Origin of the sequence: Brevibacterium sp. 91QC2O2 (assembly GCF_024580695.1) — a bacterium.
Taxonomy (GTDB): Bacteria; Actinomycetota; Actinomycetes; order Actinomycetales; family Brevibacteriaceae; genus Brevibacterium; species Brevibacterium moorei.
In genome coordinates this window covers 1-57671 of the sequence record NZ_JANIJY010000012.1, presented here as the reverse complement: position 1 = coordinate 57671, position 57671 = coordinate 1, and the positions used below count along the sequence as shown (strand labels likewise).

45 protein-coding genes (1 of these 45 running past the window's edge) are annotated in these 57671 nt (G+C 65.2%); 26 read left to right on the top strand and 19 right to left on the bottom strand.

Features of this window, described 5'->3' with window-relative positions; all coding sequences use genetic code 11:
* The 3 genes in view from NQ036_RS09980 to NQ036_RS09970 are tightly spaced (at most 57 nt apart) and all read right to left on the bottom strand, a layout consistent with a single transcriptional unit that may run on beyond the window.
* Positions 1 to 652, bottom strand: the 5' end (the start) of a protein-coding gene (locus NQ036_RS09980; RefSeq protein WP_257058637.1) for a hypothetical protein. It extends 1040 nt beyond the left edge of the window; only the first 652 of its 1692 coding nucleotides appear in the window; its start codon is at positions 650 to 652; its stop codon lies off the left edge, out of view.
* Positions 649 to 1461 (bottom strand): hypothetical protein, encoded by an 813-nt coding sequence (locus NQ036_RS09975; protein ID WP_257058634.1) that lies wholly within the window; start codon positions 1459 to 1461, stop codon positions 649 to 651. Before NQ036_RS09975 ends, NQ036_RS09980 begins: the two co-directional genes overlap by 4 nt.
* Before the next feature lie 57 nt (positions 1462 to 1518).
* Positions 1519 to 1845: a hypothetical protein gene (locus NQ036_RS09970; protein WP_257058632.1), complete on the bottom strand. Its 327-nt coding sequence runs from the start codon at positions 1843 to 1845 to the stop codon at positions 1519 to 1521.
* A gap of 161 nt (positions 1846 to 2006) precedes the next feature.
* Between NQ036_RS09970 and purB the strand changes: the two genes are divergently transcribed.
* A complete protein-coding gene (gene purB / locus NQ036_RS09965; RefSeq protein ID WP_257058630.1) occupies positions 2007 to 3434 on the top strand; it encodes an adenylosuccinate lyase in 1428 nt (475 codons plus the stop codon).
* 35 nt (positions 3435 to 3469) lie between these two features.
* On the top strand, positions 3470 to 4204 hold the full coding sequence (locus NQ036_RS09960; protein WP_257058627.1) for a polysaccharide deacetylase family protein: 735 nt from the start codon (positions 3470 to 3472) through the stop codon (positions 4202 to 4204).
* A gap of 27 nt (positions 4205 to 4231) precedes the next feature.
* Here the strand turns inward: NQ036_RS09960 and NQ036_RS09955 are convergent, their stop codons facing one another.
* Positions 4232 to 4924, bottom strand: coding sequence for a hypothetical protein (locus tag NQ036_RS09955; protein WP_257058624.1), 693 nt, complete (start codon positions 4922 to 4924; stop codon positions 4232 to 4234).
* A 345-nt stretch (positions 4925 to 5269) separates the two neighbouring features.
* Here NQ036_RS09955 and NQ036_RS09950 point away from each other — a divergent pair, with 345 nt between their 5' ends.
* Positions 5270 to 5893 (top strand): excalibur calcium-binding domain-containing protein, encoded by a 624-nt coding sequence (locus NQ036_RS09950; RefSeq protein WP_257058621.1) that lies wholly within the window; start codon positions 5270 to 5272, stop codon positions 5891 to 5893.
* 39 nt (positions 5894 to 5932) lie between these two features.
* Here the strand turns inward: NQ036_RS09950 and NQ036_RS09945 are convergent, their stop codons facing one another.
* Positions 5933 to 6556, bottom strand: a complete 624-nt coding sequence (locus NQ036_RS09945) for an RES family NAD+ phosphorylase (protein ID WP_257058618.1) — start codon at positions 6554 to 6556, stop codon at positions 5933 to 5935.
* 5 nt (positions 6557 to 6561) lie between these two features.
* A complete protein-coding gene (locus NQ036_RS09940) occupies positions 6562 to 7071 on the bottom strand; it encodes a hypothetical protein (protein WP_257058615.1) in 510 nt (169 codons plus the stop codon).
* Positions 7072 to 7285: 214 nt separating this feature from the next.
* Here NQ036_RS09940 and NQ036_RS09935 point away from each other — a divergent pair, with 214 nt between their 5' ends.
* From NQ036_RS09935 to NQ036_RS09895, 10 genes are all read left to right on the top strand, one after another.
* Positions 7286 to 8368 carry an LCP family protein gene (locus NQ036_RS09935; protein WP_257058612.1) on the top strand — a complete coding sequence of 361 codons (1083 nt, stop codon included), beginning with the start codon at positions 7286 to 7288 and terminating at the stop codon, positions 8366 to 8368.
* Positions 8369 to 8614: 246 nt separating this feature from the next.
* A complete protein-coding gene (locus NQ036_RS09930) occupies positions 8615 to 11116 on the top strand; it encodes a glycosyltransferase (protein WP_257058610.1) in 2502 nt (833 codons plus the stop codon).
* Positions 11117 to 11145: 29 nt separating this feature from the next.
* On the top strand, positions 11146 to 15012 hold the full coding sequence (locus NQ036_RS09925; RefSeq protein ID WP_257058607.1) for a CDP-glycerol glycerophosphotransferase family protein: 3867 nt from the start codon (positions 11146 to 11148) through the stop codon (positions 15010 to 15012).
* Positions 15013 to 15588: 576 nt separating this feature from the next.
* Complete coding sequence (locus NQ036_RS09920) at positions 15589 to 17133, top strand: glycosyltransferase family 92 protein (protein ID WP_257058604.1); 1545 nt, start codon at positions 15589 to 15591, stop codon at positions 17131 to 17133.
* Between the two features lie 680 nt (positions 17134 to 17813).
* Positions 17814 to 18062, top strand: a complete 249-nt coding sequence (locus tag NQ036_RS15815) for a helix-turn-helix domain-containing protein (RefSeq protein ID WP_373566586.1) — start codon at positions 17814 to 17816, stop codon at positions 18060 to 18062.
* Positions 18063 to 18065: 3 nt separating this feature from the next.
* Entirely contained in the window at positions 18066 to 18515 is a 450-nt protein-coding gene (locus tag NQ036_RS09915) for a metal-sensitive transcriptional regulator (protein WP_257058602.1), read from the top strand.
* Between the two features lie 149 nt (positions 18516 to 18664).
* Complete coding sequence (locus tag NQ036_RS09910) at positions 18665 to 18952, top strand: helix-turn-helix transcriptional regulator (protein ID WP_257058598.1); 288 nt, start codon at positions 18665 to 18667, stop codon at positions 18950 to 18952.
* Positions 18949 to 20187: a type II toxin-antitoxin system HipA family toxin gene (locus tag NQ036_RS09905; RefSeq protein WP_257058596.1), complete on the top strand. Its 1239-nt coding sequence runs from the start codon at positions 18949 to 18951 to the stop codon at positions 20185 to 20187. The genes NQ036_RS09910 and NQ036_RS09905 overlap by 4 nt, the downstream gene beginning before the upstream one ends.
* Positions 20188 to 20278: 91 nt before the next feature.
* Positions 20279 to 20491: a heavy-metal-associated domain-containing protein gene (locus NQ036_RS09900; protein WP_257058593.1), complete on the top strand. Its 213-nt coding sequence runs from the start codon at positions 20279 to 20281 to the stop codon at positions 20489 to 20491.
* A gap of 370 nt (positions 20492 to 20861) precedes the next feature.
* Positions 20862 to 23171, top strand: coding sequence for a heavy metal translocating P-type ATPase (locus NQ036_RS09895; protein WP_257058590.1), 2310 nt, complete (start codon positions 20862 to 20864; stop codon positions 23169 to 23171).
* A 47-nt stretch (positions 23172 to 23218) separates the two neighbouring features.
* Here the strand turns inward: NQ036_RS09895 and NQ036_RS09890 are convergent, their stop codons facing one another.
* Positions 23219 to 23509 (bottom strand): hypothetical protein, encoded by a 291-nt coding sequence (locus NQ036_RS09890; RefSeq protein WP_257049050.1) that lies wholly within the window; start codon positions 23507 to 23509, stop codon positions 23219 to 23221.
* 215 nt (positions 23510 to 23724) lie between these two features.
* Between NQ036_RS09890 and NQ036_RS09885 the strand changes: the two genes are divergently transcribed.
* The 3 genes from NQ036_RS09885 (at position 23725) to NQ036_RS09875 (ending at position 27049) form a co-directional block, all read left to right on the top strand.
* The gene (locus NQ036_RS09885; protein ID WP_257058587.1) at positions 23725 to 24369 is read left to right on the top strand and encodes a hypothetical protein; all 645 of its coding nucleotides are present in this window, start codon (positions 23725 to 23727) and stop codon (positions 24367 to 24369) included.
* A 215-nt stretch (positions 24370 to 24584) separates the two neighbouring features.
* The gene (locus tag NQ036_RS09880; RefSeq protein ID WP_257058584.1) at positions 24585 to 25634 is read left to right on the top strand and encodes a response regulator; all 1050 of its coding nucleotides are present in this window, start codon (positions 24585 to 24587) and stop codon (positions 25632 to 25634) included.
* 20 nt (positions 25635 to 25654) lie between these two features.
* Positions 25655 to 27049: a HAMP domain-containing sensor histidine kinase gene (locus NQ036_RS09875; RefSeq protein WP_257058582.1), complete on the top strand. Its 1395-nt coding sequence runs from the start codon at positions 25655 to 25657 to the stop codon at positions 27047 to 27049.
* Between the two features lie 28 nt (positions 27050 to 27077).
* On the opposite strand, the gene otsB is transcribed toward NQ036_RS09875, so the two are convergent.
* On the bottom strand, positions 27078 to 29906 hold the full coding sequence (gene otsB, locus NQ036_RS09870) for a trehalose-phosphatase (protein ID WP_257058579.1): 2829 nt from the start codon (positions 29904 to 29906) through the stop codon (positions 27078 to 27080).
* 279 nt (positions 29907 to 30185) lie between these two features.
* Positions 30186 to 30953: a hypothetical protein gene (locus tag NQ036_RS09865; protein WP_257058567.1), complete on the bottom strand. Its 768-nt coding sequence runs from the start codon at positions 30951 to 30953 to the stop codon at positions 30186 to 30188.
* A gap of 732 nt (positions 30954 to 31685) precedes the next feature.
* Between NQ036_RS09865 and NQ036_RS09860 the strand changes: the two genes are divergently transcribed.
* Positions 31686 to 32528, top strand: a complete 843-nt coding sequence (locus NQ036_RS09860) for an endonuclease domain-containing protein (RefSeq protein ID WP_257058565.1) — start codon at positions 31686 to 31688, stop codon at positions 32526 to 32528.
* Between the two features lie 209 nt (positions 32529 to 32737).
* Here NQ036_RS09860 and NQ036_RS09855 read toward each other — a convergent pair whose 3' ends face one another.
* The 3 genes from NQ036_RS09855 to NQ036_RS09845 all read right to left on the bottom strand — a co-directional run bounded on the left by NQ036_RS09855 (position 32738) and on the right by NQ036_RS09845 (position 35737).
* On the bottom strand, positions 32738 to 33265 hold the full coding sequence (locus NQ036_RS09855; protein ID WP_257058562.1) for a Rieske (2Fe-2S) protein: 528 nt from the start codon (positions 33263 to 33265) through the stop codon (positions 32738 to 32740).
* Positions 33266 to 33358: 93 nt separating this feature from the next.
* On the bottom strand, positions 33359 to 34762 hold the full coding sequence (locus NQ036_RS09850; protein WP_257058559.1) for a phosphotransferase: 1404 nt from the start codon (positions 34760 to 34762) through the stop codon (positions 33359 to 33361).
* A gap of 150 nt (positions 34763 to 34912) precedes the next feature.
* Positions 34913 to 35737 carry a phosphatase PAP2 family protein gene (locus NQ036_RS09845; protein ID WP_257058557.1) on the bottom strand — a complete coding sequence of 275 codons (825 nt, stop codon included), beginning with the start codon at positions 35735 to 35737 and terminating at the stop codon, positions 34913 to 34915.
* Between the two features lie 112 nt (positions 35738 to 35849).
* On the opposite strand from NQ036_RS09845, the gene NQ036_RS09840 reads away from it, so the two are divergent.
* On the top strand, positions 35850 to 37379 hold the full coding sequence (locus tag NQ036_RS09840) for an aspartate aminotransferase family protein (RefSeq protein WP_257058554.1): 1530 nt from the start codon (positions 35850 to 35852) through the stop codon (positions 37377 to 37379).
* A gap of 119 nt (positions 37380 to 37498) precedes the next feature.
* Here the strand turns inward: NQ036_RS09840 and NQ036_RS09835 are convergent, their stop codons facing one another.
* Complete coding sequence (locus NQ036_RS09835; RefSeq protein ID WP_257049037.1) at positions 37499 to 38191, bottom strand: TRIC cation channel family protein; 693 nt, start codon at positions 38189 to 38191, stop codon at positions 37499 to 37501.
* A 427-nt stretch (positions 38192 to 38618) separates the two neighbouring features.
* Here NQ036_RS09835 and NQ036_RS09830 point away from each other — a divergent pair, with 427 nt between their 5' ends.
* Positions 38619 to 39998: a pyridoxal phosphate-dependent aminotransferase gene (locus tag NQ036_RS09830; protein ID WP_306427853.1), complete on the top strand. Its 1380-nt coding sequence runs from the start codon at positions 38619 to 38621 to the stop codon at positions 39996 to 39998.
* Between the two features lie 103 nt (positions 39999 to 40101).
* Positions 40102 to 40803 carry a HutD family protein gene (locus NQ036_RS09825; RefSeq protein WP_257049036.1) on the top strand — a complete coding sequence of 234 codons (702 nt, stop codon included), beginning with the start codon at positions 40102 to 40104 and terminating at the stop codon, positions 40801 to 40803.
* A 108-nt stretch (positions 40804 to 40911) separates the two neighbouring features.
* On the opposite strand, the gene NQ036_RS09820 is transcribed toward NQ036_RS09825, so the two are convergent.
* The 5 genes from NQ036_RS09820 to efeU all read right to left on the bottom strand — a co-directional run bounded on the left by NQ036_RS09820 (position 40912) and on the right by efeU (position 47957).
* Complete coding sequence (locus NQ036_RS09820; RefSeq protein WP_257049935.1) at positions 40912 to 41799, bottom strand: hypothetical protein; 888 nt, start codon at positions 41797 to 41799, stop codon at positions 40912 to 40914.
* 176 nt (positions 41800 to 41975) lie between these two features.
* Positions 41976 to 43466: an MDR family MFS transporter gene (locus NQ036_RS09815; protein ID WP_257049934.1), complete on the bottom strand. Its 1491-nt coding sequence runs from the start codon at positions 43464 to 43466 to the stop codon at positions 41976 to 41978.
* A gap of 136 nt (positions 43467 to 43602) precedes the next feature.
* The gene (locus NQ036_RS09810; protein WP_257049933.1) at positions 43603 to 44874 is read right to left on the bottom strand and encodes a Dyp-type peroxidase; all 1272 of its coding nucleotides are present in this window, start codon (positions 44872 to 44874) and stop codon (positions 43603 to 43605) included.
* Between the two features lie 196 nt (positions 44875 to 45070).
* Positions 45071 to 46282 carry an iron uptake system protein EfeO gene (efeO, locus tag NQ036_RS09805; RefSeq protein WP_257049932.1) on the bottom strand — a complete coding sequence of 404 codons (1212 nt, stop codon included), beginning with the start codon at positions 46280 to 46282 and terminating at the stop codon, positions 45071 to 45073.
* Positions 46283 to 46331: 49 nt separating this feature from the next.
* Entirely contained in the window at positions 46332 to 47957 is a 1626-nt protein-coding gene (gene efeU, locus NQ036_RS09800) for an iron uptake transporter permease EfeU (protein WP_257049931.1), read from the bottom strand.
* A gap of 181 nt (positions 47958 to 48138) precedes the next feature.
* Between efeU and NQ036_RS09795 the strand changes: the two genes are divergently transcribed.
* The 6 genes from NQ036_RS09795 to NQ036_RS09770 all read left to right on the top strand — a co-directional run bounded on the left by NQ036_RS09795 (position 48139) and on the right by NQ036_RS09770 (position 56345).
* Positions 48139 to 48750, top strand: a complete 612-nt coding sequence (locus tag NQ036_RS09795) for a DNA-3-methyladenine glycosylase I (RefSeq protein ID WP_257058552.1) — start codon at positions 48139 to 48141, stop codon at positions 48748 to 48750.
* 46 nt (positions 48751 to 48796) lie between these two features.
* The gene (locus tag NQ036_RS09790) at positions 48797 to 50152 is read left to right on the top strand and encodes an SLC13 family permease (protein ID WP_257058550.1); all 1356 of its coding nucleotides are present in this window, start codon (positions 48797 to 48799) and stop codon (positions 50150 to 50152) included.
* 423 nt (positions 50153 to 50575) lie between these two features.
* The gene (locus NQ036_RS09785; RefSeq protein WP_257049928.1) at positions 50576 to 52021 is read left to right on the top strand and encodes an MFS transporter; all 1446 of its coding nucleotides are present in this window, start codon (positions 50576 to 50578) and stop codon (positions 52019 to 52021) included.
* A 176-nt stretch (positions 52022 to 52197) separates the two neighbouring features.
* Positions 52198 to 53943 (top strand): long-chain-fatty-acid--CoA ligase, encoded by a 1746-nt coding sequence (locus NQ036_RS09780; RefSeq protein ID WP_257058548.1) that lies wholly within the window; start codon positions 52198 to 52200, stop codon positions 53941 to 53943.
* 78 nt (positions 53944 to 54021) lie between these two features.
* On the top strand, positions 54022 to 55557 hold the full coding sequence (locus NQ036_RS09775; RefSeq protein WP_257058546.1) for an aldehyde dehydrogenase family protein: 1536 nt from the start codon (positions 54022 to 54024) through the stop codon (positions 55555 to 55557).
* Positions 55558 to 55628: 71 nt separating this feature from the next.
* Complete coding sequence (locus NQ036_RS09770; RefSeq protein ID WP_257049925.1) at positions 55629 to 56345, top strand: DUF6226 family protein; 717 nt, start codon at positions 55629 to 55631, stop codon at positions 56343 to 56345.
* A 45-nt stretch (positions 56346 to 56390) separates the two neighbouring features.
* Here the strand turns inward: NQ036_RS09770 and NQ036_RS09765 are convergent, their stop codons facing one another.
* Entirely contained in the window at positions 56391 to 57524 is a 1134-nt protein-coding gene (locus NQ036_RS09765) for a TIGR00730 family Rossman fold protein (protein WP_257058544.1), read from the bottom strand.
* Positions 57525 to 57671 lie beyond the last annotated feature (147 nt).

Genomic DNA, 57671 nt, shown 5'->3' with positions numbered 1-57671 from the left:
GGTTCTCGATGAGGGTCCGAGTAGCGCCAGAATGCCGGGCCGCGGTGTCGCGCAGCCAGATCCCGACAACGCCTCCGACGGGTTCCAGACCCTTGCCCGCAGCCCCGGCAACAGCTCCCACGCCCTTTGCCCCTACACGGATCAGGGACTTCGCCACCTCCGGCTCGAACGTCCCGCCCACGAACGACAGTCCGGTGATGACGGCCCCTGCAGCCATCCCGATGCCGATCCCGCCGACCACCAACGGCACCGCCAGGTTGATCCCCACCACCGGCAGGACGACTCGGGCGGCGTGCCCGGCCAGATTCCCCAGACCCCGCAGCGCCCGGTCGATCAGGCCGTCGACCAGGGACTCCGCGTCCCGATAGGCTCGAGCGGTCAGGCGCAGGGAGCCGGCCAGGGAAACGAAATCCGCCGCCAGGCCGGCACTGTGCGCGGTGAAGGTGGCCTTGGCCGCCTGGACCCTGGCGAAGGTGCCCGGCGAGGCGATCGCGCTGAGGTCCTCCAAAGGGTTCAGGTCGGCCCAGGCGGCGCGCTTGGCCAGGCCGGACAGTTCTGATGCCACATCGCCCAGGAGGTCCGCCACGGCGTCCAGGTCATCGAGCCGGGCGCTGACCGATCCGGCGCCGCCCCTGACCTGTACCCAGCTCATCGCCACGCACTCCCCGGCCCCGGTTCGTCCCATGTGGCGGACCGCCCACCGGCTGCACTCCCCCGCTGACCGGCCCGGCCACTCTGCTCCACTCTCCGTCCCCGCCAGTGGGCGAAGCGCGTGAGGTCCTCGGAGAGCTGCCTGCGCAGCTCTCCGGCGAAGGCGGAACCGGACGGGATGAACTCGACGGCCAATGACAGTCCGTGAGGACAGTCATCGCAGCCGTGGACGATCAGCGGCTCCAGTTCGAAGTCGGCGGCCAGGACCGAGGCTGCGGACCCGCCCACAGGCCGCTGTCCCCACTGCGGTGCGGCCCTGGCCGGTTCCTCCCAGGGTGGGTCGTCGCAGAAGGCCAACGGGTCCAGGGCCGCGACACGTTCCGGGTCAGCGTCCGGTTCGATGACCACCAGGCAGCCGCTGAGGGTGGCACTGGCCGCGCCCCTGCCCAGTTCGTCGATCAGCCCGGTCAGTACTGCGGGCAGTTCGCCCAGGCCGCAACTGCGCAACACCACCATGCTGTGCTGGGCCAGGTCTTCGCGTTCGGACGCCGAGGCGACGGCGGCCGGGACCCGATCGATCGTGCCGTGGATCCCGGCTTGGTTGCCGCGGATCCCGATCGTCAGCTCCAACCAGTCCGCATCCGTCATCAGCCGCAACGGGATGAGAGCCTCCGGTTCGGACATGCAGTGGCCCACTGCGGCCAGCTCATCGGCGAACTCCGCTGTGTCCCGGCGGAGCTGCTCCATATCGAGGCCCGTTTCCCCGGATTCCCCGTAGTCTTCGTATTCCTCATGCCGTTCCGTGCTCATATCCGTTTCGTCTCCCTTCCGGTCCCGGCACCCGGGCCTTCCGGGACACCGCATGCGCTAGACACCGAACCCACCCGGCTCTTCCGGGCCTCCGAACCCACCCGGCACTCCGGGCCCTGGTATTCCCGGCGCCATCACCGTCAAAGGCCCCGCCGCCGCAACCGCGGCGATGTGCGCGTCGTAGGCGGCTGCGACCTCGGAGGCGGCGTCGGCCAGGCGGTGCAATCGCTCCAGACGAGCGCCCACAGATTCCCGGTAGTGCTCGGCGGCGCGTGAGCGCCATTGCACGTGCCCGGCGCTCAGGGCCCGGCCCGCCAGGTCGTGCGCCTGGATCACCAGCGAGCGCCAGTTGTCCCTGGCGGCTTCCAGATGTGTCGTGTCCATGCACCCACTGAAGCCCGCCGACCTCGGCCGCGGAAGCCCCAAGAACTCGCCTGTGGACAACCGCGCGGCGTCCACAGGCGACGGACGCGGCACTCGCCCGGCCGCGCACAGGCAGATGACGCGCCGGTCGCCTACCGGCCCCGGCATGAGAACATAGAGCCATGACTCGTGTGACTCTTGCCCAGTTGGAACCCGCCATCGCCCTCGGCCCCCTGGATGGCCGCTACCGCAAGGACGCTGCTCCCCTGGTGGACTATCTGTCCGAGGCGGCGCTCAACCGCGACCGCATCCATGTGGAGGTCGAATGGTTCATCCACCTGAATGAACAGGGTGTTGTACCGGGGGTGCGCGCGCTGCTCGACGATGAGAAGCAGCAGCTGCGCGACTGGGCCGAGGCCTTCGACGCGGAGACGATCGCCCAGCTGGCGACCTTTGAGGCGGTCACCGTCCACGACGTCAAGGCCGTCGAATACGCGATCAAGGAAGCGCTGAGCCAGATCGGCGCGGACGACCTGAGCGAACTGGTGCACTTCTGCTGCACCTCCGAGGACATCAACAACCTGTCCTACGCCCTGGGCATCAAGGGCGCGGTGCAGGACGTCTGGCTGCCGGCGGCGGCCAAGCTGATCGACCAGCTGGCGTCGATGGCCGATGAGCTGGCCGAAACCCCCATGCTGGCGCACACGCACGGGCAGCCGGCCACGCCCACCACGATGGGCAAGGAGATCGCGGTGACGCTGCGCCGCCTGGCGCGCCAGCATGCGCGCATCGCCGGGACCGAATTCCTGGGCAAGATCAACGGCGCCACCGGCACCTACGCCGCACACGTGGTGGCGGCCCCCGGCGTGGACTGGCCTGCGGTGGCGGAGTCCTTCGTCGAGGACAAGCTGGGCCTGACCTTCAACCTGCTGACCACGCAGATCGAGTCTCACGACTGGCAGGCGGAGCTGTACGCGGATGTGGCCCGGTTCAACCGGATCGCCCACAACCTGGCCACGGACATGTGGACCTACATCTCCATGAACTACTTCAAGCAGATCCCGGTCGAGGGCGCCACCGGCTCCTCGACGATGCCGCACAAGGTCAACCCGATCCGCTTCGAGAACGCCGAGGCGAACCTGGAGATCAGCTGCTCGCTGCTGGACACGCTGGGCGAGACCCTGGTGACCAGCCGGATGCAGCGCGACCTGACCGATTCGACCACGCAGCGCAACATCGGCGTGGCCTTCGGGCATTCGCTGCTGGCTTTGAACAACCTGGTCAAGGGCTTGGTGCGCCTGGACATCAACACGGCCGCGCTGGATGCGGACCTGGACCACAACTGGGAGGTGCTGGCCGAGGCGATTCAGTCGGTCATGCGTGCGGCATTCCTCAAGGGCGTGCCCGGAATGGACAATCCCTACGAGAAGCTCAAGGAGCTCACGCGCGGCCACCGGGTCGATCAGGCGGAGCTGCAGTCCTTCGTGGCGGGCCTGGGCCTGCCGGACGAGGACGCAGCGCGGCTGGCCGCTCTCACGCCGGCCACCTACATCGGGGTCGCCGCCGACCTTGCCAGGGCCGAGGTCGCGGCTTGGAGGGCGCGCGCCTGACACAGGGTACGACTCGGGTCCGGCGGACCGACCGAGTGCCCAATACCCGCGCCAGACGGCGCGGGTATCTGTGCGTGGTGGCGCTGCTGGCCGTGTGCTGCCTGGTGGTTGACTCGTTCATCCCCCGGGTGGCTCATTCGCGCCAGTACGCACTGTTCGGCAACTGGCTGTTCCACGCGAACACGCAGGAGAAGGTCATTGCGCTGACCCTGGACGACGGCCCCAGTGAGGATCCGGGACCGGTGCTGTCGATGCTCAACCGGCACGGGGTGCGCGCGACATTCTTCGTCAATGGCATGTGGATGGAGAAGTACCCGACGGTGGTGCCCCGGCTGATCGCCGATGGGCACCAGATCGCCAACCACACTTGGGACCACCGGCACATGATCGGGGTGGCACCGTGGAGCATGCACCAGGAGATCGCGGGGACCGACCGGCTGATCCGGCAGGCCGGATATACGGGACGGATCGCCTTCCGCGCACCCTATGGGGACAAGTTCATCGGCCTGCCGGCCTATATGACGGCGACCAACCGGCTGGGCGTGATGTGGGACGTGTCCCCGGAGAACTTCCGGCCGGAGCAGACCGCCCAGCAGATGGTGGAGCGCGGGATGAAGCAGGTGCATCCGGGTGCGATCATCGTGGTGCATCCCTGGTGGGACCGGGAGAAGACCCGGCTGGCCACGGGCATCATGATCGATCTGCTCAAGGCCCGAGGCTACCGTTTCGTCACGATCGACCAGCTGGCCGCGATGAACGGGCAGGGGTAGCAAATAGTGTAGGGCCTACATGAAGGATTAGGCGGGCTTACCTTTGTTCACTTCGTCAACAATTGAAGTGTCCCGAATGTGGGCGGCGAGTTCAGGAAGCAGCATCTCAGCGACCTCAATGATCGCAGCTTGTGCCTTGATGACCTCTGCCTGGCGGCGGGGATCGAACATCTGTTCGTGATGCGAGGCGCGGTTTCGCACGTTGTTGATGAGCGTGAGTTTGCGCTCGACCTGCTTGCGGTCCACCCGGTGTGGGAATGCCCAACTCAGGATCGGGATCCACAGCACTTTCTCGTGGGCTGCGTCCGTGAGGTGTCGCCAGAACCCGAACGGCAATTCGGCAATCACCTGCCCCATGGCGGGCGAGGAGGAACGCACTCGTCGGGTCGCTTCCGAGATGCTCGTACGGTTCCTGGAGTTCAGGTCGACTGTGCGACCTCCGCGGCTTCGCAAGAGAGGTGCGTTTACAGGTGACAAGGCGTCGAAGAGCCAGTGTTCATCGCCTTGCCAGCGGTATGAGAGGGTCTCGTCGTAGACGTTGCGAATCCCCACCTCAATATGGGCGACGTCGTGCATCACCGCACCTGAGAGATTCACGCTCCACTCGTAGAGTGCCAGCGCCTGACCCGCGTCACCAGCACAGTGATCAAGGTACCTCTGCCAGCGCCCAGGCGATAGCCATGCTTGAACCCAGTCCTTGGGTTCATCTGCGCTGGACACGTATGGCTCCTCGAGATATTGGGGAACGTCAATGCCCCGGCGAGAATACCTCATCAGTTGATGACTGACAGATAGCGCTCCACCGGGGCTTCATCGACAATGATAGCACGCACCACGCGGTGCGGAGCTTGAACTCGGGCTTACTCTACGCTGCTCTCGTCGACACATAGGCATCATGATCGATCTGCTCAAGGCCCGAGGCTACCGTTTCGTCACGATCGACCAGCTGGCCGCAATGAACGGGCAGGGGTAGTAAGTTAGTCCCGGGTGGCCCGCCGGGCACGGGCCGCTATCGGAGACATCCCCGCCTTGCCCGCAGTCATGGAATCGAAGGTATAACCGCATATGAGCACGCCCTCCCCTCAATCGCGCCGCCAGCAGCAGTCTCCGACTTCGGGAGAGTCGGCGTCCAACCGTGGCGGCTGCGGTTGCCTTATCGCCATCGTCGTCGTGATTCTCCTGGTCATCGCCGTGCTGGTCGGCATCTTCCATGGCGACGACGATTCGGACGATTCTCCTGAGCAGAGCACGGGCGAGATGCCCACGCCCGCGACCACCTCTCCCACACCCACGCCGGTCGAAACGTCGGTCGAGCCCGTCGACGCCTACGAGTACGACGATGATGACTCCATCGATGACGAAGACGCCGACGACTCGGAGGATCACAAGGACTACTTCGTCCACCACGAGGGTCCTGCTGAGCGCAAGCTCAAGAAGTACTTGGACGAGTACGACTCGGATGACGATGACTACGACACGTACTCCGACGACGATTTCACCGATGAAGAGGACGAGGACTCGAACGAAATCGAGGACACGGATGAGGACGAGGACTCGGACGACGGCGGTTCGGCCTACTACGCCAACTGCAGTGCGGTGAGGGCGGCCGGCGCGGCGCCCATCTATGCAGGCGACCCCGGATACAGCAGGAAGCTGGATCGGGACGGCGACGGAGTCGGGTGCGAGTAGGGCGGGGTCTACAACAGCTGAATATCTAAAGTTCCCGTACTACTCCAGGGGCTCATCCAGAATCTCGTACGCAGATGCCAAGGAAGTACTTACCACGTCCAGCTTGATCATCTCAGCGACAACCTCACGAAGTTCACGACGGTCAAGACGCTCGACGTCCATGACACCGCCAGGTCCGAACAATGCCAGCGCGCGACCTTTGTCCGGCGAATAGCGGGGCTGGTACCAGATTCCAGTAAAGCCCGCCGCCCGAAAGCTCTTCGCCCAGCCCTGGGTAAGCTCGTAGTCAGCCGTGGAGCTGATCTCGTTGGAAAGCCGGAACTTGAACGCATCCTTGTCCGTGGTCTTTGCACAGTTCGCTTCCGTCGGAAGGATGATCTGGGAGACGACTCTATCGTCGAGAAAACTGTCAGATACGATGCCCTGTTCGATGAAGTCTGGACCTATCAGCTCCCGGGCTGCCACCTCAGCCGTATTGGCCACATAGCAGGTGCCGTCTGGGGCAGGTAGGTCAAACCGTCCCTCCATGCCAGATGCGTAGAACCATGCACCCAGCGTTCTGCGGTGCGCCCTATGCCAACGAGTGCCCTTACGGACATACTTGGAGGGGAAACCATCGAGACTGACCGATGGTACTTGCAGCGTGACTCTATCCCTACCCATGCGACTTATGCTGCCCAATTCCGGGCAGTACGCCGGGCAGCCGCCAGCGCATCTTCCAAATGACCATTGTCAAGGAGCCCCAGAGGAGTCCGTTTCTGCTCATCTCCGGCGAGCGGAGTCATGATCCATAGGGCGATTGTCGCAGGGTCCACTACCTCACGGAAGACATTCGCCACAGCCAAGACATCCGACCGAACACTATCACCGCTGAACTGGAACAGAGGAAAAAGGTTATCCCCCTCAACTTTGATCGCAAACAGCTGGTGCTTCTTCGCCTTCTTGCTCACCGCTTCACGCGAAATGTCCCACATGCTTGTGAGGGCCTTCGTCGAGTAGACCGGGCCGATTAAAGCGCTGAAGGCCCCCGGTGCCTGTGGAAGCATCCGCGCTATCCGATCACCCAGCAACGCGGGGTCATCAAGATCTTCAAATCGCTTATCCGGCATGGAGTCAAGCGCTGCACGCACACCAGCAACGATCTCGTCGCGAGTCTTTTGCGCAGATCCAGTCGCCATTGTCGACCTCCTTGTACTCGATCCCTTTCACCGTACGATTCACTGTCAACCTTGTCAACCTTTGGCACATGGCTTGCCAACGTTTGCCACTGTTGCCCCTACCGCGACCTGCAGCAGTCCCCGCTCACATCACACAGTTTCGTCCCAGCTCCTTCCGTATACTTACTCCTCGGGAGTATGCCGTACGACTCCCGTACCCTCGGGAGGAACCATCGTGTCTCAGGCACCCCAACCCCTACAGAACCCCGGTCAGTACCCCAGTGACCCGGGCGGGCAGCTGCGTGAGCGCCCGCGCAAGAAGAAGATGTCCAAGGGCAAGCGCAACACCCTGATCATCCTGTCGATCCTGCTGGTCATCATCCTGCTGATCGTCGGCGCGGTCGCCTGGTACGGCGGGGCGCTGGCCAAGAAGTACGACGAGGGCACGAACAAGCTGACGCAGGAACAGATCTTCGGCAAGGGCAACGACGTCGCGGATTCCAACGGCACCAATGTGATGCTGCTGGGTTCGGACGCCCGCGGATATGAGAACGTCGAGGACTACGACAAGTTCACCGGCGTGCGCTCGGACACCCTGATGATCGCCCACTTCCCCGCGACCAAGGGCAAGGGCGTGCAGGTCGTGTCGATCCCGCGTGACACCTTCTGGCAGATCCCCGGCAAGTCCAAAGCGAAGATCAACGCGGCGATGTCCTGGGGCGGCATTCCGCTGACCATCAAGACCGTGCAGGACTACCTGAAGATCAAGATCGACCATGTGGCCGTCATCGACTTCGAGGGCTTCAAGGACCTGACCGACGCCCTGGGTGGCGTGGACGTCGAGTCCCAAAAGGCCTTCAGCAGCCACGGCCAGACCTACACCAAGGGCACCAATCACCTCAACGGTGAGCAGGCCCTGTGGTTCGTGCGCGAACGCCATGCCTTCGCCGACGGCGACATGCAGCGCCAGCGCAATCAGCAGGCCTTCCTCAAGGCCGTGGTGAAGAAGACGGTCTCAAAGGACACCCTGACCAGCCCCAGCAAGGTGTCGAACCTGGTGGGCGAATTCGCCCCCTATCTGACCGTGGACGAGGACTTGAGCGCCTCGCGGATCGCCAAGCTGGGTCTGGGGATCGGTTCGATGACGGCTTCCGACATCACCTTCGCCACCGCTCCGATCAGTGGCGACGGGCGCGAGGCCGGTGGCCAGTTGGTCCTGTACCCGGACATGGATCGCCTCAAGGACCTGCGCAAGGCCTTCGACGATGACACGATCGCCGAATACGCAGAAGAGAACGGCGACGAACACTACAAGTGACTCCCCCACTACTCAGCCGCTGAGCCGGCAAGACCACCTCAGCGAACAAGATCCCCCGATCCCCCGATCGGGGGATCTTTGTGTAGATCCTGGGGAAATTAGGTACTACGGATGTGAAAAACGGGGAGACACGCGGTACGCTGCTAGATGGAACCAGCAAAACACCCTGGTATCATCCAGCTGGATCACCACATGTGAAGGCTAGATCGATGGTCAGGAACCTAGCACCGCTGAGGAGCTACCGCGATGCCACCGATCACCCGACACGCCCGCAAGATCAGATCACTGCTGAAGAACTCAGCGGGTATGACCTGGCGCGACTACTGCTGGCACCTTCCCATCGTGAAGAACAAGGTGTTCCTTGAGTCCTATGGTGGTAATGGCCTGACCTGCTCCCCCGAGGCCATCTTCCGTTACCTCGCAGCAGAGGACAGCACCGACTACACCTTCGTCTGGGTCGTGGACAATCCCGCTGTCTTCGCCGATGACATCGCCCGTTTGCAGAAGCTTGCCCCCTTCACAGTGGTCAAGCGTGGTACCACTGACTACCACCGGCACCTCTATACCAGCCAGTATCTGGTCAACAACATGAGCTTCTCGTCTGATTTCGTGAAGAAGCCGGGCCAGACATATCTGAACACCTGGCATGGTGTACCGATGAAGAAGATGGGCTATGACGTTCCGGGCCGCATCGAAGACGCCAGGAACATCGAACGCAACTTCCTTGCTTCGGATTACCTGCTGTCCAGTTCACCGGCGATGACCGAGCGCATGTATCTGGGCGCTTTCAAGCTGACAAACGTCTTCAACGGCACCATCCTGGAAGAGGGCGCCCCACGTACCGACCTGCAGGCCGACCCCCAAAAGGCACGTGCCGAGCTGGCCGAACAGTTCCCTAAGCTCCGACTGCGGGAGGATACCCGCAAGGTCGTCGTCTATGCCCCTACCTGGCGCGGTGAGGATTACGGTTCGCCGGCCGACGCAGTCGATCTGGTCATCAACGCAGTTTCCGGCATCGAGGCAGGCCTGGACCTGTCAGAATACCGGGTACTGGTCAAGCTCCACCAGGTCGTGGAAAGTCAGATCAGCACCGACGCAGCGCTGCGCAGCCGCGTGCTGCCACGTGGCGTCAACCCGAACCTGCTCTTGGCGCTGACAGACATCCTGGTCACCGACTACTCCAGCATCTTCTACGATTTCATTAGCTCCGGCCGGCCCTTGGTCCACTATGTGCCGGACATGGAGTCCTACACCAGCTACCGGGATGTCTATGATGCTCCGGCGGAATGGCCTGGCATTGTGGCCCACGACCGTGATTCACTGGCGATGGCGATAAATGCGGCGTCGAAACCTACTTGGGAGCCATCGGCTAAATACCGAAAGTGCGCCCAGGATTTCGCCCCTGTCGATAACGGGAACGTGGTTCGCCGAGTTGTCAGCACGGTCTTCCATGGCAAAGCGTCTAACCGTGCCGTTGTCCGGCCTTCGGATGGCCGGCAGAAGATGCTGATCTACATTGGGCCGCTCAACCGCAACGGGATCACAACGGCCGCGAAGAATCTCCTGTCCAATATCTCGCACGACAAGTTCGACGTCAGTGTCCTGGTACCGTTTTCGAAGACGGACGAGGAGCGCCGGATCGAGTGGAACAACCTGGATCCGAATGTCCGGGTACTCTTCCGTTTCGGAAAATTCACTGGCTCCGCTAAGGCCAACTATGAACGAATTCTGCGGCTGAAGTCCCTCCGCTTCCAAGTGGGCGGCGCGACGAAGCATCAGTCTGAACTTTGGCATCGTGAGTGGACTCGACTCTTCGGCGATGCCCAGTTCGATCATCTGGTCGACTTCACCGGCTACTCACCCTTCTGGGGCTCCTTGTTCCTGGGCGCTCCTTCCGGAAGCAAGACAATCTGGCAGCACAATGACCTGACGGCCGATGCCAACCGGACAGTGCATGGTGAAAAACCGCTGTACAACAACCTGACCAAGGTATTCTCCCTGTACGACAAGTTCGACAAGATCGTCTCCGTCTCCGAGCAGCTCATGCAGGTCAACCGTGAAGCACTGGCGACGCCTGAAACGAAGAGTCGCTTCGATTGGTCACCCAACAGCATCGACATCGAGGGAATGCTGCGCAAGGCCAGCGCCAAGGGGCGCGATTCCAAGGAATCATCATCGACGTTCACCTTCGTCAATGTGGGACGCTTGTCCCCGGAGAAGAACCAACAGCGCCTCATAAATGCATTCGCCGAGGCACAGAGGACGAACCCCAACATCCGTCTACTGCTCATCGGTGATGGTCCGTGCCGTGCCGATCTCGAAGCCCAAGTGCATCAGCTCGAGCTCAGCAGCAAGGTGCGGTTTGCAGGGTCAGTCGACAATCCTTACCCGGCAATGTGCGAAGCTGACTGCATGGTAGTTTCCAGCAACTACGAAGGCCAGCCCATGGTCATCCTCGAAGCGCTCACGCTAGGGCTGCCGGTCATCACCACGCCCTTCAAGTCCGTCGAAGGCGCCTTTCCCGACGGAGGCGGCGTAGTTGTCCCGGCAAGTTGCAGGGCACTCGCGAAAGCAATGGTCTCGGCAGCAGCGACGGGAATCGACCAGCCAGCTTTCGACCCCTATAACTACAACACCGAAATCATGAAAAAATTCGAAGGGCTGTTTCAGCCGAAAAGCGCATCTAAAAGTAAGCCTGCCGAGCCCGACAATTCCTATCGCCGCTCCAGCATAAACACCTACGCTTAGACTTATAACAAACCAAGAAAAGGTCAAAATTGAGTACGATCGCCATCCTCAAAGCACGTGGATTTGCAAAGCAGGGGAACTACAAGAAAGCCTTTGCAGCGATATCTGCAGCGTCAATAGCAATCGACACAATGAGCGCACGGGATAGCTACTTTTCCGGCATATGCTTATATCAGCTGAACAAATTCGCCGAAGCCGTCCCGTACTTTCAACATGCAGTAGATCTCCAACCCACTAACATCAGCTGGCGCCGCAAACTCGCGACGACCTTCGAACGTATAAAGCGGCCGGTCGAAGCTATTGAACAGTGGGATGCGCTAATTAGTATCGACCCACTTAATTCCGATTGGCCATACAGGCGCGGCGTCTATTTAGTCGGGCGAAATCGGATAGCCGAGGCAATTTCTGACCTTAAACATGCCGACTCACTGAACCGTCACAACCCAGAAATACGAAAAGCCCTCATCAAGGCACTGAAGTCGCAAAAACTTGATTGGGAGATCATTCAGTACTACACCGATAACCCTCCCACCGATACATCTGACCATCTAGCACTGATGCGTTCACTCCTCGCGATGAATCGCTACTCAGAAGCAATAGGTCACTATACAGAAGTCAAAAACACATCGGCGCTCGACCGTAGCGATGTCATCGCCTTCGCATCTGCACAAATACAGTCCGGAGATATACACGCAGGTATATCCACCATTACAGATTCAAAGCTGACAAATCCAAAAGGGTCCCGCAGCCCATATGCAGCAATTGACATCTTAACAAATGCAAACCAAATCATAAGCGCCAAGCACCTACTACAGGCGCTTGTAATCGAAACCCCAAGTGACGCAAGCGCATGGGGTAGGCTAGCAAAAATACAAGACACCTTACAAGATCATGCGACTGCGGCCCACTCATTCAAACAGGCCGCTTCCTTGGCACCAGCGCACGTACCATGGCACACTAGCCTAGGTAAGAGCTTACTCAACGAAAGCAAATACAGTGAGGCACTAGGCCCTCTTCTATATGGAGCATTACAAAAGAACAGCCCCGACATCTCATATCTCGCAGGCATTGCAGCATTAAAAGACGAGAAATATGATGTATCCGTCCAACAATTCTTATCAGCAATTGGTCGAACAGCCGACCAATTACAGACTGACTATATACTCCGACCTGATGCACCGCCCGCCGACGATGCCATCGACCAGGTGGGTGTCGACCACGCATGGACCTATGCAATTGAGTATATTTCCGGCAATACAATCGACACTGGTCACGCACCGCCCAAATGGAGAAGCGACTGGTACGACTTCAATGCAAAACGTTTCGCTGCAGTCCGAGACTACGACTCTGAAATTTGGTTCCGTCGACTCGACTACCTTTCGAGCAAAACCCATGACCCTGAACAGGTCCTGAAGCTTGCAGCCGCGTATCTTCATAAAGGCGACTATCGATCATCAGCCGAGACACTCGCCGAGTTGCGAATTTTCCGCACAGACTCTCCCGAAGAAATTGCTGAATATACTTCCACCAAATCTAAACGCGACATTGCGGAGTACGCCGCGATGCTTGACTCCCTGGATATAGAAAATGATGTCATCGTCTGGCAGTCGAATTCTGGGGACTCCATCGGCTGTCATCCACTAGGTCTTTTTCGGGAACTGTGCAAGCGTCCAGAGTTTTCTCAATTCATACATGTGTGGGCCTTAAATAAGGGTGACTACAACATGATTCCAGACGACATCTGGAAACTGCCAAACGTCATATTTGTACCGAAACATTCATACGGTTATCGACGAGCGCTAGCGACTGCGCATTACTTGGTCAATAATGCGACGTTCCCCGGGTATTTCATCCGACGCGAGGGGCAACGCTACCTGAACACCTGGCACGGAACTCCGTACAAGACCTTGGGCCGAGACATGCTGGGGGAACCGCTGAAGCATGGCGCATTCGTTCACGACATGCTCCAAGCAACCCATCTCATGTCTCCTAACGACCACACGACTAGGGTCCTACTGGACTCTCACGACATACGCGGTCTTTTCACCGGAAAGCTCACACAGGCAGGCTCCCCACGTGTCGATGTGACAATAAATTCCACACCGGCCGAAGTGGAACAACTGAAACGACGTCTGGGCCTGGACCCTAATTCTCCCGTCGTACTATATGCACCAACATGGCGCGGTAGTTCCAACAACGCTGAGGTCGACATAGAACAAATCTCTCAGCGAATTGCGGCGATCACACGCTCCGGTGCTCAGGTATTGTTCAGGGCACATAGACTCGAAGAGCGCGCTTTGGCCAACGCAAATCTCGATGTAACAGTGGTCCCCCGAGATATCGATACAAACAATCTGCTCAGTATCGTTGATGTCCTTATCACAGACTATTCAAGTATCTTCTACGATTTTCTTCCGCTAGATCGCCCAATCGTATTTTTTATGCCCGACTATGAAGAATACAAGGCGGAACGTGGACTATACTTCTCCAGAGATAATCTGCCTGGGCCAGTCGCAGAGAGCTCAGACCGTCTGACCGAGCTACTTTGCAAAGCAATATCGGACCCAACCGGTGATTCATCTAAACGAAAGTCAGCAGTCCGGGAGTTTTGCCCAAACGAAGATGGAAATGCGGCGTCTCGAATCCTGGAATTCTGGCTTCGAGACGAAATTGACGATCATTACCTAGTAGATGCTTCGGATGACCGCGAGGTAATCGTCTTCCAGCAAAGCCTCATACCGACAGGAATGTCTGCATCTTTCCTCAATCTGGTTAATTCTATGGATTATACTAGGTACCGCCCGGTCGTCCTTGTAGCATCCAACTTAGTTCTCAAAGATGAAGGTCGCTTGGAAACCCTTTCCAGGATAGGGAACGATGTCGCGATCATTCCACGAATCGGCGGACGGGTCATGACGCCTCGGGAATCGGCGGTGACTGCCCGGGTGGAAGCTAGGAACCGATTCGGCTCCGAACCTGAGCTGAAAGTTTACATGAGAGGATTTGAACGAGAGTGGGTTCGCATATTTGGACGCGACACCCGGGTATCAGCATCAATTCAGTTCGATGGTTATGTGCCATTTTGGAACTGCCTTATGGCCGCCGCCGGTTCATCCGCCAAAACAACAATATGTTATCTTCACAATGATATGTTGGCAGAACACACTACCCGATGGGCACATTTGGCGCTGACTTTCAGCCTCTACAACAAATTCGATTGGCTGGTGTCAGTCTCTGAAACCATGATGCAATTGAACCGCGACAACATCGCTCGCCAGTTCGGTATTCTTGCCTCGAAGTTCGTTGCATGTGAGAATGTCATTGATCCGGCCGAAATACAGTCCCGATCGACGTGCGAACTAGAAGATGATCTGCGAGAGTGGTTCGAGGGCGATACGATAACCTTTGTTTGCAGTGGACGACTATCAATTGAAAAGGACCAGAAGAAGCTTATTGGCGCGTTTGCAGACTTTATCAAGTTGGAACCGAGGGCAAGGCTGGTCTTGCTTGGTGATGGTCCGCTGAAAGAGGATCTCATCAATCTAACCAGTGACCTAGGGATTTCGTCCTACGTGAAATTGGCTGGACGCCGTCCCAACCCGTACCCGTACGTTGCTTCAGCTGATTGTTTTGTGCTACCTTCCAACCATGAGGGACAACCCATGGTCCTGTTGGAGGCTTTGGCACTAGGAAGGCCAATCATAGCAACGGATATTCCAGGTAGCCGCCATGTTTTGAAAGACGGGCTAGGTTTGCTTGTCGAAAACTCCCAAGCAGGAATCCTATCAGGCCTAAAATCGTATGCAGACGGTGGTTTGACGCCACCGACATTCGACGTCAAAGAATACCAGGAGCACGCTCTCAACGAGTTCTATTCGCTGGTATCTGGACGATAAGCCTGTTTGTATTATTCGGGTCATGGGTACGAATTGTGCTATAGGGAAATACCTCTGCCACACTCATGTCTGCAGAAGTGAGCCTGGTGGAATTTGCATGCTTGCATGTTCCATGGACTTTCATTCTTCAACTATTGCTTCCTTGTTACCCTGCAGTATTGCATTACTTCGTAAATTCCACTGAATTTGATTGTCTGTACAGCAAGGACGAGGAGGCGAATAGGGAGTGGTCGTAACAAGTCCGTCCACTTTCTTGAAGCAGGCGATCCGATCGACACAAGTTGGTACCCAAGATGTTCGCTTTTTCCGACGCCGGGTATTGGCCGACGGCGAGTATGCCAAGCCCATCGGCTCCGGTGAAATTCGTTACATCTGGGGCGGTGAAGGTAAGCTTGAGTATCGGATACCTTACATTGTTGAATCGTCCTATAGACAACTTCGATTCTCACCGTAGGGTCCTCTTCACACCGCTACGGTAATACCTACCCGTGTCGGGTATTTGTCTAAACCCTCAGTCCGGAGGAGTCGCACATCCGGTGTGCGCTCCGTTACGAAAGACGTCAAACCATGCATATCGTGTACGAACCGTCGGCACTCGTCTCCGCTGAGCTGAAGCGGACGCCACCACGGGAGCCTGATCTGATGGAACCGGATTACCTCGACAAGTACGACATGTCGACTGTCTTCTACGATGTCTTCCCTCAGGGCACGGACCTTGTCACGGTCGGCCCGCCTCTGGAGAACTTCGCCTCCGATATCGACTTCTCGGCCGCCCACATCGCGGAGAGTCCTGTCCAGTTCGTGTCCACACGCCTGGACAGGACGGAGGTGGGGGCGTTCGCGGGGGCTCCCGTCCGACCGGATCGAGTGCTGACCCTGCCAGGAATCGGCGACGCGCCATTGAACGAGGTCGACTATCTGAAACTACTCGCAGGTTCTAGAGCACTTATCACCAAGTCGAAGAACAACCGGCTCGAGTGGATCGTCGACTGGGCGAAATACTACGTACGGGTCCATGACATCGACACCGTCATCGTCTACGATAATGGCTCCGACCAGTACGACTGCGACCAGGTCTTGGAGGCACTGTCCACACTCAACCTGGCACACGTCATCGTCGTGAACTGGCCATTCAGATTCGGGCCCCAGGGCCGTTCTGCACCAGGGAAGAACGTCTTGTGGGATTCGGACTACTGCGAATATGGCATCATGGAGCACGCCCGCCGACGTTTCTTGGGAAGCGCGCGGATGGTCATTAACCACGACATAGATGAGTTGCTGGTAATGGAGTCCGAGCTGAGCCTCGACGAGCTGTTGGACCGGTCCCCAGATGGGGTTCTCAGCTACCAGGGCATCTGGGTCCATTCCGGGGGTGATCTGCCGGCCGGCTCCTACTCGTTCACCGATATCCGCATGATCGATCCTACTGAGCGGCCCACCACCCCCAAGTGGGTTATTGACCCAGGCCGAGTGTCCGACGCTCGACAGTGGAAGACCCACCTAATCGACGGGATCGACTACGAACAGACCGTGAGTTGCGGCCACCGGCATTTCCGCCAGATCTCCACCAACTGGAAGTTCGACCGTTCGAAGGAACACCGCAGAGTCCGTCCGCTGGTACGTGACAGACTGCTGGCCGGTTATCTCGACTACGCGTATGCTGATGCCCCCACCCCCTACCTGCAACTGCTCGGCGCACATCTGCGGGAGGGTGCCACGGCCCAGGAGCGTACTGCAGCCATCGTCGACGTGGTGAACATGGAGCGGTTCAGCCGCTATAACCTCACCAAGCACTGGTTCTGGACACCCACGATCAACGTATCCGACTTCTCGCTTGCTAACGGAGTCAGGGTCGGAATCGAAATCATCCTCGTTGGGACCCTACTGTCGTCTGTCTGCGTGGCTAGGGACGACGCGTCCTGGACGATCCTGCAACACGTCGGGCAGGCCACCACCAAGCCGATCTCCAACAGAAACCACCACCGCGAGCTAGGCTGTTGGAACGCCCTGGCACCCATCGAGACGATCACAACCGACCTGGTCTTCTGCATCTCGGAGGTTCTCTCCGGGCTCTCCGCCGTCCCAGCACAAGCCGTCGCACTCCTCACAGAAAGAGCATGAGCATGCATATCGTGTACACGCTCGCTCCCCTGAGCGTCGACGGGACGTCCCTACCGCGGATCCCACCCCGAAGCTGATGAAGTCAGACACCTGACTAACCACGATTCCACAACCGTCTTCTACGACAAGTTTCTCCAGGTGACCTGTATCGTAACAGTGGGCGCCCCCGTTGAACATGCTGCGTTCCGACTTCGACTTCCTCACTGCACGTATCGACGGGGCTCTCACGCAGTTTGAGTCCGAGCGCCTCGACAAGGTAGAGATCGACAGGTTCACGGAGGACGGGTCGTACCCGAGCGGGTCATCGACCGGCCGGGGTAGTAAGTGCTGGGCCCCACAAGCTTGACTTCGTGAAACGCCTGGCAAACACTACTGCCCTCTTCACCAAGTTAACTAACAACAAGATAGTATGGATCGCCGCCTGTGCACTCTTCTACGCCAGGGTCCACATTGTGAACACCGTCGTCATCTCCGACAGCAGCTCCGATCCGTACACGTGCCAGGAACTACTCGAAGCGCTGTCTGTGCTGGATCTGGCCAACGTCATCAGTGTGAACTAACCCTTCAAGCTCGGCACCTAGGGCGGCGAGGCGCCGGTGGAGTTTGGTATCTGGAACTCCGACTACTGCCGATACGGCAGAAAACGCCCCTCGCCGCGTCCAGAGGCGCTGGGTGCAGCGATGTGCACCGCACGAAAGAACGCCGGCCTCACCCAAGGGCAGCTTGCGCATAAAGCCGGCGTCGGTATGCGCTTCATCATCGATATGGAATCAGGCCATGCGCGAGCCGAACTGGGCAAAGTGCTTGTCCTCGCAGAAAATATCGGACTGCAGCTGTCACTCCAACCGATGACAGCAGAGAAGGTCCAAGCTATCGGCCTACCCTCGGAAAGGCCCCAATCAACATACCCCTCCCAGGTATACCATTGACCCATGACAGCACAGCATACGGACGCCACACCGGCCGTCGCCGCGGATGATTCCGCCGCGTCCGCACAGGTCGCGCCTGCACAGGACCACTCCCCCGCCCACGCCCACCCGGGCACTGAAGCGACGGGCCACAGCCAGGCCGGCGGGGACCTCGGCGACGGAAAGAAACCGCACCCAGCCCACGGCTACGACCAAGACGCCATCGCCAAGCGCATGAAGCGCATCGAGGGCCAGGTCCGCGGGATCGGGCGCATGATCGACCAGGACACCTACTGCATCGACGTGCTCACCCAGATATCGGCCGTCACCGCGGCCCTGCACGCCGTGGGCGTCAACCTGCTCGAATCGCATATGAACCACTGCGTCGTCGAAGCCGCCCAGGAATCGCCCGAAGCCGGTGCCGCCAAGATCGCCGAAGCCACCGCAGCCATCCAACGGCTCATCAAGAGCTGAGGGAACGCGGTTCGTCCAGCTCTATGACGGACTTACCGGGAGGTACTGCACCGGTTCACAGGACTCTTCTCCTCGCATCCAATGGCGGCTATAATAGCCATATTGTCACGTTACGGCGAACTTAGCCGCCATAAGAAATGGGAGAACCGGTGGTCGGCTACAGAATCAATCGCCAGCTCGGCGATTTCGGGGCCCACATCCGCGGCTGGCGCATGGTCCTAGGGCTGCCGGCCCAGCAGGTAGCGGAACGCGCCGGAATTACCCGCGACACCCTGCGCAAGATCGAAAAGGGAGATCCCAGCGTTGGATTCGGCAACGTCGCCCAGGTGCTCCGCGCCCTGGGGATACTCGACACTGCAGTCGATGCCGTCGACCCTTTGAACTCCGACATCGGTCGCCTGCGTGCCGACAGATTGACGAGGAAGCGTGCGCAATGACTACGGTCGACGTCGTCAACGATGTGGCAGGGAGTCCCATCCTGGTGGGCCAAGCACACTTCACCCGTGCCCGCGGCCGGGTCAGCACTACTTTCCTCTACGACACCGACTACTTGGCAGGCAACGGCACGACCATCGATCCTGCACTACGCCTGGCTTCTGGAGCTCAGCACCACAGTGGCATGATTCGGGCCTTCGCAGACAGTGCACCTGACCGGTGGGGGCGCAACCTCATCGACAAGGGCGAGCGCACTCGGACCCGGCAAGACAAGCGGGTGCCACGTCGATTGGACGATGTCGATTACCTGCTTGGTGTCAGCGACGACACCCGTCAGGGTTCCCTGCGCTTCGCCCTACACGGGCACGCCGAGTTCTTGGGAGCACCTTCCCGGGTCCCCACCTTGGTTTCGCTCCCGGAGCTGCTTCACGCTGCAGATGATCTGGCCCGGGGTGACGACCCAAAAGAAGCAGTCAAACGCCTCCTGAGTACCGGGACTGCAGGTTTGGGCGGAGCAAGGCCGAAGGCCGCAGTCAAGCTATCGGATGGCTCTTTGGGCATCGCAAAGTTCCCACATGCAGGCGATGACTGGAACGTCACGGCCTGGGAAGCAACCGCCTTGGACCTGCTTGAGCAAGCAGGCATTCACACTCCATACCGCAGGCTCGTGCCCGTCGGGAACCGGAGCGCCTTGGTCCTGCGTCGATTCGATCGCACAACCTCCGGCGAACGCATCGGATACATCAGCGCGATGACGACGACGGAATCGACTGACGGCGAACAACGCGACTATGCCGACATCGCCGATTCGATACGGGACCTGTCCCGATCGCCCAAATCGGACCTCCGGGAACTCTACAGCCGGGTCATCGCCAACATAGCCCTTGGCAATACCGACGATCACCTTCGAAATCATGGGTTCCTTGCCAGTGGTAACTCCTGGACGCTGAGTCCGGTCTTCGATGTCAATCCCAATCCTGACCCTTCACGGCAGCGGTCGACGTCGATCATGGGGGCCGACTCCTTCCCCGAGGAAGTAGACGGATTGCTCGCATTGGCAGAGGAATGCGACCTTGGCATAGAACAGGCTCGACAACAAATCCGGCAGGTCACTTCGGCGCTGAGCAGTTGGCGTGAGCTGGCTCTGCGACACGGTATCTCCCAGCGCGAACTCAGTCTTATGGCAGAATCCCTCGAACCACGTTTGGAGGGACTGCGTGCAGCGGAGTGGCTGTGAGGACGCACTCGCGCACTGGCCCACGCCTATACCCCATGGGGGTATACAATTCCGAGTAGAAGCACGAACCTCTGAGAATGGGAGCACCACCATGACCACCACCAACCTCAACGTCTCCGGCATGACCTGCGGCCACTGCGAAAGCGCAGTCAAGGAAGAGCTGGGCAACATCGCCGGAGTCACCTCGGTCACTGTCGACCTGCACGCCGGCCAGGTCAGCCCCGTGACCGTCGAATCGGAAGCTCCGCTGGATCAGAAGGACATCGCCGCGGCCATCGACGAAGCCGGGTACGAACTGGTGTGAGCGGCGGGGCGCCGACCCTTTCAACTCACGTTGCCGCATGCTACGGTAGAGGAGTCCAATGAAGGAAGGTCGTAACCCTAACTACGACCTTCCCACCGATTTCCGCCGGCTTGCTGGCTCAGTCGGCAGTAAAGAACTCGATGGCTAGATCGAGTACCTTACGAAGGACTACAGTCAGGAAGATGCGGGTTCCCTCTTTGCTAAGGGCCCGCATTTTTCTTGCCCGCTTGTCCTTCCCGGAGCTTTGAGCACCCCACCCCTAGATAGTGGCCAAAGCCCCAGATCAACGGACTCGAGTCACGTCTCACATATACCCCCTAGGGGTATATGATGGGTTCGAATGTCGATTCACGCATAGGAGGCGGCTGACGTGAGCACGTCCGCTCCAGACACTGCGGGCCACACCGCAGACACCCGCCAGGTCACCCTGGACATCACGGGCATGACCTGCGCATCCTGCCAGGCCCGAGTCCAGAAGAAGCTCAACCGCTTAGACGGCGTGCAGGCCACCGTCAGCTTGCCCCTGAACTCGGCCTATGTCGCCGTCACCGGCCCCATCACGGACGCGGACCTCATCGCCACCGTCGACAAGACCGGCTATGGCGCAAGCGTGCGCCCGCCCACCCCGCCGGCAGGTGCGGAAGGCGAGGAGGACACAGACTCTGCTGGGCCCTCGGCGTCGGACCCCGACCACCTGCGCGCCCGCTTCATCACCGGCCTGATCCTGGGCATCCCCGTCATCGCCATCTCCATGGTCATGTCCTGGCACTTCCCCGGCTGGCACTGGCTCATCGCCGTGCTCAGCCTGCCGGTCGTCACCTGGTGCGCCTGGCCATTCCACCGCAACGCCTACAAGGCCGCCCGAGGCTTCAGCTCCACCATGGACACCCTGGTCAGCGTGGGCGTCACCGTGTCCACCGTCTACTCGCTGGCCACCATCGCAATCGCCACCGGCCACGGCCACATCCTCCACCTGCCCCACCATTACCACCTGTGGTTCGAGGGCGCCGTGGCCGTCACCGTCTTCCTGCTGCTGGGCCGCTACATCGAGGACCGCGCCAAGAAATCGGCCACCGCGGCCCTGCGCGCCCTGGTGTCCATGGGAGTCACGACCGCCCACCGCGTTGTGGGCGATGCCAGTGGTGCGGCCGGCTCAGCTGCGGCCGGCAGCACCGGTGAGGGCACCACCGTCGACGTTCCCGTGGCAGCCCTGGCACCCGGGGACACCGTCTTGGTGCGCCCCGGCGAGAAGGTCCCGGCCGATGGCACCGTGCTCACCGGCGCCTCGGCCGTCGACGAATCCCTGCTCACCGGCGAATCCGTCCCCCGCGAGGTCGCCCCGGGCGACCGCGTCACCGGCGCCACCGTCAACGCCAACGGCGCGCTGAGCGTGCGCGTCGAACAGGTCGGCGAGGAATCCACCCTGTCCCAGCTGCAGGCCATGGTCGAACGCGCGCAGGCCGGCCGCCCCGCCGCCCAACGCCTGGCCGACCGCATCTCCGCGGTCTTCGTGCCCGTCGTCTTCGCCATCGCCGCGGCCACCCTCCTGATCTGGGGCCTGGCCACTGGCGACTGGACCTCCGGCCTGCGCGCCGCCGTGACCGTGCTCGTCATCGCCTGCCCCTGCGCCCTGGGCCTGGCCACCCCCGTGGCCACCGCGGTCTCCAGCGGCCGCGGCTCGCAGCTGGGCATCCTGGTCTCCGGGCCCGAGGCCATGGAGACCGCCGGGCGCATCACCACCGTCGTGCTCGACAAGACCGGCACCCTGACCAGCGGGAACATGAGCGTCATCGACTCCGACCTATCGCCGGCCGCGCTGTCGGCCCTGGCCGCTGCCGAGGCCATGTCCGAGCATCCGATCGCCGCCGCCATCGCGCGGGCCGGGACACAGGCCATCGCGCAGGCCGGGGCGGATGCGGCCACAGGGCAGGTGCCGGCTGGGCCTGCGCCCCGGGTCGAGGACTTCAGCGCCATACCCGGCGGGGGTATCCGCGCCACGGTCGACGGCCGCTCTCTCCTGGCCGGCAAACCCGAGCTGCTGGTAGCCCAGGGCATCGCAGTACCTGCCGAGGCCTCGGAGTCGGACGTGCCCGCCACCATTGTGGCCCTGGCCCTGGACGGCGAATACGCGGGCCGGGCGCTGGTCGCCGACACCGTCAAGCCCGGCGCGGCCCAGGCGATCGGCGAGCTGCACGCCGCGGGCATCCGCACTGTGCTGCTGACCGGCGACCGCGACAGCGTGGCCCAGGCCGTCGCAGGGGAGCTGGACATCGACGAGGTCCACGCCCAGGTGGCACCCGGTGACAAGGAGGCGCGGATCGCGCAGCTGCAGGCGGCCGGACAGCGTGTGGCCATGGTCGGCGACGGTGTCAACGATGCGGCCGCCCTGGCCAGGGCGGATCTGGGACTGGCGATGGCCTCGGGCACGGATGTGGCGCGGGCGGCGGGCGATATCACGCTGATGCGCAGTGATCCCGGGCAGATCCCGCAGGCCATCCGGCTGTCCAAGCGGACGCTGCGGATCATCCGCGAGAACTTGTTCTGGGCGTTCTTCTACAATGTCGCGGCGATCCCGCTGGCGGCCCTGGGCTTGCTGGATCCGATGATCGCCGGTGCGGCCATGGCCTTCAGCTCGGTGTGCGTGGTGCTCAACAGCCTGCGGCTCAAGAGGTTCGTGTAAGAGTCGGGCTCAGTGCGAACCTGAGAGCTCAGTGCATGGCTAGGAGCTCAGTGCATGACCGGGCCGTTGGGGTCCTTGACCTCTTCGGACTTGACGACCCAGTTCAGGCCCATGGCCACCAGGGTCACGACGATGAAGGTGACGACTGTGTACAGGCCGCACAGTGCCAGCGGCTTGAGGCCATCCCACGCTGCGGTGAAGATGATCGTCATAACGAACACCAGTGCGGCCGCCACCATGCCCATAGCCGCGCATTCCTTCATCGGAACGGCTCGGGTGGGCCGATTTCCGGACTGCGGGGCAGGCGATGCGGCGTTGTTCTGTGCGGAGCTGCTCATAATGCCCTCAGTCTACGCGGCGTGGGAACAAGCGTCATTTCCCCAGACACCCGTAGGGCATAAACAGCTGGCCTACATGTGTTGCCCACAGGTGCAGGCTATACGGACGGGCACGACGTCTGAGCTGTACGCATCGGCCGCGCGTCTGAGCGCGCGTCTGGGCCGCGTGCAGGGGCTGCGTGTGCAGAGGCGGCCGAACTGGCACACTAATACGAGTGAGACCCACCCCCGGAACAATCCTCGCGGCTGTGGCGTGTATCGCCGTAGCCGCTCTAACAGGCTGCGCGGACCCCTATGCCGTGACCGACCTGGGTCCGGCTCCACAGCTCACCGAATCCTCGTCCGATTCCTCCTCCACCGGGCGAACCTCTGGGCAGTCCGGCGACAAGGTACACCGCTACTCCCGCAAGGACCTCGTCAGCGCGGTGCTCACCGGGCCCTCGGCCACCGGCGGACAGGACGTGCTGGGCGTCCGCCAAGCCCTCCAGGCCTGCCCCGCCTGCCTGCACCGGGGCAAACCGTTCACGGTCGCGGGATTGGTGTTCGCCTCGGCGTCGGTGGTGTGGGATCCGGCCAGGGCAACCGCCGGTGCAACGAACGGGACCGCGGACTCCGCCGGCAAGGCCGGGGACCCGCGCCCCTTCGCCCAGCTCCTCTTCACCACCGACGAGCGAACCCCCGACATCGCCCTGGTGACCACCGGCCGCAACATCACCCTGACCCCCGGCGGCGACCGCACGGTCGTCGCGGAGGAACGGTCGGGCGCGGCCTGGGCGGTACGCGTCTACCGCTATGTGGGCGGCCGCTTCGAAGGCGGTCAGAGAATCGAACACATCCCCTCCCCCACTCCCACGCCCTAGAACCGGGCACTGCGACGGGCTTGGGACTGCGCTGGGGCGGGGCCGGTGGCACTACTCGGCTCCGGTGTCGCGGCTAAGCGGTATCCTTGGAACTTGAACGCTGCGACGAGTTTGCGCGCGCCACATCCGGACGCGCACAGCTTCGGGCCCCACGTGGGAACCGAAGTCCATCCGCCGCGGTCTGCCATGGATCGGAAAGGGATACAGGATTCACGGTGCACATAGTCTTGGTCGAGGACGACGAGGTCATCAGGGAGACCACCCAGCTGACCCTGGAGCGCTTCGGATACACCGTCAGTGTCTTCGCCGACGGCCGCGACGGATTCGAATACGTCATCGAGCACGGTGCCGACGTGGTCCTGCTCGACCTCATGCTGCCCACGATGAACGGCGCCTCCATCTGCCGTGAACTGCGCGAGCGCACCGACGTCCCCATCATCGTCATCTCCGCCAGGTCGGAGCCGATCGACATCGTCCAGGCCCTCGAGGCCGGCGCCGACGACTATCTGACCAAGCCCTTCGACATGCAGGTGCTCAGCGCCCGCATCCGCACGGTGGTGCGCCGCTACGGGGCGAGCACGGCCGGCTTCCCCTCCGGCGACCGTGCCGGAAACCCCGCCGAAACCTCCCGGAACCCGACCGGTTCCCTCCCCACTCCCCCGGCCGACACGCCCAGGACCACGACCCAGGCTGGGCACGCGCGCTACCCGGGCCAGACCTCGGCGACCCCGGAATCCTGGAGCGCTGCAGATCCGCAAACCGACCGACCGGCTCAGCCCGCTCCGCCAGTGCGCACCGCGCGTTCGCGCCAGGGCACCGCAGCCGTCCCACCCCGCGCCGAGGTCCCCGACCGCTGGGCGCGCCCCGCCGGCTCTCCCGCCCGGCAAGCCGATACCACCCGACAGGCCGGCTCCCTGCGGCCCGGCCAGAGCCGGCCGAACACTGCGCCACCCGAGCAGCCCCGCACCCAGCCCCAGTCCAATACGCTGGACCTGGGCGCGCTGCAGATCGACACCTCGCTGCTGCACGTGACCCTGCACGACAAGCCGGTGCATTTGACCCCCACCGAACTGCGACTGCTCCTGCTGCTGGCCGACCGGCCGGGCCACGTCTACTCGCGCGAGGACATCGCGCACATGGTCTGGGGCACGGACTGGGCCGGTGACCTACGGGTCGTCGATGTCCACATCCAGCGCCTGCGCAAGAAGATCGGGACCAGCCGGGTCACGACCACCCGCGGCTTCGGCTACAGCCTCGTCGCCTAGGCCCTGTAGGCTCCCGCACTATGGCACCTTGGCTCCGGTTCACAGGCCCCCGCGGAGCGAACAGCGCCCACGCTACCCGAACCCGCCGAGGCCCCCGCCGGTCACTGCGCCTGCGGATGGTCGCGACGGTCGTCGCCGGGGTCATCGTCGCTGTGCTGGCCTGCGGGCTGACGATGCGCGCTGTCACCCTGCGCTCCCAGGCCGAGCAGGTGCGCGACAAGATCACCGCGCAGTTGACCCAAGCGCGCATCATCTACCGCGACACCGGGGTGCTCACCCTCGACGCCGTCGTCGACGACCCGCAGCTGCCGACCGAGGCCAGGGAGTCCGCCGCCGGAGGCTCCATGGTCACCCAGTTGGGCCGCGCCGACGACGGCCACGACTACCTGTGGGCGGCGTCCCCGCTGACCGTCGGCGGGCACGATGTGGTCATCTCCATCCGCTACTCGCAGGCCGAATACGACAATCTGACCCGCCAGATCGACCGCACCGTGGTCGTCGCGCTGATCGTCACTGCGATCGTCGTCGCCGGTGTCGCGGGCCTGGTCGCCGGACGCACCAGCCGCCGCCTGACCAAGGGAGCTCAGGCCGCCAGGGCGATTGCCGGCGGGGACACCTCGGTCAAGATCACCGCGGTCATCCCGCCGGCCGATGACGAGGTCCAGGACTTCGCCCAGGCGGTCGACACCGCCGTCGAACGCCTGGCCGAGCGGATCAGGGCCGAACAGCACTTCGCCGCCGACCTCGCGCATGAACTGCGCACCCCGCTGACCGGTCTGCTGGGCGCTGCGAACCTGTTGGAGGAGGACAGCCGCGCCTCCCAGCTGGTGCGCGAACGGGCGAACCGCCTGCATCTGCTCATCGAGGACCTCCTGGAGATCGCGCGGACGGATCAGGCCACCGCCGAGGTCGCCTGGCAGGATGCCAATGTGACCGCCGTGGTCGTCTCGCAGCTGAACAATATGGAGGCGGCCGGCTCCATCACCGCCGATCAGGTCACGCTCATCAGCCCCGATCCGCAACCGGTGTGGCGCACCGATGGTCGCAGGCTCTCCCGCATCCTGGGCAATCTGGTCTCCAACGGACTCCGGCACGGCGCGGCCCCCATCGACATCACGGTCGGCCCCGACTCCCTGACGGTCGAGGACCACGGACAGGGCTTCCCCGCGCCGCTGCTGGCCTCGGGGCCCACCCGGTTCAACACCTCGGCGGCCTCGGGGATGGGCCTGGGCCTGGTCATCGCGGTCTCCCAGGCCCGCCTCATCGGCATGGAACTGGTCCTGTCGAACACGCCCACCGGCGCCCGTGCCCGGTTGGTGTTCTCCGACCCCGCACCCCCACCCCGAGTTCCACTACAACCTGAATTGTTGATTGGGAACGATCCCAGCATGGATTTCCGACAATTCGGGGTGTAGTGGAACTCTGAGTGCAGAGCTTTGAGTCCTACTCGAGGAACTCCGGGCGGACGATCGGCAGGGGCTCGGTCTGCGGCCCACCGGTGCGCGCCAGCACATCGTCGAGCAGCCGGGCGCAGCGGATGTAGCCCAGATGCGAATAGGCCTGCGGGGTGTTGCCCAGGTGGGTTTCGGCCACGGGATCGTACTCCTCCGGCAACATCCCGGTGGGCCCCAACAACCCGTGCAGACGCTCGAACAGGTCCAGCGCATCCCCCGTGCGCCCCACCAGGGCGAGCGCCTCGATCAGCCAGCTGGTACAGATGTGGAACCCACCCTCCAGCCCCGGCAGGCCGTCGGCGTAGTGATAGCGGAACACGGTGGGCCCGGCCCGCAGGTCCCGCTCCACTGCGTCCACCGTGGCCACGAAGCGCGGATCGTCGCCCGGCAGCAGGCCGGACAGCCCCACGAACAGGGCCGCGGCGTCCAGATCGTCCTCACCATAGGCCACGGTGAAGGCGCCCACGGCCCGATTGAAGCCCTTGTCGAGCACGTCCGCGGCAATCGCCTCGCGCAGCTCGATCCAGGTCCCCGGCACCGGTTTGCCGAATTCCTCGGCGATCCGTACCGCCCGATCGGCCGTCACCCAACACATGACCTTCGTGTACACATTGTGCTTCGGCGCGCGCCGGGCCTCCCAGATGCCGTGGTCGGGTTCCTCCCAGCGCCGAGACACAGCCAGCACCATCTGACGGGTCAGCTCCCAGTGCTCCGTGCGTAGCTCCCCCAGGGCCCTGGCACACTCCAACAAGAGCTCGGTGACCGGGCCGAACACGTCCAACTGCACCTGGTGCTCGGCAGCATTGCCCACCCGCACCGGCCGCGAACCGGCGTATCCGGGCAGATGGCCCAGCACGGCCTCGGTCGTCAGAGCCGAACCGTCGACCGCGTACAGCGGGTGCAGCTGCTCGGGGCCCTGGGCGCCGGCCAGGATCCCGGTCAGCCAGTCGAGGAAGCCCACCGCCTCCTTCGTCGAACCCAGCTCCAGCAGGGTCCGCACCGTCATCGAACCGTCGCGCAGCCAGCAGTAGCGGTAATCCCAGTTGCGCACCCCGCCCAGGCCCTCGGGCAGGGAACTTGTGGCCGCTGCCAGCACCCCGCCGGTGGGTTCGTGGCACAGTGCGCGCAGTGTCAGCGCCGAACGGACCACCGCCTCCTGGTGCAGATCCGGCAGGTCCAAGGAGGCGACCCAGTCACGCGAGGCCCTGTGCACTTCGTGGCGCAGATGCGCCGGCGGGCCCGAGAACAGTTCGTCGAGCACCCCGCCGGGCTCCTCGTACTCCCCGCCCAGGGCCAGGGCCAGGACCACGCGCTCGCCGGGCTCATTGGCCGGCACCACCGTGGCGACCGCTGTGTCCGAGCCGCCGATCCCGCCGGCGCCGGGCTCCCGTTCGATCCGGAAGCGCACTCCGGGGGCGTACAGCGTGATCGGTTCCGAGGTCGTGAGCACCCGCACGCCGCCGGGGATCAATTCCAGGCGGACCGGGGTCGCGCCGAAGTCCGGGCGTGGGGCGAAGCGGATTTGCGCCGGGGCGTCGCCGGTGAGTTCGCGCACCAGCACCGCGTCGGCGGACTTCGGGGTGCTGGCCGGGGCGAAGTAGTCGTGGCAGTTCAGGCCCGGCCAGCGCGTCTCCAGGACCATCGAGTTCGTCCGATAGCGCTGGGTCAGCGGCCGGGCGCCGTCCGCCGCCTCCAAGCTGAAGTAGCCGGCCTGCCTGCTGCCGAGGATCTCCGAAAAGAGCGCGGCCGAGTGCGGCAGCGGGTAGGGCATCCAGACGATCCGACCGGCCGCGTCCACCAGCGCCAGGGAATGGCCGTTGCCCAGCAGCGAGTGTCGCTCGATCGGGACCGACTTCGAGCCGAACAGCCAGGCCCGGCGCAGCTCGAACAGGCTGGAGAGCACCAGCGCCACGGCCTGCGGATCGGCCACCGTGAACGAGGCCGCGGTTTCGGAGGTGGAGGTCGTCGCGGCGGGCGAGGCGGCGGGCGAAGCGGCAGCGCCGGCGAGGGCGGCCTCGGGCGTGCCGACCCGGATACCCAGGTCGCTGTCACCCAGGGTGGCAAGTGCCGCCTCGTCCGAGGTGTCGTCGCCGATGTAGACGACCGCCGGATCGCGCAGCGAGCCGCGCAGCTGTGCCAGGGCACGCGCTTTCGACGTCGGCACCACGCTCAGGTCCACTACATCCTTGCCGTGCACCGCGGTCACGCCCGCCCAGGACTCGACCTCGGCGACGGCCCGGCGTGCCAGGTCCTCGATGTCGGGGCCCAGGCCGCGCAGGTGCACGGCCACGCCCGTGGGCTTGGCCTCGACCAGCAGCGCGGGGGCCTGGGCCAACAGGGCGTTCATGCGCGCGCGGATGCGGGTGAGCAGGGTGCGGGCGACGGGGCTGAGGAAGTCCTCGGTGTCGGGGCTGTCCTCGATTCCGTGCGAGCCGAGCAGTGTGACCTCGCGCGGGAGCCGGGACATGGCGGCCAGGTCGCGCAGCGCACGGCCGGAGATGACCGCCGAGTCGGTATCGGGCAGCGCCGCCAGCGAGCGCATGCTGGCGACCGAGATCGGCAGGGGGAAGGCGTGGGTGGGGCGGTCCACCAGCGGGGCGATGGTGCCGTCGTAGTCGGTGGCGACCAACAGCGTGGGCGAGTGGGCGAGCTGGACCAGACGGGCCAGCAGGCCCTCGGGCAGTTCACGCGAGGCCTGGGCCAGGTCGCCCAGCGGTCCCACAGTGGGGGTGGCCGGGTCCCAGGTGCCGAGGCCGCTGGGATCGGGGAAGGCGGAGCCGGCCCCATATGCTTCCGTTGGTGTCACCTCGGCGCCCATCCGACCTCCTCGACCCGCCGACCCTCATCGTGGCCGACCTGCGACTTCGACTGTGGTTCCGACTCTAGTCGACGGCGGGAAGCGATATGTGACGAACACGACTGCCCGAGGCGCCAGGGAGGTACCACCCGGGCGGTGGCTCCACACATGCACCGGTGGCAGCACAACTCACGATTTATCGAGCCACTGGAACTGTTGTGGAGCCACACGGCAAGGCGCGGGCATTTTGGCAAGGCGCGGGCACGGCCGGTGCAGGCGCGAAGGTTCAGGCGCGAAGGTTCAGGCGCGGCCGTGCGGTTCGAAGCCCTCTTCGCCATCGGCTTCGTCGCGGCGTTGGATGGCGACGAGCTCCTCGGCGGCCAGGATATCCGTGTCGGCCGCCGCGTCGTCATCGCCCAGGCCCGAGTCGCGCAGCGTCCGCACACGCGAGCGTCGGGTGAACCCACCGATGATGTAGAGGATCGAGGCGATGAGGACCGCCGCTCCCGAAAAGCCCGTGACGCTCAGCGCGTGCATGCTGAAGCCCACCAACAGTGCGATGCCCAGCAGCAGGTGGACACCTCCGGCGATCAGGTAGTCGTTGGCGTTCGGCGTGGCGCGCAGCAGCGCGTAGATCCACAGCTCGATGATGGCGTGCAGCACCGCCCATACGCAGACGGCCGCGCGCAGCTGGCCGGCGGTCGAGGCCAGGAGCAGGAAGACCAGGGCCGGGACCACGACGATCGCCTGGCCCAGGAGGGGCATGCGGATGATCGCGGGGCTGTACTTGACCTGGACGAGGATGAGCACTGCCTGCAGCGCCAGGAAGACCGCGATGATGAGGTCGGCGGTGCGCACGGGGATGCCCAGATTGGTGGGACCCCCCAGCATCTCGCGCGGCCAGAACACAGTCGCCAAGCCGAAGATCACGCCCAAGGCGCCGCGGATCGCCATCCACAGGCCGGTCCCGGCGTACTGCTTGACCGAGATGGTGGCCGCGGGGCGGCCCGCATCGGTCGTGGGTGTCCCTGCTGTCCCCGAATTCCCGGGTGTCCCTGCTGAAGTCACGCCCACCAGTCTAGCGGGGGCGACCCCGAGCTCGCTCCCCCGGCGGCGCGCCCGCATCTCCTCCACATCACATGCGGAAACCTGCAACACATACGTGTATATGCGTATGTGTTGCAGGTTTCCGCATGTAATAGGATCAAACCTCTTCCAATCGTGTCTAACATGTAGCACCATGTGACCATGTACAACGTCTTTTCACGATCATCGCTACCAAATGATATTTCTATCGATAGATTGCTTCAATCATCCCGGGGTTGCTGCACCACGAGGAGACATCGCGGCGTATACGCCGTTGTGCGCGTATGCCAAACGCCTGCACATGCCGTGTTCATGCAGTGGATCGACTCGCCCGAACTCTTGGATCCCGGTCCGGAGCGCAGTGGTTCAGCTGCCGATCAGGGCACCGACCAGAGACACACCGACCATCAACCGAGGAATCGGTCGGCGGAGGGGCGGCCTGCGACAGGCGCATCCCCCGCAACGGTTTTTCAACGCGAAATCGCACATCATCTGGGACACATATCGACCCTCCGACTCGCACCCGGAGAGCACCTCAGCCACCGATCCGCCGCAGCAGCACAGGGGATCCCCCTCCCGACCCCGGACCTCGCCCACATCGAAGTATCCCGTCCCGAACGCCCGTCCTACACGAACAAGACCTTCCGGAAGCGACAGCGATCCGTTCCGGCGGAGCACCTGTACGACACCTGCGCGGCGTTGCCCGGCGTTTTGATGACCGATCCGTTGTGGACCGCTGCGGACCTCCTCCGGGATTGCGATGAGGTGCACGGAATCATCGCCGCAGACGCCTACACAGGCGGTATCTCCGAAATCACTGCAGGCAGGCTTGCGGCATACCCGAACCGGACCAGGACCGGACTCTATCTGCAGTTTCCATCGAACCTGGTGGAAAGGCATGGGCCCGAAGGCGCTCGCGCTCAGTTCGACCCCGCCTATCGGCACACTGCGATGATCGACGCTCTGGCCCGCACCAATGACATGGCGCCCGAAGCGTTCGGCCAGGTGGTCCCTCTTCTGGTGCCGCCAGGCCACGGTCCAGCGCAGCCTGCAAGCAATCCGCCGCCCCCGGTGACGGGTGTCCCGGCAGCTACGCCCCGGTTGGTCCGCCACATCGCTCAGCGGCGAGAGAGGCTGCAACAGACCCTGAACCAACTCGCAGAGCATGCCGCGAGCAGGAACATGAGCAAAGCCAGGCGCTTGCTCGGTTGGTCCACCGGACTCGCCGAGTCACCCTTGGAATCGCTCACGGCATTGGCGCTCCACCGCCTGGGCATCCACGATTTCTGGCAGCAGGTGGCATTCCCCTTCGACGATGCCCTCGCGGGTTTCAGCGATCGGGTCGACTTCTACATTCCCCGCCTCAACCTCATCATCGAGGCCGATGGCTGGAGCAAATACAACGAGTACGGGCCCCGGATGAAGCAGGAGAAGCGCCGCGAGGACAGGCTCGCGCTACGACATGTGGTCATCCGCGTCGAGTGGAGCGATGTCCTGCCGGGACCGCGCGGGTACAGAATCATCGAGAAGTTCCGGGCCAAGGGGTTCAGGATCTGAGCCTCACCGACCCAGGACATGCGCATTGCGCGACCGGCCGCTCACATCGCGCGGCCCAGGCCCCGCATCGCATACGGAAACCTGCAACACATACGTGTATACACGTATGTGTTGCAGGTTTCCGTATGCGATGCGGCGAAGGGCGTGAGGCCAGGAGACCAGGCGGCTGGGACGGCGCGCGCCCCGGTGACGGGCCGGGCCCGAGTGCCTCAGCTCGCGCTGATCTTGAGGGCGGCCCCCGACTTCTCCACCTTGCCCGGCGTCAGACCCTTATTGGCCGGGCCCGCGATCTTCGATCCGTCCTCGGTTGAGAACACCGAGGTGTGGCACGGACACGTGATGTCGTCCTTGGTCACCTGCCGCACCAGGCATCCCTGATGGGGGCAGATCGCCGAGTACGCCTTGAAATCGCCCTTCGTCGGCTGCACGACCACCCAGCTGTTCTTCACGACGCCGGAGCCGACGGGGACCTCTGTTTCGGGGAGTTCAAGCGGTTCGGGCGCCTTCGACTCCGAGCCGCAGGCCGCCAGACCGCCGACCACAGCAACGCCCGTCACGCCCACAGCCGCGGACTTGAGGATGCGCCGCCGGCTGGGGGCCGAGGCACCGGATCCGGCCGCGTTTGAGGCGGCCAAGCTTGAGGCGCCCGCGTTTGCGGCGGCTGCGCCTGCAGCCGTCTCGCCTTCCTCAGCTACGGAGTGATCATGGGTACCGGAAACGCGGAGGACAGAACTCATGGGCCCCACTCTAACCACTGGCCCTGACCATCGCCGCTAAGCCCGGCCTTCGACATCCGGCCGCCCGGACCCTGAGACTCGACGCGAGGACGCTCAGCCGACGATGGCCTCGGCCAGGGCCCTGACCACGGGCCAGGTACGCGCCATCCGCGCCCGGCCGTAGGCGGCGTCCGGCGAGTCGAGGCCGGCGGCCAGCGTGCGGGCGGACCAGGTGCAGGCGTTGAGACACAGCCGGGCCAGCGCACTCACCTCGACCAATTCGAGTTCCCGATCCGTGAGTTCGGCGGGGGTGCCGGCCGAGGCCGCGACGTAGGCGGAGACACAGGCGCGCAGGGCAGCCAGCGGATCGTCCACGCCCAGCATCGTGTACGAGGCGGCGATCGCCAGTTCCACCACGCGCGGAGCTGTGCGGGTGTCGCCGAAGTCGATCAGTCCGGTGATGTGCAGCGCGCCGGGCGTGGCCTCGGCCGTACCCGCGGCGCCCGCGCCGAGCAGGATGTTGAAATCGTTGACGTCCTGATGCACGACCTGGCACGGCAACTCGGGCAGCAATGGCCGCACGCGCGTTTCGAAGGCACGCGCGACTCGCCGGGCCAGAGCGACGTCGGCGGACAGCCGGGTCCCCATGTCCACCGGGACCAGGCCGGCGGATTCGAGCGCTGCAATCCGATCGGCGGCCGAGAGCACATTGCGCCCGGTGGTCTCGAACGACCACGGGTGCAGGATCGGTTCGGGCTCGGCCGGAGCCTGCGCCAGCGCCGCGACCAGCCGGGCCGTCAGTCGGCCGACCTGCTGCGGATAGTCGGCCGGGACCTCGGCGGAGGCCGCGACCTCGCCGGCCAGGTACTCCTGCAGGCGCAGCATCACCCGGGGCCCGGCATCCGCCTGCCCATCGTCCGCCGAGGCCACCGCCGCGGGGCCACCGGCGTTCGCCTCTGTGCCCAACAGCTCTGTGCCCAACGGCGTTGTGCCCGTCGTCTGTGTGCCCGTCGCAGTAGCGCCCGGCAGCGCGGCGTCCTTGGGCACGGCGCCCTGGGGCGGCGCGGTCTGCGGCGCAGCGTCCGCAGGCGCGGGGTCCTTCGCCGTGGTGTCTTTCGTGGTGTCCTGCAATGCGGTGTCGCTCACTGCAGTGCCCTTCGGCGGCACCGCAACGTCCCTCGGCGGCACAGCGACGAGTGCCAGATAGCCCGAGGACTCGCCGGCCGCGGTCGAATACGGGTGCAGTGCGGGCACCTGCCGGGCCACCGGCAAGCCGGCGCGGGCCGCCAGGCCCTGCACGGCGCAGAACCAGTCGGCGTGTTCGACGGGCATCGTGGGACTGGGGTACTCGGCCTTGAGCACATAGCTCTTGGCAACGTCCTCGCCCGAGGCGGTCACCACGATATTGACCGCGATCTCGCCGGCCAGGAAGCGGCCCACCTGCACGTCCAGGCCGAAGTGCGCGCGGCACAGTTCGGCGACCTCGGCTGGGGTCAGAGAATGCAGCGGTCGACTCATGCCCCCAATCCTATGGGAGCACCCCCGACCTTCGTCCACTACGACTCCACTACGACCTTCGTCCACTACATAGCGAAATGTCGATTGGGAGCGCTCCCACCTCCGAAAATCAACATTTCGTCACGTAGTGGAACTGTTATGCGATGGAGCCTATGTAGTGGAACTCCGGCGAGATGAACCCCCGGAACCACGTGAACCGGATGGATCACCGGAACCGATCCGGTCGCCTGCCGCAACCAGGCCCAAGCGCACAGCGGGGGCCACCGCGACCGACCATACGATCGAGCCCAGGACATCGGTGGGATGGTGGACGCCGACGATGAGCACCGTGCACACGATGAGCGCCGGATAGGCCACACACAGTACCGCGGCGATGGGCCGGGCCCGGGTCCTGCGCACCAGGAACCACACCCCCATGGCCAGCGCCACCGCGAACCCCGTGTGCCCACTGGGGAAGGAGGGATCGGCGGGCCACGAGGCAAAGGGCTGGGCCAACAGGGCATGGTCGGGCCGCGGCCGATCCACCAGCTCCTTGATCCCTGTGATCGGCAGCCAGGTCACGGCGACCGTCAGCACGAAGGTCAGCACGGCCCGGGGCGAGCGCGTCCCCCACCAGGCCAGCGCCCCGGCGCCGAGCAGCAGACCGATCGCGCCGGGTACCCGCTGGAATCCATAGACGGCATCCGTCGAGGCCCCGACCCACCCCGGGTGCAGACCGTTGGCCCAGATGACGATCGCCATGTCGATCCCCGGATCCAGCCGCACCACCAGTCCCAGCCCCAGCACCGCGGCCGCGGCGACGATCGCCAGGGCGACCACGGCACGAGGATGGATAGTTGGGGCGAGGATGCCGGCACGGGTGCCCGCATCCCGGGCGACGGGTTCCGGCTGCCGGCCGGCCGCGGGTTCCCGAGGCTGAACCGGGTACTGCTCCGATTCAGGTCCCGGCCGCCCCGGCTGCTCATCGCTATGCATCCCTCCAGTCTCCCATGCACGACTCCGGTGCGGCAGCCGGCGCGGACACCACCCCACCTCGCCCGCACTCATAAGACGCTCAAGGACGCGTCCGGCGTGCCAGACTAGGCGTATGAGCCGTGAAGCGAACCTCCGCCAGGGGTCCAGTCCCGAAGATTCCGAACTGATCCGCCGCCGCAATGCCGTCCTGTCCGACTCCTACCGCCTGTTCTACGAGCACCCGGTGGAGCTGGTCAGGGGCCAGGGCGCGCGCCTCTACGACACGGCCGGCCGCGAGTACATCGACATGTACAACAACGTCCCCAGCATCGGGCACTCACACCCGCTGGTCACCGAATACGTCTCGCGCCAGCTGTCCACCCTCAGCACCCACACGCGCTACATCACCCCCGTCGTGGTGGACTATTCGGAGGCGCTGCTGGCCGAATTCCCGCCGGCCCTGGACCGCGTCACCTACGCCTGCACCGGCTCCGAGGCCGTCGACCTGGCCGTGCGCATGGCCCGCTATTACACGGGCAACCGCGGCATCATCGTCACCTCGCACGCCTACCACGGCACCACCACCGCCTCGGCGGAACTGTCGCCGAGCCTGGGCGACGGCAATGCGCTGAGCCCCTTCGTCGAACTCGTCGAGCTGCCCGACACGGCGGTTTCGGCGGCTTCCCCGGCCGAGGCCTCGGCCGCCTTCGCCGCGGCCGTCGAGTCCGCCGCCGTCCGGTTGCAGGAGATGGGCGCGGGACTGGCCGCGGTGCTCATCGACTCGATCATGTCCTCGGACGGAGTGCGGCCCGATCCGCTGGGGTTGCTGCCGGCGGCTGCCGCCGTCGCGCACCGCTACGGGGGCCTCTACATCGCCGACGAGGTCCAGCCGGGCTTCGGGCGCACCGGCACCATGTGGGGCTTCGCGCGGCATCCGGCCGAAGTCGGCTCAGATGACACAGCGGGCGCGGCGGACACTGCCGGCACTGTCGGCACTGGCGCGGCGGCAACCTCGGCAGGGGGCGGGGCCGGGGCCGAGTCCTTCGTGCCCGATATCGTCGTGCTGGGCAAGCCGATGGGCAATGGCATGCCGATCTCGGCGGTCGTGCATCGGCGCGAGGTCGGCCGGAAGTTCGGCCAGAACGTCCGCTACTTCAACACCTTCGGCGGCAATCCCGTGTCGATCGCGGCCGCCCGCGCGGTGCTCGAGGTGATCCGCTCCGAGGACCTGCCGGCGCACGCGCTGCGCTTGGGCGATCGACTGGCCGACGATCTGAGCCGGCTCACGGCCGACCGGACGCTGAACATGAGCGCCGGCGCCGAACGGGGCGGGGCCTCGGACGCGCAGTCCCCCGCGGCAGGCGCGACGTCCGGCGCTGCAGTCGGCGCAATGCCCACTGCAGCCGGAGCAGCCTACGGCGCGGACCCCCGGTTCGCGCCCGTCCGGCACGCGGGGCTGTTCCTGGGCCTGGACGTACTGGACGAATCCGGTGCCCCCGACCCGGCCTCGGCGAACCGGTTGGTCAACGAACTGCGGGAGGCCGGAGTGCTGATCTCGGCCTCGGGCCAGGCGGGCAATACGCTGAAGGTGCGCCCGCCCCTGGCCATCACCGAGCCGGACGTGGACCGCTTCCTGGACATCTTCGCCACCCTCCTCCCCTGACCCACCCCACACACCGTCCCTGAGTTCCACTACTTGCCGAAATGTTGATATATCGGCGATTTCGAGCAGAAATCGACATTTCGTCAAGTAGTGGAACATCCAGCGCGACTCGCGTCAGCTCACTGTCCGTCGGGACCGCCGCGGAAGACGTCGTCGGTGCGGCTGCGGCGGCGGGTGCGCAGGCCCTGGTAGGACCATTGCCGCATGGGTGATGGCACATGCCATTGCAGCTTCCACGCCGTCATCCGGAAGGCGAACACAAAGGCCGCGATGATCAGCCCGGTCCACAGGTTGAACCAGTCCAGCCGGCACACCGCCGCGGTCAGCGCGCACCCCACCGCCGACGGGATCATGTACAGGTCGGAGCCGTTGAACACCGCCGGCAGCTCATTGGCCACCACATCGCGCAACAGGCCGCCGCCGCAGCAGGTGATCAGCCCCAGCACGATCGCGGCGGGCACATTGACCTCGAAGTCCAGCACCCGCACCACGCTGGTCATGCAGAACAGGCTCAGCCCCAGCGCGTCGAAGACGATGATGAGCGTGCGCAGCGGCAGCACGCGCTGCCCCAGGAAGTACACGAACACGGTGCTGAGCACCGGCGGGATCAGGTACAGCGGATTGGCCAGGGTGACGGGGAAGGTCACGAGGATGACGTCGCGGACGATCCCGCCGCCCAGGCCGGCCAGCGCGCCGAGCACCAGCCCGCCGGTGATGTCGATATTGAGCCGGGCGGCCAGCAGGTTCCCCGACAGTGCGAAGGCGAATACGCCGGCCAGGTCGAGGATGAGCAGGATCGTCTGGGAGTCCACGACAGTCGATTGTATCGGGGCGCGCCTTCCCACTCGCCGTTCCACTCGCCTCCCCACCCACGGCTCCGTCTGCCGCCCCCACCCGCCGCCGCGGGACGTCCCCCTGGGACGCCCGCCCTTGGGCCTGCCATGGCACCGGCCCGGCCACCCCAAGCGCACCCGGCCGCCCCGAGCACACCCGGCGTCCGCGCCCGAGGTCCCGGCCGGAACCTCGGCCCCGGAACCTTTGTGCTGCCGCGCCAGCGCGCCAAAGGCACCCAGGTCGAACCTTTTGGAATGCGGTTGTGCAACGGCGTTGCGCGTAGGCTGGGGCGCGGACCGTCACACTGGACGCGGTTCGGAGCCGGGCCGGACGGCGGCAAGACATGCCGCCGCACCCCGACCGGCGGACGCGGCCACCACGCAGACAACCGAGGAGTTCCCACCCATGTTCAAGCAGTCGGACAAGCTGGCCAATGTGCTCTACGACATTCGCGGCCCGGTCCTGGACGCCGCGGACAGCATGGAGGCAGCCGGCCACCGCATCCTCAAACTCAATATCGGCAATCCGGCACCCTTCGGCTTCGAGGCCCCCGATGCGATCCTCGTCGACATGATCAAGGCTCTGCCCACCGCGCAGGGCTACAGCGATTCGCGCGGCATCCCCTCGGCGCGCCGCGCGATCGTGCAGTACTACGAGACGAAGGGCATCCATAATCTGTCCTCCGACGACGTCTACATCGGCAACGGCGTCTCCGAACTCATCACCCTGAGCCTGCAGGCCCTGTGCAACCACGGCGATGAGATCCTCGTGCCGGCGCCGGACTACCCACTGTGGACGGCCTCGGTCGCACTGGCCGGCGGCACCCCCGTGCACTACACCTGCGATGAGTCCAACGGCTGGATGCCCGATGTCGAGGACATCCGCGCGAAGATCACGCCCAATACCAAGGGCATCGTCGTCATCAACCCGAACAACCCCACGGGTGCGGTCTATTCGGAGGAAACGCTGCGGCAGATCGTGACGCTGGCCGCCGAACACGAACTGCTCATCTTCGCCGACGAGATCTACGAGAAGATCACCTACCACGGCACGCAGATGACCAATATGGCCACGCTGACCGGGGAGGACGTCCTGTGCCTGACGTTCTCCGGGCTGTCCAAGGCCTACCGGGTGGCCGGCTACCGCTCGGGCTGGCTGGCGATCACCGGCCCCAATTGGAAGGCCACCAGCTATATCGAGGGCATCAAACTGCTGGCGAATATGCGGATGTGCGCCAATGTCCCCGCCCAGCACGCGATCGCCACGGCGCTGGGCGGCTATCAGTCGATCGACGCCCTGGTCCTGCCGACCGGCCGGCTGGGCGCGCAGATCGACTTCAGCTGCAAGCGGCTCAACGAAATCGACGGGGTCAGCTGCGAACCCGCCGAGGGCGCGCTCTACCTGTTCCCCAAGCTGGACGTGGAGAAGTTCGGCATCGTCGACGACGAGCGCTTCGCCCTGGACCTGCTCAAGGAGCAGAAGATCCTGGTCAGCCACGGCACCGCCTTCAACTGGACCGCGCCCGACCACTTCCGGCTCGTCACCCTGCCCTCGGTCGAAATGCTGTCCGAGGCCTTGGACCGGCTCGAGGAGTTCCTCGACGGCTACCATCAGCATGCGCAGGGCGGGCCGCGGACCATCACGCTCGGCGGCGCTGCCGCAGGTGCTGCGAGCGCGGATCCGGCGGCCGAGGTGCCCGCGGGTTCCGCGGACGTGGCCACCCCGGCTGCGGCTACCGCCGAGCCCTCCGAGGCCAAGGTGTCCGAGCCGGCCGCCGCTTCATGAGCCAGCACCGCTTCATGAGCGAACACCGTTTCGTGAATGCGTGCAGGGGCCGACGGGTGATCGACCTCGTGGACGACCGCGCGAGTGCTTTCGGAAGCACGCGGTGATTGCCGACGGCCGAGCCCACCCGGCCCGCCGCTTCGCCGAGCTGGCCGGCGCACCCTGGGCCAATGGCGCGGGCACGACGACCGAGTTGATCGGCTACGCGGAATCATCCGAGCTGCCGGGCCCGCCGAGTACGCCGGTGCCCGGCCGGGCAGGCCGTGCCGAGGCGTCTGGCAGGGCCGAGGTCCCGGCTATCCCAGCCGTGGCCTCGGCTGGGGCAGCCCCGCTGCAGTGGCGGCTGAGCGTGGCCGAATTGCTCGCGCCCGCCCCGTTCTCCGCGCTGCCCGGAGTAGCGCGCACCTTCGTGGCAGCCGACGGTCCGGTGGTCCTGAGCATCTCCGGACGCCGGACCGCCGTGGCGCCGGGCCGGGCCGTGCGCTTTTCGGGCTCCGAGCCCGTGGAGCTGCTGGCGCTGGAGCGCCCCTGCCACGCCGTGAACCTCATGGTCCGCAGCGCGTCCGGGCAGGCCTCGGCCCGCGGCGCTTCCGGGCTGGCCACTTCGACCACCGATCCGGGCCGGACCACGGGCCCGATTCAGGCCACTCACCTACCGGTCGCCTCACCCATCGCCCCGGGCCTGGTCGACATGCACGTCGTGGACAATGGTTCCACCCGGCGCGCCGTCGTCACCCTCGCCGGGCACCCCATAGCCGAGGTCTCCCTCGACGGCACCTTCGACCTCTACATTCCAGCGGCCTGAGGCCCGGACCGTCTGCCTCCCCGCATCGCATGCGCAAACCTGCAACACATACGCGTATATGCGTATGTGTTGCAGGTTTGCGCATGTAATGACCCGGGACCAGCCCAATCACCCCAGCAGCGAGTGCAACAACAGGGGTTCGGTGCCGGCCAGCCCCCGCGAGAGGAAGATCCGGTGCCCGGTCGCGGGGACCTTGGCCCGGCCGGTGGCGATCTCGCCCAGAGAGGCGATCGCCAGTCCCGGCAGCGAGCCGGCGCCCTGATCGTACTGGGCGGGCGAATCGGTGTAGAGGAACGCGTCGTGGGCCAGATCGGCCGGCAGCTCCGCCCCGGTGCCCAGGCTGTGCACAATCGCGTCCGGCGTCAACCAGTCGGTTGCCAGCACGGGTTCGTCTGCGGTCGTCGCGCACAGCACGATGTCCGCTCCGGTTACGGCCTCGCGCGCGTCCGAGGCGGCACTCGCCTGCGCCAGATCGAGTTCGCTCCGCGCGCGCTCAGCCAGGGAGTCCCTGTGCTCGGCGTTCGGCGAGTAGATGCGCACCTCGCCGGCGTGCAGGCCGTCGACCCCGGTCAGGGCCCACAGCTGGTGATACGCCTGGATGCCCGAGCCGATCACGGCCACGGTCACCGAACCCGCACCCAGGGAGCCCGCGGCCAGGCTCAGCGCCGCTCCCCCGAGCGCACCCGTGCGCCGCGGCCCCAACAGGGTCCCGACGAACACCGCATCGACGCTGCCGGTCACGGCACTGTGGGCGACGACGACCTCCTGCGGAGCACTGAGCTTGGGGCGCACATAGGCACGGTAGCCCAGCACCTCGGACGTCCCGCCGGTGGTGAAGACCAGACGGTCGGCGCCTACCGGGTCCACGTCGACGTTGATCCGGCTGGGCGCCTCCAGTCCACCGCGGCCGTGTTCGGCCACGGCCTCGAGCATGGTGCGAACCGCATGTGCCGGGGTCAGTTCGGCTGTGATCCTGTCATCATCGAAAAGCTCCATGCCACAAGCCTACTTGCAGCCGGACGGCGTTCCCCCGCGTTTCACCGCGTGGTCGTTTTCGGTCCACGGCTGCAGGGCCGCGGGCACCGGAGTGGCCGCCCGTCTGCAAAGCCACACATCCGCAGATCCACCCGCACCTGGGCTCACACGCAGCGCCGCTGATACGACCGAATGCCTCAGATCACCTCGCGCTCGGGATGCCCTGCACCACCGGCAGCCGGGCCCGCGGCGCCGTCCTCGTCTTCCTCCGGCTTACGCACGAAGAAGGACAGCACGACCGCCGCCACAGCGACCACCGCGGCGATCAGGAAGGCGGCACGTGCACCCGGGGCCCCGGCCTCGGGCACGGACAGGCCGCGCGAGGTCCCCGCAGCCAGGATGCCGGAATAGGTGACCGTCAGCAGGGCGACGCCGGCCGCGCCGGCGACCTGCTGCAGGGTGTTGAGCACCGCGGACCCGTGCGAGTACAGGCGCTTGACCAGCGAACCCAGGGATGCTGAGAACAGCGGGGTGAAGCACATCGCCAGGCCCAGCGACAGGATCGTCTGGGCGATCATCAGCAGCACCCAGGAGGTGTGCTCGGTCAACGTCGCATAGTAGAACAGAACCGCGGTGGCGGCCACGGAACCGGGGACCAGCAGGGTGCGGGGGCCCCGGGCGTCGTAGATCCGACCCATCATCGGGCCCAGCAGGCCCATCAGCAACGAGCCCGGCAGCAGGATCAGGCCGGAGACCAGCGCGGACAGACCTGCGACGTTCTGCAGATACTGCGGCAGCAGGGTCAGGGTGCCGAACATCGCCAGCGCCACGATCGCCATGATGATGACCGCGATCGTGAAGTTCTTGCTGCGGAACACGCGCAGGTCCAGCAGTGCGGCCTCGCGGCGGGTGAGCGCGATCTGGCGCCAGACGAAGAGGGCCAGGGCCACGATGCCGGCGGCCAGCACGGAGCCGGCCAGTTCGACCTGGCCACTACCGAACTGGCTGAGACCGAAGACGATCCCGCCGAAGGCCAGCGCGGACAGCACCACGGACAACACGTCGAAGGGGGCCTTGCGGATCTCGCCGATATTGCTCAGCCACTTGGCGCCCACGAACAGCGCGATGATCGCGATCGGCAGGATGATGCCGAACAGCCAGCGCCAGCTCAGCGCGTTGAGCACGGCGCCGGCCAGGGTCGGGCCGATCGCCGGAGCCAGGGACATGACCAGGCCGACCCGGCCCATCATCCGCCCACGCGATGCGGCGGGCACCATGTTCATGATCGTCGTCATCAGCAAGGGCATCATCACACCGGTGCCCAGCGCCTGGACCACACGACCGGTCATCAGGAGGACGAAGCCGGGGGCCACCAGGCACAGCAGAGTGCCGACGGTGAAGGCCACCATCGCGGCGATGAACACCTGGCGGGTGGTGAAGCGCTCCAGCAGGTAGCCGGTGATCGGGATGACCACGGCCATGGTGAGCATGAAACCGCTGGTCAGCCACTGGCCCAGTTCCGGCGACAGGCCGAGGTCCCGGTTCAGGTGCGGGATCGCGATCCCCATGGTCGTTTCGTTGAGGATCGCCACGAAGGCGGCGATGAGCAGCACCCAGATCACGCCCATATTGAGCGTGGGCGCGGCGTGTGAAGCAGAAGACGCAGAAGATGCGGACGGTGCAGACATAAGAAAACTATTATGCCACTCTTCCACCCCTCACCAGAAGTTCCACTACGTCCCGAATTGTCGAAATCCGGGCCGAAACCCCGATATATCGACATTTCGGGACGTAGTGGAACGACGTAGTGGACCTCAGAAGGGCTCAGTCGAACAGTTCCTGGCCGATGTAGCGACCCTCGGCCGGGCGCGGGGGCAGGCAGAACAGGCCGGTGCCGCGGTAGAACACGTATTCGTTCATCAGATCCCCGAAATCCAGGCGCTGTTGCAGGCGCACATAGTGTTCCGGATCGTTGACATAGGCCAGGAAGTGCAGACCGGCGTCCAACAGCCCGCGTTCGTTCAGGCCGTCGGTGTAGTTGTACGGCCGGCGCAGGATCATCACATCGTCGTTGTTCTCCGGGGCCGACAGCGCGATATGCGAGCGGTGCGCGATCGCGGTGCCGTCATCCTCGCCGGCCGCGGCGAAGTCCGGGGTATCGAATTCCCCGTGCCCGGTCAGCGGTGCGCCGGAGTCCTTGTGCCGACCGAAGATCCGGTTCTGGTCGTCGATCGGGTCCGCGTCCCAGGTCTCCAGGTTCATCTCGATCTTGCGGCTGACCAGGTATGTCCCACCCTGCATCCAATCCACATCGTCGTCGTCGACCCACACCCACTGCTTGAACTGCTCATCGGTCTTGACATTGCGCGTCCCGTCCTTGAACCCGAATAGGTTGCGCGGGGTGTCCTGGCCCGCCTGGGCCGAGGCCCGGCCGAAGCCGATGATCGTCCACTTCGTGGTCGCCTGGGTCCTGGCCATCCGGGTCAGCACGCGGATCGCGTGATAGGCCACCTGCGGATCGTCCGAGCATGCGTGCAGGCATACGTCCCCACCCACATAGTCCTTGTCCAGGGTCGCATCGGAGGAGAACTCCGGCAGGTTCTTGAAGCGCTTGGGCCGTTTGGAGGCCAGATCGAAGCGCTTGTCGAAGATCCCCGGTCCCAACCCCAGCGTCACCGTCAGGTTCGCCGCGGGCAGGCCCTTGGCCTCGCCGGAGTCCAGCGGCTGGGCGTTCGCGCGCTCCGGCTCGATCACCGACAGTGCTTTGCCCTGCATGAGTGTGGCGATCGCCGCCGACCAGCGGGCCAGCAGCACCTGTAGCTCGCGCCCCGTGGCGATGTCCAGGTCGTAGGACATGAAGACCGAGTACTGCGGCGGCGGGGTCTGCACCCCGGCCTGGCCCAGCGGGCCGCCGGCCGTGCGGTAGAAGGGCACGGTGTCCTGGCCCGAGGCCCCCGCCGAGTCACCGCCGACGCTCCGGGTGGTAGCCACGGACACCCCGCTGACCAGGCCGCCAACCACCAGTCCGCCGACCCCTCCGGCCAGCAGACCGCGCCGGCCGAATCCGGCGGGTCCGGAATCCTCGCTCTTCGTCATGTTCACCATCCTAGAAAACCCGATTCAAAACCCGCCGGTGGTACCACTTGCGCTGGGTGGCACGAGATGCGCGCGCATCTGATGCCACCCAGCGCAAGTGGTACCACCGAAAAGGCGCGGGCACCCAACCCGAGGGGCACCCGACTTGCGAGTACCACCGAAAAGGTGCGGGCGCCCGGCCCAGGGGACCGGCAGATCAGCCCTGGTGGGTTGCGATCTTCTCCGCCAGCTTGGCCAGCGGGTCCTGCAGCTTCTGCACCGACTGCGACAGCTTCTTCGAATCGGACTTGCGCAGTTCCGGCGTCCAGGCCTTGAAGCCGCCCGGCACGGACTTGTCGCGGTAGCCGTCCAGCGTCGTGTCGACGTTCTTGAACTGTTCGTCGATCTGCTTGACCAGGTCGACGTCGATCTTCTCCAGCCCCGGCTTCAGGTTGCTGAAGGCCTGGGCCGCACCCTCGACGTTCGCCTGGAAGTCCAGCAGGTCGAGGTGGCTGAAGGCCTCCTCCTCACCGGTGATCTTGTTCGTCTGAACCTCTTCGAGCAGGCCGGCGGCGCCGTTGGCCAGGTCCTCGGGCGTGTAGGTCAGCTTCTTGACGATGTCATCGAGCTTGACCGTGTTCGCCGCCAGGTCCTTGGCGTACTTCTTGGTCCCGTCGGTGATCTTGCCGGACTTCCACAGATCGCGCTCGACCGCGTGGAAGCCGGACCAGCCGACCTTCTTGTCGATGTTCGAGGCGCGCATATCGATCAGGTAGTCCAGGAACTGCGAATTGTCCTTCGGGTTGCCGAACTGTTCGACGGCGGACTCGGCCTTCTCGTAGAACGGACGGGCGGTGGCGTAGGCCTTCTTGGCCGCGTCCACATCACCGGAGTCGACGGCCTCGGAGAGCTTCTTGGTCGCGTCGACCATGTAGCCGACCTGGTCCTGGACGTACGCGCCGTAGTCCTTGGCGCCGGCTTCCAGCAGGGTGCGGGTGTCGCCGCTGGGCTTGACGGCCTCGCCGGTGACCTTGAAGTCGATCTCCTCGGGGTCGCCGTTGGGGCAGTAGAGTTCGTAGTCCCCGCCGTCCAGGTTGACGCTGAAGGACACAGGAGCCAGACCCGGCGCCAGGTTCTCCTTCTCGCCCAGGATCCGGTTCTCCTGCAGCAGTTCGACCTCGATGATCGAGGACGCGGACTTGTTCTCCACGTTGAAGGTCGTGGGCCCGGCGGCCACCTCGGTCGCCGAGGTCGTGCAGACGTCCTTGCCGTCCTTGTTCTCCATCGTGATGTTGACGGTGTTGGCACCGGCCGAGGCGCTGCCGGCGGCCTTGGCGCCGTCGCCGCCGCCGGTGCCGCAGGCGGCCAGGGACAGCGACACGGCTGCCAGGGACGCCGAGGCCACGATGGCCTTGAGCTTGCTCTTCATAGTGTCTCCTTGTTTCAGGGGTTCGGGGTTCTCGGGGGCTCGGATGCCCTCAGGAACCGTTTCGGGTGGAAGGTTCTGCGGTGGCGGTGCTGCGTGCCAGTTGACGGCGTTGGCTGTAGCCCACATAGCCGGCGTAGAGGGCGGCGAGGACGAGCACGACCGGCAGCCAGACCTTGTAGAGCATGAGCTCCTTGGCCTGCAGTTTGGCGCCCGTGATCCCGTCCTTGGTGGCCTGTGCGGCCTCGGGATCGAGGCCGGCGGCCCCACCGGTCAGGGTGATGACCTTCTGGGTCTCCAGGCCACCGCCGGAGAGTTTGACGATCGTGTTCGGCGCGACCTGCGCGTCGACGATGCCGCCGTCGTAGGTGGTGACGCTGGCGTTGGCGCCGGCGGCGAGTTCGGCGGTGAACGGGCCCGGATTGCGCTGGGCGTTGACGCCCACCGGCAGCCGGCCCCCGTTGAGCTCGAGCAGCTGGTCGATCGTCAGCCGCTGCTTCTTCGCGGCACCCAGGTCCGGTTCGCGGCTCGTCTTCCAGGTCCGGAAGGCGGTGCTGCCACTGCTCGTGCTCACATCGTCTGGACCGAACTCATAGCTCGTGGTGCCCGAGGCGTCCCCCGAGCCACGCTGCCCGCCGGAGCTGCCGGACCCTTCGGATCCGCCCTGCCCGCCGACGGTCAGTTTCGCGTGCGCGTCGTCCGTCTGCTCGAAGCTCAGTTCGCTGCCATCTGCCGTGGTCACCCGACTGGCGGGGACCTCGGCCGCGGGCAGGCGCACAAAGGCCGCCATCCCGATGGCCACCAGCGCCAGTCCGGCGGCGAAGCCGAAGGACACGCGCGGGGCCAGGGCGGGGCCGGGGGTCCAGCGGGCCGGCCAGAGCAGGACCGCGAGCATCGGGAGGAGGAATAGGAAGTAGCCGATCACCTCGATCACGCGCGGATCGGCTGGAATGCCCAGCACGCCGGTGATGAGCGCAGAGCGGATGGTGCCGGGCTGGGCCAGCCAGCTCAGGTCGACGGTGCGCTGTTGGCCGATTTGGATCCAGGTGGCCTCGTGGGCGGTGCGCAGGCAGCTGACCACCAGGCCGGCTGCAACGAAGACCAGGAAGGGGCCGGTGATTTTGAAGAAGCGGCCCAGGTTCATCCGCACCCCGCCGGTGTACAGGCCCCAGCCGATCAGCGCGGCCAGGACGAAGCCCAGCACGGAGCCGAGCGCCGCCGGGCCCACCGAGCTGGAGGCCTGGAAGGTCGCCAGCAGGAAGACCGCGGATTCGAAGCCCTCTTTGAGCACGGCGAGGAAGGCCATGAGCGCCATCGCCCGGCCCCCTCCGCCGGCGCGGGAGGATTTGCCCTTGGCCAGGGCCGCGTCGGCTTCCTGCTCGAGGTCCGTCTTCATGCTGCGCGCATGGTCGCGCATCCACAGAATCATGGTGGTCACGAAGATGACGGCGACCGCGCCGATGACGGTCTCCAACATCTCCTGTTCGCGCTGCGGCAGCGCCTGGGCGACCAGTTCCAGGGTCACGCCCACGGCGATGGAGATGAGAATGGCGGCGATGACGCCCCACCACATGGCCTTCAGCGATTCGCCGCGGCGTTTGAGGAAGGTAGCGACGATGCTGACGATGAGCGCGGCCTCGAGGCCTTCGCGCAAACCGATGACGAATGTGGGTAGCACGGGTTCCTTCCCTGGCCGGTAACGCAGCCATAGACAGCCATGTAAACGTGCTCATGGCTTTGCTAAGCCTTGCCTGGGCGTTTTCATCGTACAGCGATTCGGACACGCGCTATAGCTCTTCGTCGGTGTATTCCCGTGAAAACGCTCACACCGGCGAAAACCCGAGCCGTAGGCTGTGAGCATGGAACACGATGACACCGGCGATGACACCAACACGGTAGTGGGCGCCGACGGCCTGCGCCGCCCCGCCTGGGCGGCCACCGACCCGCTGCTGCGGGAGTACTACGACACCGAATGGGGCATGCCGGTGCGCGATGAGCGCGGCATGTTCGAACGCCTCAGCCTGGAGGCCTTCCAGTCCGGTCTGTCGTGGGCGACGATCCTGCGCAAGCGCCCTGCCTTCCGCGCGGCCTTCGCCGATTTCGACCCCGAGGCCGTGGCCGGCTTCGGCGACCGGGAACGGGCCGCGCTGCTGGCCGACGCCGGGATCGTGCGCAATCGGATGAAGATCGACGCGACGCTGGACAATGCGCGGGCCACCCTGGCCCTGCGCGAGCGGGGCGGGCTGGCGGACTTCGTCTGGGGCTTCCAACCGGACACCACGCCGGCCCCGCGCACCCTGGCCGAGATCCCGACCTCGTCCCCGGAGTCCGTCGCCCTGGCCAGGGCACTGAAGAAGGAGGGATTCCGGTTCGTCGGCCCCACCACCATGTTCGCGCTGATGGAAGCCGTCGGCATCGTCGACACCCATCTGCTGGACTCCCACCGGCGGGGCTCGTCCGGCATCTGGTGACACACTTAATGTGCACATGACACTAAGGTGGGGCTAAGGTGGAGTCATGCTTCCGGAAATCGTCGGCGTGGCCGGCCTCGTCATCATCTTCGTCCTGGCCATGTGGCGCGGCATCAACATGGGTTTGGTGGCCCTGGCCGCGGCCTTCCTGGTCGGCACCTTCTACTTCCACCAGGAGGCCGAGGACATCGCGGCCCAGTTCCCCACCAAGCTGCTGGTCATCCTCATCGGCGTCACCTTCTTCTTCGGCCTGGCCAAACTCAACGGCACCGTCGACCACGTGGTGCACGCGGCGATCAGGGCCACCCGCGGCCATGCCTGGGCCATTTCGTGGGTGTTCTTCCTGCTCTCGGCCCTCATCGTGGGCTCGGGCGCCCAGTCCACGGCGGTCGTGGCGATCCTCATCCCGCTGGGCCAGGCCTTCGCGCAGCGCTATCGGATCTCTCCCCTGCTGATGGGCCTGGCCGTGCTCAACGGCACCAATGCCGGCGGCTTCTCGCCGGTGGCCGTGTACTTCAACATCGTCAACACCGTGCTGTCCAAACAGCACATCGACGTCGACCCCACCGGCGTCTTCATCTGGACCTTCATCGCCAATGCGGTGATCCAGGCGGTGGCCTTCCTGGTCCTGGGCGGGCCGGGCCTGATCCGCCGCGAGCGCGCGGAACGGAACTCCCGCGCCCGGGTCCTGGCCGCCTCGGGCACGGCGGGCTCCGCCGGTTCCGCAACCGCCGGCACCGCCGTTACCGGCGCGGTGTCCGAGGCCCCCGCCGCCTCGGGCACCGCCGATCCGTCTCTGGCCCCGGCCACTCCCTGGGGCGCGAAGAACACCATCACCGTCGTGCTGTTCGCGGCGATCCTGGGCCTGGGCCTGTTCGCCCGGCTCGACGTCGGCTTCCTGGCGATCGTCGCGGCGGTCGTGCTGCTGTTGATCTACCCCGGGGACGCGAAGGCCGCGGTGGCCCGGATCGAATGGAACGTCATCCTGCTGATCGGCGGCATCGTGACATATGTCGGGGTATTGCAGGAAGCCGGCGTCGTCGACACCATCGCCGGCGGCGTGGCCGGGATCGGCGCCCCACTGCTGGCGGCCCTCGTGCTCATGTACATCGCCGGCGTCGTCTCCGCCTTCGCCTCGACGAACGCACTGTTCGGGGTCCTGGCCCCTCTGGCCGCTCCCCTCCTGCTGGCCGGCGGCCTGCCGGTCACCGGGTTCACCATCGCGATGTGTGTGGCGGCCTCCGCAGTGGACTCCTCGCCGTTCTCCACCGGTGGCGCACTGGTCGTGGCCAATACCGAGGAGTCAAAGAAGGACGAGACCTTCCGCGGCATGATGATCTGGGGCATGGCCTGTGTGGTGGTGGTGCCCGTTGCGGTCTGGCTGGCGTTCATCGTCCCGTGATCGAACAGACTCCCCTGCCGAATCCACCCCATTCCCGGCACCGCTGACATAGCATGTGATTATTCTTACCGAAAGGGGAGAACCCTTGCGGCGTCTGGGATCCAGGGGGTGGAAGCGCGGGAATAAGGGCCGGGTGACTTGTATTGAAAACCCGGTGATCTAAAGTGGAGACAGAAGTTCCGTGGCACAAGCCGCCTTTTCACCGGCGGCCCCACTGCGGACAGGCAAGTGTTCACCCAGGGAACAGGGAGGCTGCGCTTCGTCGAGGAACAGATCCTTTGAGCGTACCGGGAAGGTCCCGGATCAAACAGTGCACCGGCCGGCGATTATTGCCCCGGTGCCCCGGTTTCAGCGCCGCGTCGACGTGGTCCGCGCGCTGTACTTTCCGCCTCGCCGCCCTGGTTCTGGTTGCTAGGAGGAAGCATGTTCGGTCCGCATAGAAGGAAGAAGCCCTGGAAGGCCGAGGACGTCACCGTCACCGAGCCCAAGGAGATCAAGCGCGCCATTAACGCCGCTGCCATCGGCAATGTGACCGAATGGTACGACTTCGGCGTCTACGGTTATCTGGCCGTTGTGATCGAGGGGATCTTCCTACCCAAGGACTCCGGCCTGGTCGGCCACATCATCGTCGCCGGCCTGTTCGCCGTGGCCTTCCTGGTCAGGCCGTTCGGCGGCCTGTTCTTCGGCCCCCTGGCCGATAAGATCGGGCGCAACAAGGTGTTGGCCATCACCATGATCATGATGGCGGCCGGCACCTTCATGATCGGCGTGCTGCCCGACTACGCGACCGTGGGCATGCTGGCCCCGTTCCTGCTACTGGCCTGCCGCCTGGTCCAGGGCTTCTCCACCGGTGGCGAGTACAGCAACGCCATGACCTTCATCTCCGAATACGCCCCGGACAGGCGCCGCGGCTTCTTCGGCAGCCTGCTGGAGGTCGGGACCTTCGGCGGTTACGTTATGGGCGCGACCATGGCCACGGTCATGCAGGCCGTGTCCTCCGAGGACTTCCTGTACACCTGGGGCTGGCGCATCCCGTTCTTCGTCGCCCTGCCGCTGGGCCTGGTCGGCGTCTACCTGCGCTCCAAGCTGGGCGACACCCCCGCCTTCGAGGCTCAGGAGAAGGCCGAGGCCGCACAGCAGAACACCGGACAGCCGGCCAAGAAGGAGAACGCCTACAAGGAGATCTTCAAGCTGTGGCCCAACCTGCTGGTGGGCGGTGGCCTGGTGGCCGCCTGGAACATCGCGAACTACATGGTCACGGCCTTCATGCCCTCCTACTTCCCGATGGTCGCCGAGATCGAGGGCAAGGCCGGCATCTCCAATATGTCCAGCCAGATCCTGCTCATCATCGTCATGGCCGTCTGCCTGGTGCTCATCCCGGTCTTCGGCCACGCCTCCGATCGGTTCGGGCGCAAGGCCGTGATCCGCACCGGGGCCATCGGCATGATCGTCCTGTCCATCCCAGCGGTCATCCTGGTCCGCGGTTCGAATGACATCGTGGTGCTCATCGGCCTGCTCATCATGGGCCTGAGCCTCATCTGCTTCTCCGCGACGATCCCGTCGACCCTGCCCAGCCTGTTCCCCACGAAGCTACGCGGTGGGGCCTCGGCGATTTCCTTCAACGTCTCGATCTCGCTGCTGGGCGGCACCACCTCGGTGGTCATGACCTCGCTCATCGGCGCCACCGGCTTCCTCATGTGGCCGGCCATCTACCTGATGGCCGCCGGCGTCCTGGGCCTGGTGTCCGTGCACTTCACCCCGGAGTCCAACGGCAAGCCACTGTGGGGCTCCACCCCCTCGGCCACCTCGCCGGAGGAGGCCGAGGAGGTTGTCGCCGAGCTCAACAAGGAGCTCGAGCCGGCGCGCTGAGGCTCCGTGGCCGGCCGCTGAGCCGGCCACTTCCTCTACACCGGGGCCCGGGGGCCGACAGTTGTCGGCTCCCGGGCCCCGGTGCGTTGGAACACTGGCATCCCGTCATGTGATGTGGAACACTGGAAAACAGTCAAGGACGACTGTTCCAGTGGATCGAGTACGACGAGGTACATATGAGCACCAACCACACCGACCCTGCGACCCGTCAGGGGACCTCCACCGGGGACACCGGCCTGATCCCGGCCTGGGTGCGCCGCAATCATTGGATGAACCAGGTGCGCATCCATGCACTCATGGCCCCGGACGAACCGGCACTGAAGGCCGATGGCCACACCACCACCTGGGAACAGCTGAACGCGCGGATGGACTCCCTGGCCGCGGCACTACAGCGCCGGGGACTGCAAACCGGCGACCGCGTCGTCCTGCTCACGCTCAACCATGCGGAGGCGATCCTGGGCGTGCTTGGCGTCAACCGGGCTGGCGGCATCGCCGTCCCCATCAACGCCCGCCTCACCCCGCCGGAGATCGCCTATATCGTCGAGGACGCCGACGCCGATACGATCATCGTCGACCGGGCGCTGGCCCCACTGGTCGCCGGCGTCACCGGGATCAGCGAGCGGCTGCGGCGCATCATCGTCGTCGACCCTGGCGGGGTCGCGGCGGGCGACGCAGGGCAGGCCGCCGCGGCGGCCTCGGCCGCGGAAACCACAGCAGGTGCCGAGGCCGGTACCGCAGCCGGCGCACTCGAGGCGATCGGCGGGCTGCCGACCGAATCCTTCGCAGCCCTGGCAGCCGAGGACCCTGCGGGGTTCACCGCCGTCGATGTCGCGGAGTCCACCGTCTGCCTCATCATGTACACCTCCGGAACCACCGGGCGGCCCAAGGGCGCAATGCTCGACCACATCAACATGTTCGCCCAGGCCGGCACCACGAACTCCGGGCGCACCGACCCGCGCCAGGACGTCGTCATCCTGACCGCTCCGCTGTTCCACATCGCGGCCTGGGGCCAGGTCGCCGCGAACCTCGTCAGCGGGGCGCCCACCATCGTCTACCCGCTGGGCGGCTTCGACCCGGTGGACCTGCTCGACACCTATGAGCGCGAAGGGGCCACCGTCGTGTTCAACGTGCCCCAGCAATGGCAGGCGATCTGCCAGGCGGTCGCCCGCGGCAAGCCGGGACGCCCTGGCGAGGTCAAGGGCGAACCGTGGCGGCTCAACCTCAAACACCTGAGCTGGGGCGCGGCCCCGGCCAGCGAATCCGTGCTGCGGGCAATGGAGGAGACCTTCCCCGACGCCGAGGTCACCGCGGCCTTCGGACAGACCGAGATGTCGCCGGTGACCTGTTCCCTGGACGCCGAGGACTCGGTGCGCAAGATCGGTTCGATCGGCAAGCCCATCCCGACGATGGCCGCGCGCATCGTCGATCCGGCGATGAACGATGTCACCCCAGGCGAAGTCGGCGAACTCGTCTACCAGGGCCCCAACCTCATGCAGGGCTACTGGCGCAAACCAGAAGAAACCGCCAAAGCCTTCACCGGCGGCTGGTTCCACTCCGGAGACCTCGTCCGCGCCGACGACGAGGGCTTCCTCTACATCGTCGACCGCGCCAAGGACATGATCATCTCCGGCGGCGAGAACATCTACTGCGCCGAAGTCGAAAACGTCCTCTTCGACCACCCAGCCGTCTTAGAAGCAGCCGTCTACGGCCGCCCCGACGAACGCTGGGGCGAAGTCCCCATCGCCGCCGTTGCGCTGCGCGAAGGAGCCCAGCTGACCCTGGACGAACTGCGCACCTGGCTCGACGACCGCCTGGCCCGCTTCAAACAACCCAAGGACCTCGTCTTCGTCGACACCCTGCCCCGCAACGCCTCCGGCAAGGTCCGCAAAGTCGACCTGCGGAGGGCCGACGCCGCGGACTGAGATCCACGGGCGGTCGGGACGGGCGGGGCAGGGGCCACGGGCGCGGGGGCCTGCCGGTGGGGACCGTAGACTGGTGATATGCCACTTCTTCAATCCCTGCAGGCCGGTCAGCCCGTCCCCTTCGGCGGAGACCGCTTCTCCACCGTCTCCCCCGAACTCGCCGCAGCCTTCCAGCCCGGCGACCGGCTGTACGTCGTGCAGTCGACCGGCAATCTGCTGCACGTCACCGCGGACGTGCACGCGCTGGTGACCGATTGCGTGGAACAGGCCGCCAAGGCCGCAGCAGCTCTGCGCACCACCCCGGCCGCCCGCGTCGTGAAGTTCTACCGGGTCTTCGCCGAACGCCTCGTCGAGCACTGGGATGCCATCGCCTCGGCCAATGCCGCCGACGTCGACCGCGCCCAGGTGCTGGGCCGCTCCACCACCCGCCTGCGGGTCGATCGGCGGATGCGCGAGGACATGGTCGCAGGCCTCGAGGCCTGGGCCGATCTGGTCGAATCCCAGGTCGAGGCGGGCCAGTCGGGCCTGGCAGGCGAGGAACTCGACTTCGTCGACCACGGCGACTGGCAGGTCGCAACGGTGACCGCCCCGCTGGGCGTCATCGGCTTCGTCTTCGAGGGCCGCCCCAATGTCTTCGCCGACTCAGCCGGGGTACTGGCCACCGGCAACGCCGCGGTGCTGCGGATCGGCGGGGACGCCCTGCACACGGCACAGGCGATCGTCGACCACGCGCTTGCCCCGGCCCTGGCGGAATCCGGACTGCCGGCCGGCGCGCTGAGCCTGGTGCCCAGCCGTGAGCGCTCGGCCGGCTACGCCCTGTTCAGCGACCGGCGCGTCTCCCTGGCCGTCGTGCGCGGCTCCGGGCGGGCCGTCGCCGAGCTGTCCAGCGTGGCCCAGCAGGCCGGAATCCCGGTGTCGGCCCATGGCACCGGCGGCGCCTGGCTGTATGCGGACCTCGACGCCGATGCCGAGCGCTTCGCCGCAGTGGTGTGCAACTCCCTGGACCGCAAGGTCTGCAATACGCTGAACGTGGCCGCGGTCTCCCGCGCCAGGGCAGAGGAACTCCTGCCCCTGCTGGTGCAGGCGGCCGACCGGGCGGCCGCCGGGCTGCGCCCCGGCGCACGGGCCCGTATCCATGTGGCGGCGGGCAGTGGCGCGCCGCTGGGCCTGGGCTCTGCACCGGAGTCGACGGACACGATCGACGTCGTGCGCGCCGAGGGGGTCGTGGCAGAGCCGCGCATCACCGTGCTGCCGATCGACGAGCTGGGCCATGAGTGGGAGTGGGAGGGAACGCCGGAGCTCAGCGTGGTCGTCGTCGAGGACATGGACGAGGCGGTCGAGCTGTTCAACGCCTACAGTCCACAGTTCGTCGCCTCGCTCATCAGCGAATCGCCGGAGGCCCATGAGCGCTTCCGCGCCGGGGTCAACGCGCCGTTCGTGGGCGATGGTTTCACCCGCTGGGTCGACGGCCAGTACGCCCTGGGCGAGACCGAATTAGGCCTGTCGAACTGGGAGCGCGGACGGCTGCTGGGCCGGTCCGGAGTGCTCACCGGCGGAGATCTGACCGCCCGCCGCATCTTCGCCCACCACGCGGACCCCGCCCAGCACCGCTGAGTGCGAGCGTGTGAGGAGAGGAACTTAGGGGAGGGTTCCCGCGGCAAGGGCAGGCTATATACAATGGGGGCATGGAGCAGATCACATTGGATCGCCTAGCCGGCGTTTCTCCCGCCTGGCAGGCCATCCTGACCCAGGTGGATACGGTCTCCGCAGAGCTCGGAGTCGCCGGTGCCGCCTGGCGCAATCCCCACGTCAATCGGTCCGGCGTCTACACCGCACCCCCGTTCTCCTCCTACAGCCGCTATGACGACCTGGACCGTTTCCGCATCCTGTGGTCGCGTGCCGCGGCATGGGAACAGGTCATCGCGAAGAACGGTTGGGCCCAGGTTGCGACGCCTGCCCAGCGCGCGGCAATGGACTGGGCCGCCCAGCCCGGCGCCCGGCCCGTCTCCGTGACGGTCCTGCGTCCGGCGCGCCGCGGGGCCGCTCCCCTGACCCTGGCCCGCACCGGTGCCGAAGAGGGTCTGACCCCCGGCATCATCGTGGGCATGGGCAATCGCATCACCCCCATCAGTGTGCTGCCCGAGTGCGGCTGCAACGCCTGCGATGAGGGCTCCGAAGCCGTCCTGGCCCAGCTGGACTCCGCGATCATGACGGTCCTCGACGGTTCCTGCGAGGCCGTGGTGACTCGCGATTCGACGAAGATCCGCACCCCGTTCGGGACCCGCAGCACGCAGTGCGCACCTGATGAGTGCAATAACTGTCCGCTGCTCATGCGCCCGGCCGCCTGGTTCGCCGATTGGGCGCCCATGCCGATGACCGCCATCCACGGACTGGCCGCCTGAACGGGTTTCTCTACCCGCCCCAGCGGTTTCCGCCTCGCGGTTTCCCTAGCCCTGAGCGCTGGGCAGATCGGCCAGCGCCCGGATGATCCGGTGCAGTTCGCCCACCGCCCGGCGCGAGGGGCGCAACACGATCCGCGGCAGGTCCAGGCGATCCTCATCCCTGACCTCGGCCGGCAGCGGCTCGGTCCGAGCGATGGCCCCGTCTTCGTGCGTCAACCCGGCGAAGCGCTGGGACAGGTCGGCGACCTCGGCGTCGGTGGGAGTGTGCCGCAGCCGGAGCACCAGGCGGTCCCCCACCCAGCGCAGACTGTCGTAATTGCGCCAGAAGCGGGCGATCTCGGCTCCTGCGGCCTCGGCTGAATCGGTGATGAGCACCCGGTCCAGATCACCGGGCGTGATCATCCCGTATGCTTCGATGTCCTTGCGCACGAATTCTTCGAAACCGCGCCAGAAGGTTCCTCCTGGTCGGTCGAGCAGCACGATCGGCACGGGTTCGGACTTGCCGGTCTGCTGCAGGGTCAACAGTTCGAAGGTCTCGTCGAGCGTGCCGAATCCCCCGGGCAGGCAGATGAAGGCACTCGATTCCTTGACCAGCATGAGCTTGCGTGTGAAGAAGTACTTCATCGAGACACTGCGCTCATCGCCGGTGATGAGCTGATTGGGCTGTTCTTCGAAGGGCAGGCGGATCGAGACGCCCAGCGAGTTCTGGACCCCAGCACCCGTCGCCGCCGCCTCCATGATGCCGGGTCCGGCGCCGGTGACGACCATCCAGTCGTGGGAGGCCAGGGTCGCCGCCACGTTCTCGGCCGCGTTCCACAGCGGATCGTCGCGCTGGGTACGGGCCGATCCGAAGACCGTGGCCTTGCGGACGCCGGAGTAGGGGGCGAACAGGTTGAAGGCGGTGCGCATCTCCTCAATCGCCGCCGCCGCGATCTTCGCGTCGAGGCGCCGAGCGCCGTCTCCGCCCAGGCCCAGCCCGGTCCTGATGATCCGCCGGACCAGATCCTTTTGATTCGTCGCGCCCGAGGCCGCAATCAGTTCCGCGATCCCCGCTTCGATTCGCTGGGCCGGGTCCGGGGCTGCTGCGGTCGTGTCCGTGCCGGGGGCCGGGTCTGTGGCATCGATTGTGGTGTGGGTGCGGGGCAGGGCGTCTCCATTCCTTAGATGATTCGTGCTCATGCCCCCAGACTAGCCCGCCACACTGACGTTGATACTTGTAGGGATGGTTTCCATCCAGGGTGTGACCCAGGCACTGACTGGCCACCACAGTGTGTGCCTTTGCCGTGATCTGTCCACCCACCAGGGAATCATCGAGTGTCCCGACCG

Excerpts from the sequence above, each read along its gene's own strand:
- efeO (WP_257049932.1), bottom strand. The coding sequence starts at position 46,282 with ATGAAGAGCAAGCTCAAGGCCATCGTGGCCTCGGCGTCCCTGGCAGCC.
- NQ036_RS09840 (WP_257058554.1), top strand. The coding sequence starts at position 35,850 with ATGAGCCGTGAAGCGAACCTCCGCCAGGGGTCCAGTCCCGAAGATTCC.
- NQ036_RS09855 (WP_257058562.1), bottom strand. The coding sequence starts at position 33,265 with ATGAGTTCTGTCCTCCGCGTTTCCGGTACCCATGATCACTCCGTAGCT.
- NQ036_RS09940 (WP_257058615.1), bottom strand. The coding sequence starts at position 7,071 with ATGGCGACTGGATCTGCGCAAAAGACTCGCGACGAGATCGTTGCTGGT.
- NQ036_RS09950 (WP_257058621.1), top strand. The coding sequence starts at position 5,270 with ATGAGCACGCCCTCCCCTCAATCGCGCCGCCAGCAGCAGTCTCCGACT.
- NQ036_RS09945 (WP_257058618.1), bottom strand. The coding sequence starts at position 6,556 with ATGGGTAGGGATAGAGTCACGCTGCAAGTACCATCGGTCAGTCTCGAT.
- NQ036_RS09820 (WP_257049935.1), bottom strand. The coding sequence starts at position 41,799 with ATGGAGCTTTTCGATGATGACAGGATCACAGCCGAACTGACCCCGGCA.
- NQ036_RS09875 (WP_257058582.1), top strand. The coding sequence starts at position 25,655 with ATGGCACCTTGGCTCCGGTTCACAGGCCCCCGCGGAGCGAACAGCGCC.
- NQ036_RS09975 (WP_257058634.1), bottom strand. The coding sequence starts at position 1,461 with ATGAGCACGGAACGGCATGAGGAATACGAAGACTACGGGGAATCCGGG.
- NQ036_RS09830 (WP_306427853.1), top strand. The coding sequence starts at position 38,619 with ATGTTCAAGCAGTCGGACAAGCTGGCCAATGTGCTCTACGACATTCGC.
- NQ036_RS09845 (WP_257058557.1), bottom strand. The coding sequence starts at position 35,737 with ATGCATAGCGATGAGCAGCCGGGGCGGCCGGGACCTGAATCGGAGCAG.
- NQ036_RS09930 (WP_257058610.1), top strand. The coding sequence starts at position 8,615 with ATGCCACCGATCACCCGACACGCCCGCAAGATCAGATCACTGCTGAAG.
- NQ036_RS09775 (WP_257058546.1), top strand. The coding sequence starts at position 54,022 with ATGCCACTTCTTCAATCCCTGCAGGCCGGTCAGCCCGTCCCCTTCGGC.
- otsB (WP_257058579.1), bottom strand. The coding sequence starts at position 29,906 with ATGGGCGCCGAGGTGACACCAACGGAAGCATATGGGGCCGGCTCCGCC.
- NQ036_RS09915 (WP_257058602.1), top strand. The coding sequence starts at position 18,066 with ATGACAGCACAGCATACGGACGCCACACCGGCCGTCGCCGCGGATGAT.
- NQ036_RS09795 (WP_257058552.1), top strand. The coding sequence starts at position 48,139 with ATGGAACACGATGACACCGGCGATGACACCAACACGGTAGTGGGCGCC.
- NQ036_RS15815 (WP_373566586.1), top strand. The coding sequence starts at position 17,814 with ATGTGCACCGCACGAAAGAACGCCGGCCTCACCCAAGGGCAGCTTGCG.
- purB (WP_257058630.1), top strand. The coding sequence starts at position 2,007 with ATGACTCGTGTGACTCTTGCCCAGTTGGAACCCGCCATCGCCCTCGGC.
- NQ036_RS09790 (WP_257058550.1), top strand. The coding sequence starts at position 48,797 with ATGCTTCCGGAAATCGTCGGCGTGGCCGGCCTCGTCATCATCTTCGTC.
- NQ036_RS09970 (WP_257058632.1), bottom strand. The coding sequence starts at position 1,845 with ATGGACACGACACATCTGGAAGCCGCCAGGGACAACTGGCGCTCGCTG.
- NQ036_RS09905 (WP_257058596.1), top strand. The coding sequence starts at position 18,949 with ATGACTACGGTCGACGTCGTCAACGATGTGGCAGGGAGTCCCATCCTG.
- NQ036_RS09810 (WP_257049933.1), bottom strand. The coding sequence starts at position 44,874 with ATGACGAAGAGCGAGGATTCCGGACCCGCCGGATTCGGCCGGCGCGGT.
- NQ036_RS09815 (WP_257049934.1), bottom strand. The coding sequence starts at position 43,466 with ATGTCTGCACCGTCCGCATCTTCTGCGTCTTCTGCTTCACACGCCGCG.
- NQ036_RS09765 (WP_257058544.1), bottom strand. The coding sequence starts at position 57,524 with ATGAGCACGAATCATCTAAGGAATGGAGACGCCCTGCCCCGCACCCAC.
- NQ036_RS09780 (WP_257058548.1), top strand. The coding sequence starts at position 52,198 with ATGAGCACCAACCACACCGACCCTGCGACCCGTCAGGGGACCTCCACC.
- NQ036_RS09860 (WP_257058565.1), top strand. The coding sequence starts at position 31,686 with ATGACCGATCCGTTGTGGACCGCTGCGGACCTCCTCCGGGATTGCGAT.
- NQ036_RS09770 (WP_257049925.1), top strand. The coding sequence starts at position 55,629 with ATGGAGCAGATCACATTGGATCGCCTAGCCGGCGTTTCTCCCGCCTGG.
- NQ036_RS09850 (WP_257058559.1), bottom strand. The coding sequence starts at position 34,762 with ATGAGTCGACCGCTGCATTCTCTGACCCCAGCCGAGGTCGCCGAACTG.
- NQ036_RS09785 (WP_257049928.1), top strand. The coding sequence starts at position 50,576 with ATGTTCGGTCCGCATAGAAGGAAGAAGCCCTGGAAGGCCGAGGACGTC.
- NQ036_RS09900 (WP_257058593.1), top strand. The coding sequence starts at position 20,279 with ATGACCACCACCAACCTCAACGTCTCCGGCATGACCTGCGGCCACTGC.
- NQ036_RS09890 (WP_257049050.1), bottom strand. The coding sequence starts at position 23,509 with ATGAGCAGCTCCGCACAGAACAACGCCGCATCGCCTGCCCCGCAGTCC.